Annotated in this window: 54 protein-coding genes (1 of these 54 running past the window's edge); 24 read left to right on the forward strand and 30 right to left on the reverse strand. The window is 44.1% G+C overall.

The annotated features are described in order from the left end of the window. Positions 1–332: 332 nt before the first annotated feature. The 3 genes from FKN16_RS03500 to FKN16_RS03510 form a co-directional block, all read right to left on the reverse strand. The gene (locus FKN16_RS03500; protein ID WP_170902009.1) at positions 333–2,054 is read right to left on the reverse strand and encodes an ATP-binding protein; all 1,722 of its coding nucleotides are present in this window, start codon (positions 2,052–2,054) and stop codon (positions 333–335) included. Continuing rightward, entirely contained in the window at positions 2,044–3,225 is a 1,182-nt protein-coding gene (locus tag FKN16_RS03505) for an FIST N-terminal domain-containing protein (protein WP_170902010.1), read from the reverse strand. Before FKN16_RS03505 ends, FKN16_RS03500 begins: the two co-directional genes overlap by 11 nt. 113 nt (positions 3,226–3,338) lie before the next feature. After that, positions 3,339–3,695, reverse strand: coding sequence for a hypothetical protein (locus FKN16_RS03510; protein WP_170902011.1), 357 nt, complete (start codon positions 3,693–3,695; stop codon positions 3,339–3,341). A 257-nt stretch (positions 3,696–3,952) separates the two neighbouring features. Between FKN16_RS03510 and ccoN the strand changes: the two genes are divergently transcribed. The 10 genes from ccoN to uspE all read left to right on the forward strand — a co-directional run bounded on the left by ccoN (position 3,953) and on the right by uspE (position 12,951). Then, the gene (ccoN, locus tag FKN16_RS03515) at positions 3,953–5,380 is read left to right on the forward strand and encodes a cytochrome-c oxidase, cbb3-type subunit I (protein ID WP_005396488.1); all 1,428 of its coding nucleotides are present in this window, start codon (positions 3,953–3,955) and stop codon (positions 5,378–5,380) included. 12 nt (positions 5,381–5,392) lie between these two features. After that, the gene (gene ccoO, locus FKN16_RS03520) at positions 5,393–6,013 is read left to right on the forward strand and encodes a cytochrome-c oxidase, cbb3-type subunit II (protein WP_005377475.1); all 621 of its coding nucleotides are present in this window, start codon (positions 5,393–5,395) and stop codon (positions 6,011–6,013) included. 9 nt (positions 6,014–6,022) lie between these two features. Then, the gene (locus FKN16_RS03525; protein WP_005396487.1) at positions 6,023–6,196 is read left to right on the forward strand and encodes a CcoQ/FixQ family Cbb3-type cytochrome c oxidase assembly chaperone; all 174 of its coding nucleotides are present in this window, start codon (positions 6,023–6,025) and stop codon (positions 6,194–6,196) included. After that, positions 6,196–7,170 carry a cytochrome-c oxidase, cbb3-type subunit III gene (gene ccoP, locus FKN16_RS03530; protein ID WP_005377487.1) on the forward strand — a complete coding sequence of 325 codons (975 nt, stop codon included), beginning with the start codon at positions 6,196–6,198 and terminating at the stop codon, positions 7,168–7,170. Before FKN16_RS03525 ends, ccoP begins: the two co-directional genes overlap by 1 nt. A 105-nt stretch (positions 7,171–7,275) precedes the next feature. Next, the gene (locus FKN16_RS03535; RefSeq protein ID WP_046875302.1) at positions 7,276–7,752 is read left to right on the forward strand and encodes a FixH family protein; all 477 of its coding nucleotides are present in this window, start codon (positions 7,276–7,278) and stop codon (positions 7,750–7,752) included. 4 nt (positions 7,753–7,756) lie between these two features. Beyond that, complete coding sequence (locus FKN16_RS03540; RefSeq protein WP_170902012.1) at positions 7,757–10,120, forward strand: heavy metal translocating P-type ATPase metal-binding domain-containing protein; 2,364 nt, start codon at positions 7,757–7,759, stop codon at positions 10,118–10,120. A 15-nt stretch (positions 10,121–10,135) separates the two neighbouring features. After that, positions 10,136–10,300: a cbb3-type cytochrome oxidase assembly protein CcoS gene (gene ccoS / locus FKN16_RS03545; RefSeq protein ID WP_012841826.1), complete on the forward strand. Its 165-nt coding sequence runs from the start codon at positions 10,136–10,138 to the stop codon at positions 10,298–10,300. An 8-nt stretch (positions 10,301–10,308) separates the two neighbouring features. Then, positions 10,309–10,986, forward strand: a complete 678-nt coding sequence (locus FKN16_RS03550) for a sulfite exporter TauE/SafE family protein (protein WP_006742590.1) — start codon at positions 10,309–10,311, stop codon at positions 10,984–10,986. Positions 10,987–11,076: 90 nt separating this feature from the next. Beyond that, complete coding sequence (locus FKN16_RS03555) at positions 11,077–11,823, forward strand: FNR family transcription factor (RefSeq protein WP_005377497.1); 747 nt, start codon at positions 11,077–11,079, stop codon at positions 11,821–11,823. Positions 11,824–12,003: 180 nt separating this feature from the next. Then, complete coding sequence (uspE, locus tag FKN16_RS03560; protein WP_170902013.1) at positions 12,004–12,951, forward strand: universal stress protein UspE; 948 nt, start codon at positions 12,004–12,006, stop codon at positions 12,949–12,951. Between the two features lie 137 nt (positions 12,952–13,088). Here uspE and ttcA read toward each other — a convergent pair whose 3' ends face one another. The 4 genes from ttcA to FKN16_RS03580 form a co-directional block, all read right to left on the reverse strand. Continuing rightward, positions 13,089–13,982 carry a tRNA 2-thiocytidine(32) synthetase TtcA gene (ttcA, locus tag FKN16_RS03565; RefSeq protein ID WP_005377502.1) on the reverse strand — a complete coding sequence of 298 codons (894 nt, stop codon included), beginning with the start codon at positions 13,980–13,982 and terminating at the stop codon, positions 13,089–13,091. Between the two features lie 199 nt (positions 13,983–14,181). After that, complete coding sequence (locus FKN16_RS03570; protein ID WP_074190133.1) at positions 14,182–14,844, reverse strand: DUF2987 domain-containing protein; 663 nt, start codon at positions 14,842–14,844, stop codon at positions 14,182–14,184. 13 nt (positions 14,845–14,857) lie between these two features. Beyond that, positions 14,858–15,694, reverse strand: a complete 837-nt coding sequence (locus FKN16_RS03575; protein ID WP_053807420.1) for a glucosaminidase domain-containing protein — start codon at positions 15,692–15,694, stop codon at positions 14,858–14,860. Then, positions 15,687–16,484 carry a hypothetical protein gene (locus tag FKN16_RS03580; protein WP_012841829.1) on the reverse strand — a complete coding sequence of 266 codons (798 nt, stop codon included), beginning with the start codon at positions 16,482–16,484 and terminating at the stop codon, positions 15,687–15,689. Before FKN16_RS03580 ends, FKN16_RS03575 begins: the two co-directional genes overlap by 8 nt. A 401-nt stretch (positions 16,485–16,885) precedes the next feature. Between FKN16_RS03580 and potA the strand changes: the two genes are divergently transcribed. From potA to FKN16_RS03605, 5 genes are all read left to right on the forward strand, one after another. Next, positions 16,886–18,001, forward strand: coding sequence for a spermidine/putrescine ABC transporter ATP-binding protein PotA (potA, locus tag FKN16_RS03585; RefSeq protein WP_005396475.1), 1,116 nt, complete (start codon positions 16,886–16,888; stop codon positions 17,999–18,001). Continuing rightward, a complete protein-coding gene (potB, locus tag FKN16_RS03590) occupies positions 17,982–18,842 on the forward strand; it encodes a spermidine/putrescine ABC transporter permease PotB (RefSeq protein ID WP_012841831.1) in 861 nt (286 codons plus the stop codon). The genes potA and potB overlap by 20 nt, the downstream gene beginning before the upstream one ends. Beyond that, positions 18,842–19,612: a spermidine/putrescine ABC transporter permease PotC gene (gene potC / locus FKN16_RS03595; RefSeq protein ID WP_005396472.1), complete on the forward strand. Its 771-nt coding sequence runs from the start codon at positions 18,842–18,844 to the stop codon at positions 19,610–19,612. The genes potB and potC overlap by 1 nt, the downstream gene beginning before the upstream one ends. A gap of 106 nt (positions 19,613–19,718) precedes the next feature. Then, entirely contained in the window at positions 19,719–20,750 is a 1,032-nt protein-coding gene (locus FKN16_RS03600; protein ID WP_170902014.1) for an extracellular solute-binding protein, read from the forward strand. A gap of 247 nt (positions 20,751–20,997) precedes the next feature. Next, positions 20,998–22,035 carry an extracellular solute-binding protein gene (locus FKN16_RS03605; protein WP_170902015.1) on the forward strand — a complete coding sequence of 346 codons (1,038 nt, stop codon included), beginning with the start codon at positions 20,998–21,000 and terminating at the stop codon, positions 22,033–22,035. 90 nt (positions 22,036–22,125) lie between these two features. On the opposite strand, the gene cobB is transcribed toward FKN16_RS03605, so the two are convergent. Next, on the reverse strand, positions 22,126–22,857 hold the full coding sequence (cobB, locus tag FKN16_RS03610; protein ID WP_005396469.1) for a Sir2 family NAD+-dependent deacetylase: 732 nt from the start codon (positions 22,855–22,857) through the stop codon (positions 22,126–22,128). Positions 22,858–22,975: 118 nt separating this feature from the next. Here cobB and FKN16_RS03615 point away from each other — a divergent pair, with 118 nt between their 5' ends. Further along, positions 22,976–23,149 (forward strand): hypothetical protein, encoded by a 174-nt coding sequence (locus tag FKN16_RS03615; RefSeq protein WP_012841833.1) that lies wholly within the window; start codon positions 22,976–22,978, stop codon positions 23,147–23,149. Positions 23,150–23,181: 32 nt separating this feature from the next. On the opposite strand, the gene FKN16_RS03620 is transcribed toward FKN16_RS03615, so the two are convergent. The 12 genes from FKN16_RS03620 to FKN16_RS03675 all read right to left on the reverse strand — a co-directional run bounded on the left by FKN16_RS03620 (position 23,182) and on the right by FKN16_RS03675 (position 39,336). After that, a complete protein-coding gene (locus FKN16_RS03620) occupies positions 23,182–24,402 on the reverse strand; it encodes an ammonium transporter (protein ID WP_170902016.1) in 1,221 nt (406 codons plus the stop codon). 322 nt (positions 24,403–24,724) lie between these two features. Then, positions 24,725–25,603, reverse strand: a complete 879-nt coding sequence (locus FKN16_RS03625; protein ID WP_170902311.1) for an immunity 49 family protein — start codon at positions 25,601–25,603, stop codon at positions 24,725–24,727. A 2-nt stretch (positions 25,604–25,605) separates the two neighbouring features. Continuing rightward, positions 25,606–29,997: an RHS repeat-associated core domain-containing protein gene (locus tag FKN16_RS03630; RefSeq protein WP_170902017.1), complete on the reverse strand. Its 4,392-nt coding sequence runs from the start codon at positions 29,995–29,997 to the stop codon at positions 25,606–25,608. A gap of 422 nt (positions 29,998–30,419) precedes the next feature. Continuing rightward, a complete protein-coding gene (locus FKN16_RS03635) occupies positions 30,420–30,836 on the reverse strand; it encodes a hypothetical protein (protein WP_170902018.1) in 417 nt (138 codons plus the stop codon). Beyond that, complete coding sequence (locus FKN16_RS03640; RefSeq protein ID WP_170902019.1) at positions 30,820–31,872, reverse strand: formate dehydrogenase subunit gamma; 1,053 nt, start codon at positions 31,870–31,872, stop codon at positions 30,820–30,822. Before FKN16_RS03640 ends, FKN16_RS03635 begins: the two co-directional genes overlap by 17 nt. A 14-nt stretch (positions 31,873–31,886) precedes the next feature. After that, entirely contained in the window at positions 31,887–32,495 is a 609-nt protein-coding gene (gene fdh3B, locus FKN16_RS03645; RefSeq protein ID WP_005377536.1) for a formate dehydrogenase FDH3 subunit beta, read from the reverse strand. Between the two features lie 11 nt (positions 32,496–32,506). Continuing rightward, a complete protein-coding gene (locus tag FKN16_RS03650; protein ID WP_170902020.1) occupies positions 32,507–35,362 on the reverse strand; it encodes a formate dehydrogenase subunit alpha in 2,856 nt (951 codons plus the stop codon). Between the two features lie 10 nt (positions 35,363–35,372). Continuing rightward, positions 35,373–35,573, reverse strand: a complete 201-nt coding sequence (locus tag FKN16_RS03655; protein WP_005396171.1) for a twin-arginine translocation signal domain-containing protein — start codon at positions 35,571–35,573, stop codon at positions 35,373–35,375. 73 nt (positions 35,574–35,646) lie between these two features. Beyond that, positions 35,647–36,273 (reverse strand): molecular chaperone, encoded by a 627-nt coding sequence (locus FKN16_RS03660; protein WP_005495048.1) that lies wholly within the window; start codon positions 36,271–36,273, stop codon positions 35,647–35,649. Positions 36,274–36,282: 9 nt separating this feature from the next. After that, positions 36,283–37,944, reverse strand: a complete 1,662-nt coding sequence (locus FKN16_RS03665; RefSeq protein ID WP_170902021.1) for a 4Fe-4S dicluster domain-containing protein — start codon at positions 37,942–37,944, stop codon at positions 36,283–36,285. Between the two features lie 308 nt (positions 37,945–38,252). Then, positions 38,253–38,882, reverse strand: coding sequence for a DUF3306 domain-containing protein (locus tag FKN16_RS03670; protein WP_170902022.1), 630 nt, complete (start codon positions 38,880–38,882; stop codon positions 38,253–38,255). After that, complete coding sequence (locus FKN16_RS03675; RefSeq protein WP_170902023.1) at positions 38,872–39,336, reverse strand: DUF3305 domain-containing protein; 465 nt, start codon at positions 39,334–39,336, stop codon at positions 38,872–38,874. The genes FKN16_RS03670 and FKN16_RS03675 overlap by 11 nt, the downstream gene beginning before the upstream one ends. A 325-nt stretch (positions 39,337–39,661) precedes the next feature. On the opposite strand from FKN16_RS03675, the gene FKN16_RS03680 reads away from it, so the two are divergent. Further along, the gene (locus tag FKN16_RS03680; RefSeq protein WP_005396179.1) at positions 39,662–40,495 is read left to right on the forward strand and encodes a formate dehydrogenase accessory sulfurtransferase FdhD; all 834 of its coding nucleotides are present in this window, start codon (positions 39,662–39,664) and stop codon (positions 40,493–40,495) included. A gap of 362 nt (positions 40,496–40,857) precedes the next feature. On the opposite strand, the gene FKN16_RS03685 is transcribed toward FKN16_RS03680, so the two are convergent. From FKN16_RS03685 to FKN16_RS03695, 3 genes are all read right to left on the reverse strand, one after another. Next, the gene (locus tag FKN16_RS03685) at positions 40,858–42,450 is read right to left on the reverse strand and encodes an ABC-F family ATPase (RefSeq protein WP_012841837.1); all 1,593 of its coding nucleotides are present in this window, start codon (positions 42,448–42,450) and stop codon (positions 40,858–40,860) included. A gap of 217 nt (positions 42,451–42,667) precedes the next feature. After that, positions 42,668–44,707 carry a cache domain-containing protein gene (locus FKN16_RS03690; protein ID WP_170902024.1) on the reverse strand — a complete coding sequence of 680 codons (2,040 nt, stop codon included), beginning with the start codon at positions 44,705–44,707 and terminating at the stop codon, positions 42,668–42,670. Further along, positions 44,697–46,148, reverse strand: a complete 1,452-nt coding sequence (locus tag FKN16_RS03695) for a sigma-54 dependent transcriptional regulator (protein WP_170902025.1) — start codon at positions 46,146–46,148, stop codon at positions 44,697–44,699. Before FKN16_RS03695 ends, FKN16_RS03690 begins: the two co-directional genes overlap by 11 nt. Before the next feature lie 333 nt (positions 46,149–46,481). On the opposite strand from FKN16_RS03695, the gene FKN16_RS03700 reads away from it, so the two are divergent. The 6 genes from FKN16_RS03700 to FKN16_RS03725 all read left to right on the forward strand — a co-directional run bounded on the left by FKN16_RS03700 (position 46,482) and on the right by FKN16_RS03725 (position 51,456). Further along, a complete protein-coding gene (locus tag FKN16_RS03700) occupies positions 46,482–47,300 on the forward strand; it encodes a substrate-binding domain-containing protein (RefSeq protein WP_170902026.1) in 819 nt (272 codons plus the stop codon). Positions 47,301–47,306: 6 nt separating this feature from the next. Beyond that, a complete protein-coding gene (locus tag FKN16_RS03705; RefSeq protein WP_170902027.1) occupies positions 47,307–48,005 on the forward strand; it encodes an ABC transporter permease in 699 nt (232 codons plus the stop codon). A 50-nt stretch (positions 48,006–48,055) separates the two neighbouring features. Further along, positions 48,056–48,775: an energy-coupling factor ABC transporter ATP-binding protein gene (locus FKN16_RS03710; RefSeq protein ID WP_074191453.1), complete on the forward strand. Its 720-nt coding sequence runs from the start codon at positions 48,056–48,058 to the stop codon at positions 48,773–48,775. Continuing rightward, positions 48,753–49,340 carry a molybdenum cofactor guanylyltransferase MobA gene (gene mobA, locus FKN16_RS03715; RefSeq protein ID WP_025534433.1) on the forward strand — a complete coding sequence of 196 codons (588 nt, stop codon included), beginning with the start codon at positions 48,753–48,755 and terminating at the stop codon, positions 49,338–49,340. The genes FKN16_RS03710 and mobA overlap by 23 nt, the downstream gene beginning before the upstream one ends. Further along, a complete protein-coding gene (locus FKN16_RS03720; protein ID WP_170902028.1) occupies positions 49,337–51,115 on the forward strand; it encodes a bifunctional molybdopterin-guanine dinucleotide biosynthesis adaptor protein MobB/molybdopterin molybdotransferase MoeA in 1,779 nt (592 codons plus the stop codon). The genes mobA and FKN16_RS03720 overlap by 4 nt, the downstream gene beginning before the upstream one ends. Positions 51,116–51,189: 74 nt before the next feature. Continuing rightward, positions 51,190–51,456, forward strand: coding sequence for a DUF2960 domain-containing protein (locus FKN16_RS03725; protein WP_005377584.1), 267 nt, complete (start codon positions 51,190–51,192; stop codon positions 51,454–51,456). 202 nt (positions 51,457–51,658) lie between these two features. Here the strand turns inward: FKN16_RS03725 and nagK are convergent, their stop codons facing one another. After that, positions 51,659–52,567, reverse strand: coding sequence for an N-acetylglucosamine kinase (gene nagK, locus FKN16_RS03730; protein ID WP_005495063.1), 909 nt, complete (start codon positions 52,565–52,567; stop codon positions 51,659–51,661). A gap of 173 nt (positions 52,568–52,740) precedes the next feature. After that, positions 52,741–53,490: a tRNA-uridine aminocarboxypropyltransferase gene (locus tag FKN16_RS03735; protein ID WP_170902312.1), complete on the reverse strand. Its 750-nt coding sequence runs from the start codon at positions 53,488–53,490 to the stop codon at positions 52,741–52,743. Between the two features lie 149 nt (positions 53,491–53,639). Here FKN16_RS03735 and FKN16_RS03740 point away from each other — a divergent pair, with 149 nt between their 5' ends. Then, positions 53,640–54,461 carry a sterol desaturase family protein gene (locus FKN16_RS03740; protein ID WP_012841839.1) on the forward strand — a complete coding sequence of 274 codons (822 nt, stop codon included), beginning with the start codon at positions 53,640–53,642 and terminating at the stop codon, positions 54,459–54,461. Between the two features lie 90 nt (positions 54,462–54,551). Here FKN16_RS03740 and FKN16_RS03745 read toward each other — a convergent pair whose 3' ends face one another. The 5 genes from FKN16_RS03745 to FKN16_RS03765 all read right to left on the reverse strand — a co-directional run. Next, positions 54,552–54,782 carry a hypothetical protein gene (locus tag FKN16_RS03745; RefSeq protein ID WP_170902029.1) on the reverse strand — a complete coding sequence of 77 codons (231 nt, stop codon included), beginning with the start codon at positions 54,780–54,782 and terminating at the stop codon, positions 54,552–54,554. A 47-nt stretch (positions 54,783–54,829) separates the two neighbouring features. Beyond that, positions 54,830–55,210 carry a hypothetical protein gene (locus FKN16_RS03750; RefSeq protein ID WP_065646732.1) on the reverse strand — a complete coding sequence of 127 codons (381 nt, stop codon included), beginning with the start codon at positions 55,208–55,210 and terminating at the stop codon, positions 54,830–54,832. Positions 55,211–55,411: 201 nt separating this feature from the next. Next, positions 55,412–55,825 (reverse strand): NUDIX domain-containing protein, encoded by a 414-nt coding sequence (locus tag FKN16_RS03755; protein WP_170902030.1) that lies wholly within the window; start codon positions 55,823–55,825, stop codon positions 55,412–55,414. After that, positions 55,815–56,234, reverse strand: a complete 420-nt coding sequence (locus tag FKN16_RS03760) for an NUDIX domain-containing protein (RefSeq protein WP_170902031.1) — start codon at positions 56,232–56,234, stop codon at positions 55,815–55,817. Before FKN16_RS03760 ends, FKN16_RS03755 begins: the two co-directional genes overlap by 11 nt. Before the next feature lie 206 nt (positions 56,235–56,440). Further along, positions 56,441–57,671: the 3' portion of a methyl-accepting chemotaxis protein gene (locus FKN16_RS03765; RefSeq protein WP_170902032.1), read on the reverse strand. Its footprint extends 788 nt past the window's final position; the window shows 1,231 of its 2,019 coding nt (coding positions 789–2,019); the start codon falls outside the window, past its right edge; its stop codon occupies positions 56,441–56,443.

Here is a 57,671-nt window from a genome sequence, read left to right on the forward strand (position 1 = left end):
CACTCATAGTTACCAACATCCCAATGTCCCTTAAATAAGTTCACATAAGAATGAGGCTAGCTGCTGAACCTAAATAAAGAGACATTTTAACTTTGCTAAAAAGTGACATTACAACTTTGCGCCTACACCCTTAGTGCGCATTATGTATATTATGTTAAATGATGAGTGCTCATACGCCAAATGTTGCCAATGAGCACTCCTATTCCCCTGTGGATTTGAAATTTAAGGTCTCCATCATAACCATTAAACATAATGGCTATTTACCATAAAATACTTAATATAGATCTTAATAATCTATCGATTGTTAAGATCTATATTAATGCTTTTTCTACTTACAGAAATGGCTGTATAGCTTCAAAGATATCTTGTCTTCGAACTGGTTTGGAAATGAATCCATCCATACCTGCGTCAAGGCATTTATCTCTATCACTTTCTAGCGCATGAGCGGTTAATGCAATGATTGGAGTCTTGAAACCTTTATCTCGGATAATCCTTGTTGCGGTAATCCCATCCATCACTGGCATCGAGACATCCATAAGAATCAGGTCGATTAAATCCTCATTTTCCTCTAAGAACGTTAATGCTTCTGCTCCATGACTTGCGATATGAACATTATGACCAAGCTTATTTAAAATAAGCTTTATTACAAACTGATTCGACTCGGTATCTTCGACTACGAGAAGATCCATCGCTTTTATTGGTTGGTTGTTTTCTATTTTAACTGGACGATTTTGATTGCAACGAGTTAAAACGGGAATCTTAATAGTAAATGTTGAGCCGACATGCTCGTCACTTTTAACGATAATCTTGCCGCGCATCATTTCAACTAAATGCTTGGTTATTGCTAGCCCTAGTCCTGTACCACCAAAGCGTCTCGTGATGGAACGATCACCTTGATGAAATGCCGTAAATAGATGTTCTTGCTTGGCTTTAGATATACCAATTCCGGTGTCTGATATTGAAATTACAAGCTCGGTGTCTTGCTCAGATACTGAAACTTTTACTTCTCCTTCATCAGTAAACTTTATTGCATTCCCAATAAGATTAAACAGGATTTGAGATAATCGCGTAGAGTCAATCCAAAACTGTTTGTCGGTAGTTACCATGCAATTGAGTTTAAATTGAAGGCTCTTCTTCTTAGCTATTTGTTTTTGTTGAGAGATGACAAAAGTGACAGTGTCTCTTAAATTAACCCACTGTTCATTGAGTTGAAAGCGACCTGATTCAATTTTTGAGAGGTCAAGAATGTCGCTGATAATCGCGAGAAGCAACTCCGCTGAGCATTCCATTTGGCTCAGGGCATCGATTTGCTCTTCTGATAAGGTGGATTGTTTCAGAATATCGAGCATTCCAAGGACGGAATTTAGAGGGGTTCTAATTTCATGACTCATCATCGCTAAGAATTCTGACTTTGAGCGATTTGCAAGCTCTGCTTCTTCTCTTGCTTTAGCAAGCTGAGTTGTCCGCACTTCAACAATACGCTGTAACTTCTCTTTGGTCTCAATATCGATGACAGCCCTCTCAATTAAAGGCCGAAAGCGTCTTAAGGTTTCCTTATTTTCTATGCTAAAGTGCCCTTTCTTAGCACCAATAAGTAAGATGACCGTTTGTGTTACTTCTGAACGTATGCCCGTTAGGACTACCGAGTTTACATGGCTTTTTATAAAACTGTTCAGGTTAATAAACTCCGCAAGCCTATCTGGTTCGAACAGCAGAATACATTCGCCATTCAGCGCTCTCTCAGATGCGTTACCGTGTAACCAAGATATGTTATCAAATACACTATTTGTCGATATCAACGTTTTGAAGGGGTACCTCTCATCATCACGAGTTAGAACGATAAAATCATCAAAGTTGATGTACTTCTTAAGGACATTATTTAATCCCGTAAATATCTCGTGCCGGTTTTTTGCTTCACTCATCGCGGATATCGCTGAAAGAATAGCTTTATTCTCATCGGCGAGCAGTCGTTCTCTTTGCCTAGCCTGTTTTAGTTCGACTAACGCTTCTTGCAGCGCTTCCTGTTGGTATATGTCTAAGTATTTATCTTTCATAAGGTTTATGGAATATCGCTGATGAAATCATCAGGTTTCCATGTCCATTCTCACCACCAATAAATCTACCTTGCTCACCAAAAGTAAAAGGGCAAATAAAAGGTAACTGTTCTAGTTCTTGGTTAATTTGTTCACAAACGCTATTCATGTCTTGCATTAAGTGCAACATAGGACCTGCGCAAAAGATGTTTATCACCCCAATTTTTCGAGATTCTTCTAATTTTTGATTAAAGGCTGCATTTACAACTTTAGCAGCGCGTGCAACGAGGTGTTCTCTGCTTCCTTTCATTAAAGTGAGTTCATCACCCTCTTCTATTCGTGTAAATAGCTCAATTCCTCCATCTCGCGTCTCACGAATTGGATGGGACAATTTGTAATATGGACGCTCATAGAGGTGGCCAGCGACACGCCCTAGTGGATAAGCGCTCGAGTTTGTAAATAGCAGGTTGTTTTTGCCTACTTGGTTATCTTGATGGTTTGTCCACTTTCTATAAACATTGAGGGCTGGTTCGTCATCAATTTCTAGCAAGCACCTATCGTTAGTTTTGGTTGCAACCCCTTTGATATTGGTTGGAGTGTGCCCAGCACTAAAAGCAATATCAACAGGCTGTGAGGAGTAAAATAATGTCAGACTTAAACCTGCAGTTTGAGATCCTTGGGCGGTAATAACAGACCATTTTCCCGCGATATGATTATCAGCGGCTGAACCACCAATAATTGGGATCAGCGTACCAAACCTTTCATCTATAGATGCAATGATTGATTCCTCTTGCCCTGGAGTTGCATGAAGCAGTATTAAGTTTGGCACTTCTCCTACGCGGTTAGCGTTCTCAAGAGCCATATCCAAGGCCTTGGTTACACTGTCACCTGAATCATAGTTAGAAATACCAGTGCCATAAGCATGAGGGCCTGAATCATAAATTGCGAGCACCGCAATCACTGGGCCCGTATGAAACCCCTGGTCTGTCATTACTGCTTGGCATGAACTAGCTCCATGAAAAGGCACACCGGGAAAATGCTCAAGAAACGCTTCTCGAATTAACTCAAAGTCGTACTCTTCCGTGTAGTAGCACATCACGTAAGACAAGTTCTGTTGTGTCAGTTCGGACCTAAGCGTTTCTATCGCTGAGTCTTCATCTTTAATATGAGTAAAAACTGATTGGCAATGCATACGATTTTATAATTGGGTATCACTCTGCTGTTATACCATTCCAACCAATTTTCTCTAGGTAAGAAGGTGAAAATTTCATTAAGAAGTTGCGATTATCTCGTGACAGATCGTATTTATAATTGAACTACAACAATGTTTTCGCCTTTTTTAAAGGTGATTTTTCTTGATTCAGGCATGGTGTCCCATTCCATGTTCTTATGTTCCCGATCGAGATTGATAAATTCGCCAGATTGATTTGGATCAATTTTTAGAGTGCTACTTTTTATCGTTTCGAGCGAAATTCCCGTTGAGTCACGATTAATTGTGATTATTTCACCTTCAATTGTTACATCGCATCGTTCTTTTTGTGAACAGTCAATGCTAGTAACGCTCTCGTGTGTAAAGGTACGCCAGAAAAATGCGCCTATTAACACACTGAGCATGATTAAGATTTGTGCAAGTCGCGCCTTTGTTAACTTTTGTGCAGGCATAATTACTAATATCCTTGTTACAAACTTCAAACTTTTTAAATAAAAAATGATTTCCAGGGGGCCAGTAAGGTTACTACCCTGTCATTGAATTGTTAATTCAAGTATAGTGTCACGCTGAAAATGCCACTTTTTATTAAAGTCAGCAATGGAAATAAGGTGATGATAACACTTGAATTCTAGAGTTTACTTGGGTGGTGTTACGACGCAAGTCGTGTTGGAAGTAAAAGTGTAGTTAATTAGAAATTGGAAGCATGCAAATGAGCCAAGTAAAGCAGCTTGAACAAAACTACAACTATACAGTCGTTCGCCAATTTACCCTTGTGACCATTTTATGGGGCATAGTTGGTATGGCTGTTGGTGTTTTGATTGCCGCTCAATTAGTTTGGCCACAGCTAAACTTTGATACGCCGTGGTTGACGTACAGTCGCTTACGTCCACTGCATACTAATGCGGTAATTTTTGCGTTTGGTACAAGTGCTCTGTTCGCAACGTCTTATTATGTTGTACAGCGCACATGTCAAACACGTCTTTTTGGTGGCCCACTCGTTGCCTTCACCTTTTGGGGTTGGCAAGCAATCATCCTGGCAGCAGCCATTACTTTGCCTCTCGGTTTAACATCGGGTAAAGAGTATGCTGAGCTAGAATGGCCTATTGATATCGCAATTGCGCTAGTATGGGTATCATATGCGGTGGTGTTCTTTGGCACACTGGTGAAGCGAAACACGTCACATATTTATGTGGCAAACTGGTTCTTCGGTGCCTTTATTATCACAGTAGCAGTACTTCACATCGTGAACAGCATGGCTATTCCTGTGTCACTTGGTAAATCTTACTCGATTTACTCAGGCGCAGTGGATGCGATGGTTCAGTGGTGGTATGGACACAATGCGGTAGGTTTCCTACTCACCGCTGGTTTCCTAGGCATGATGTACTACTTCGTTCCTAAACAAGCTGAACGTCCTGTTTATTCTTACCGTCTATCTATCGTTCACTTCTGGGCGCTTATTTCTCTATATATTTGGGCAGGCCCTCACCACCTTCACTATACAGCGCTACCGGACTGGACTCAGTCTCTAGGTATGGTGATGTCGCTGGTTCTATTTGCTCCTTCTTGGGGTGGTATGATCAACGGTATTATGACGTTATCTGGTGCATGGCATAAGCTTCGTTATGACCCTATCCTACGTTTCCTAATCGTTTCTTTGTCGTTCTACGGTATGTCTACCTTTGAAGGTCCAATGATGTCGATTAAGACAGTTAACGCACTTTCTCACTACACAGACTGGACCATTGGTCACGTTCACTCTGGTGCGTTAGGTTGGGTTGCGATGGTCTCTATCGGCTCTGTATATCACTTAGTACCTCGCCTATTTGGCCAAGAGCGTATGTACTCTGTTGGTCTCGTGAATGTGCATTTCTGGCTAGCAACAATCGGTACCGTTCTTTACATCGTTGCGATGTGGATCTCTGGTGTAATGCAAGGTCTGATGTGGCGCGCGGTTAACTCTGACGGTACGCTAACTTACAGCTTTGTTGAGTCTGTAGAAGCGTCTTATCCGTTCTACTTTGTACGTTTCTTAGGTGGATTTATCTTCCTATCTGGTATGTTCCTAATGGCATACAACACGTACAAAACGGTAAGTGCACCAAAAGAAAGCCTAAAAGCTATCCCACATCCGGCATAAGGAGATTTAAGAATGAGTAATAATTCTAATAATCGCCACGAAATCTTAGAACGTAATGTCGGTTTGTTGGCTATTTTTATCGTGTTTGCTATCAGCTGGGGTGCTCTTGTAGAGATCACTCCTCTGATTTTCCAAAAGCAAACGACTGAACCTGTAGAGAATCTGCGTGCTTACACTCCTCTGGAGATGGAAGGTCGTGACATCTACATCCGTGAAGGTTGTAACGTTTGTCACAGCCAGATGGTTCGTCCTTTCCGCTCAGAGACTGAACGTTACGGTCACTACTCTGTCGCTGGTGAGAGTGTTTGGGAACACCCATTCCTTTGGGGCTCTAAGCGTACAGGTCCGGATTTAGCTCGTGTTGGTGGTCGTTATTCTGATGAATGGCACCGCGTTCACCTACTAGATCCTCGTGAGCTTGTGCCTGAGTCAAACATGCCAGGTTTCCCGTGGTTAGCTGAAAACGTTTTAGACGGTAAGCTAACTCAGAAGAAACTTGAGCTATTTCGTGATCAGTTCGGTGTTCCATACACTGATGAAGAGATCGCGAATTCGGCTAAAGAAGTAGAAGGTAAAACAGAGATGGATGCAATCATCGCTTACCTTCAGTCTCTTGGTCATGCAATGAAGTAAGGGGATCATATGGATTTCGGTACAATTCATAGTATTTATACCGTTGTACTCTTCGCTAGTTTTATCGGCATCGTATGGTGGGCATTTAGTAAAAAGCGTAAAGCACGCTTTGAAGAAGATGCCAACTTGGTGTTTGCTGACGAAGAACAAACGACCCCAAATAACCAAGGAGTGAAGAAGTAATGACTACATTCTGGAGTCTCTGGATTATCGTGATTACTGTCGGTACGCTGGTAGGCTGTGCGATTCTCCTAACTTGGTGCGCTAAAGATAAAATGGGCGTCGAGGAAGGGGAAGACATGGGCCACGAGTACGATGGTATTCGCGAGCTAAACAACCCTCTACCAAAGTGGTGGACTTACCTGTTTGTAAGCACATTTGTGTTCGCAGCAGTTTACCTTGCCCTATTCCCAGGTCTAGGTAGCTTCAAGGGCTTTTTAAACTGGCAGAGTTCGGCTCAAACCGTTCGCTCACTAGAAGAGTCAAAAGAAGCCATCGCTGCAGCACAAGAGAACAAGCAACTAAACCAATATGCAAAAGAACTGGATGATGCCGACGCTTACTTCGGCGAAGCATTCCGTAAACTCGCGCACAATGACAGTGGTCTACGCCCAATTCCTGAAATTGCGCAAGATCCTGAAGCATTAAAAGTTGGCCAACGTTTGTTTTTGCAAAACTGTTCTCAATGTCACGGCTCTGATGCTCGTGGTCAGAAAGGTTTCCCTAACCTAACTGATGATGCATGGCTATACGGCGGTGAACCAGCTGCAATCGTAACAACCATCATGCATGGCCGTATTGGTCAAATGCCAGCATGGAAAGATGCGCTTGGTGAGCAAGGTGTGCAAGAAGTTGTAAGCTACACACTTAGCCTATCTGGTCGTAAAGTGAATGCTCGTGAAGCAGCGGCAGGTAAAGCACGTTTCGTCGTGTGTGCAGCTTGTCACGGTACTGATGGTAAGGGTAACCCTGCAGTCGGTGCACCTGATCTTACAGACCAAGATTGGCTATTTGGCGACTCTCGTGCAGCTGTAACCGAAACCGTAATGAACGGCCGCTCAGGTGTAATGCCCGCGTGGAAAGACATTTTGGGTGAAGATAAAGTTCAGCTCGTTGCCTCTTATGTCTGGAGCTTAAGTAACTCAGAGAGTAAGTAACTGAGATATTAAGTAACATAGCAATAACAGCCCCTTTCATAGGGGCTGTCTTTCCTTTAAATTTAACGCCTTACATTTTTTCATTTAGCTGTTGAGAACTTTTTTATGGTAAAGCCTTGGTATAAACAATTTTGGCCGTGGTTCCTAATCATCCTTCCTCTTACTGTCGTAGTTTGGACTGTGATTACTGTGGTCGTTTTCTCGAACAACTCTGTTTCTTTAGTCGCCGAGGATTACTATAAAAAAGGCAAAGGCATTAACATCGACATTAGTAAAATGAATGTCGCTCGTGACCTAGGTCTTAACGCAGAGATTTCTTCTGAAAATAACAATGTTGTGATTGTTTTCGCTAAAGGGAAGCTATCTCATTACCCTGCTCTAACGGCCACTTTCACTCATCGTACTCTTCCTGATCGTGACTTTACAAAGCTCGTAACGGCGGATGCATCTGGTAATTACCGCCTAACGGCAGAAGAATCTATTCAAGGTCCTTGGTTTATCGAACTACAACCACATGACCAACAATGGATGATCCAAGGTAAAGTTGAATTTCCTGCCTCGTCAACACCGTTAATGAAGTAAGCATATGTGTGAATCCTGTTATCACTGTGGTGAAGATGTACCAGCCAACACGGATTTTAAAGTTGATATACTCGGTGAATCCCGCAAGATGTGTTGTCCTGGCTGCGAGATGGTTGCTCAAACCATCGTAGACAGCGGCTTAGTATCCTACTATCAATATAGAACTGCGCCTGCGGAAAAAGCAGATTTAGTACCAGAGCAACTCCAAGCTTTAATTCATTATGATAATGAAGATGTACAATCAGAATTTGTGCGAAATCGTGAAAATGTCTCTGAAGTAACTCTTTCTTTAGAAGGCGTTTCATGTGCAGCTTGTGCGTGGTTAATCGAAAAGCAAGTCTCTAATACGGCTGGGTTAGTGTCTATCCGCGTGAATACAACCACTAACCGCGCGTTACTGGCCTGGAATAACACTCAAGTGCGATTAAGTGAGCTCCTATCTGTCATTCATAAATTGGGTTATAAAGCCGCACCATTTGAAGCTGATAAGCAAGAAGCCTCTTATCATCGAATGATGAAGCAATACTTATACAGATTAGGTATTGCTGGTTTAGCTACCATGCAAGTTATGATGCTAGCCGTCGCATTGTATCTAGAAGTTTTTGGTGACCTAGAACCGGAGTTTAAAAATTACTTTCGTTGGGTAAGTCTGATCTTTGCTACGCCAGTCCTACTCTACTCTGCTCTTCCGTTTTACTTAAATGCGTGGCGAAGCATCAAAGGCCGAACCCTCGGTATGGATGTGCCTGTCTCGATTGCACTTATTTTTGCCTATGTAGCCAGCTTAATAGCAACCGTTACAGAACAGGGCGAAGTCTTCTTCGAATCGATTTCAATGTTCACTTTCTTCCTATTGGTTGGACGATTTTTAGAGATGCGAGCGCGTCGCAAAGCCGCAGCGGCGAGTGGTAACCTATTAAAGTTGATCCCAGCGATCGCCACGACGCTGGATGGCGAGCAAATACCAGTGAAAACTCTAAAAGTTGGAGATCGTATTCGCGTCCTTCCTGGTGAGCATATCCCAGCTGACGGCAAAGTTATTTCGGGTCGTATTCATATTGATGAATCCATGCTAACGGGTGAATCCGTACACGTGGTGAAACGAGAAGGCGATGCGGTTTATGCAGGAACACTAAACGGTGATGAGTCATTTGAGCTAGAGGTCATGAGTTCCAAAGCCGACTCAATGATTTCCAATATCGTGCGTTTACAAGATGAAGCTCAACACTCCAAACCTAAAATCGCAGAAATTGCAGACGTTGTTGCTCGTTACTTTGTTGGAGCAATTCTTATTATTTCTGCTGGTACTTGGTTTTACTGGCATCAAACAAAACCAGATGATGCGTTTTGGATCATGCTATCCGTATTGGTAGCCACCTGTCCATGTGCCCTATCTCTTGCTACTCCAACTGCTCTAACTTGTGCTACCTCCCGTATGGGAAACTTTGGCATTTTGCTTCGTAAAGGTCATGTGTTCGAGACGCTATGTAAGATCAACCACTTAGTTGTAGATAAAACAGGTACTCTGACGAAAGGCGATATTGAGATCTGTGATACAAAAGTGTTGAGTGATCTTCCAAAAGAAGATTGTCTCTCTCTAGCCGCAGCATTAGAAGCTCATGCAAACCATCCTATCGCTCGCTCTTTTGCAAGTTACGCCAATGATGACTTTGTTGTGTATGAAGTGCAAAACGTGATTGGTTCAGGGATTGAGGGGATCTGGAATGGCAAAGTCGTTAAGATAGGCAGTACGGCTTTTGTTCAAGGCAAGGAAAGCGAAGAAAGCCACGCGGTCTATCTTTCAGTTGATGGCGAGCATGTCGCTAGTTTTTACTACCGCGACCCTATCCGAAAAGAAAGCAAAGCCTTTGTTCAACGTTTTGCTGACGCTGGAATTAAGACAACGCTGCTAACAGGTGACTCTCTCTCAAACGCTCGACCTGTAGCGAATGAAATTGGTATCGATCATGTCGTTGCGTCAGCAAAACCAGAAGACAAACTCGCGTATCTTAAGAGTCTTGATGAAGACAGTATCACTATGATGGTTGGCGATGGCATCAATGACGCACCTACTCTCGCCGGAGCTCATCTTTCAGTTGCAATGGGCGGTGGTACGGATGTCGCTAAAGCTTCTGCTGATATGACGTTACTTGGGGATAATCTCGAAAAGCTACTAGAGGCACGTTTGCTTGCACTGCGTACAAGAAAGATTATTCGAGAAAACTTGGCTTGGTCTTTGGGTTACAACCTGTTAATTTTGCCTTTAGCTGTCGCTGGTTTAGTGGCTCCCTACATTGCAGTAGTTGGCATGTCTGCAAGCTCAATTATCGTTGTATCTAACTCTTTGCGCCTGCTCAAAGAGAAATAAGTAGAGAAAGCAAACATGGAAAGTCTTTATATATTGATTCCCATCGCTATCGTTCTCGTTTGTGTTGCTGTTGCCGTTTTTCTTTGGGCAGTAAGAAGTGATCAGTTTGAAGATCTAGAACGACAAGGACATAACATTCTTCTTGATGAAGAAGACAAATCTAATAGTGATAAAAAATAGCAACCTTTATGACTCCTGACTTTATTGGTGCTTTGATGATCGGCCTCGTCGGGGCCGGTCATTGCATGGGAATGTGTGGTGGTATCGCGTCTCTGCTTACCATGGGCTCTTCTACAAGTAAAAGCTCCCCCCTTATTCCACTCTTCTACAACCTAGGGCGATTGAGCAGCTATGCCGTAATCGGTGCATTAGTAGGCGGAGCAATATCAGGTTTATCTGAGCTAAGTGGATTAACGCATTCTCTTGCTTGGTTAAGGCTGATTGCCGCACTGTTCATGATTCTGGTTGCGCTTTATATTGCTAGATGGTGGCAAGGTTTACTGTTAATAGAAAAGTTAGGACAGCACATTTGGCGCTTTATCTCACCTGCTGGTAAGCGTTTGTTGCCATTAAAGCACCCTCTTCATGCTTTACCATTTGGCTTCATTTGGGGCTGGTTACCATGCGGCTTGGTTTATTCTGCGCTAACTTGGTCGGCGGTTTCAGGCAGCGCAATAAACGGTGGTCTTATTATGCTCGCGTTTGGCCTCGGAACACTTCCGGCAATGCTGATTATTGGATATGGTGCCAACCATTTTCAGAAATTACAAAAATCGTTAATATTTAGAAATATTTCAGCATTAATCCTTATTGGGTATGGTTCGTACACTGCTGTAGGAGCCATGGAGTTACTCGGTTTCATATAACGTTAAACTCTATTGAGGTGACATTTTTGCTACCCTTTAGGATTAAGCGATGCTAAAATATTGATGTATATCAAATAGTGAAAGGTTGTTATGATTTCTGAAAAACCTGCAACAAAGCGTATCCAATCAGGCGGTTGCGCCATTCATTGCCAAGATTGTAGCATTAGTCAGCTGTGTATCCCGTTCACTCTGAATGAGGCAGAACTTGATCAGCTTGACCAAATCATCGAACGTAAGAAGCCTATCCAAAAAGGACAAGAGCTTTTTAAGGCTGGTGACGAGCTAAAATCTCTGTACGCTATCCGCTCTGGTACCATCAAGAGCTATACGATCACAGAGCAAGGTGATGAGCAAATCACAGCGTTTCACTTGGCCGGAGACCTAGTTGGTTTCGATGCCATTACAGGTGACTCCCACCCTAGCTTTGCTCAAGCGCTTGAAACGTCGATGGTATGTGAAATCCCATACGAAATTTTAGACGACCTATCAGGTAAAATGCCTAAGCTTCGCCAGCAAATTATGCGTTTGATGAGTAACGAAATTAAAGGTGATCAGGAAATGATTTTGCTTCTTTCTAAAAAGAATGCAGAAGAACGTCTAGCGGCTTTCCTATACAACCTATCAACTCGTTTTTCTCAACGTGGCTTCAGCCCTAGAGAGTTTCGTTTAACGATGACTCGTGGTGATATTGGTAACTATCTTGGTCTTACAGTGGAAACAATCAGTCGCTTGTTGGGTCGTTTCCAGAAATCCGAGATCCTAAGTGTAAAAGGTAAATATATCACTATCTTAGACCACGATGCATTGATGGAACTTGCTGGTGTAACTAAAGAATAATACACCCCAATTATTGATGTAGCTCGAAAATGAGCTACATCATATTTCTCATAAATTCCTTTCGAAAGTCCTCAAAAAGTTACCCAAACTAAGCTACAGTAAAAATGTACGGTGAGTACTCCAAAATACTGATTTAATTTATATTCAGTATCTGGTTTTGCAATAGAAGTGGGCTTAGTTATGAGTATATACAGTAAGATCCTTGTTGTAGCTGACATCAATAATGATGAGCAGCCCGCACTTGCAAGAGCTGTTCAATTAGCTCAAAAAAGTGTATCTAGAAGCCGAATCACTTTCTTTTTATCCATTTACGATTTCTCTTATGACATGACGTCAATGCTATCAGTGGATGAAAGAGATGCTATGCGTCGAGGTGTTATCCATCAACGTGAGCAGTGGATGCTTAAAATTGCTCAACCTTATCTAAACGATGGCTTCGACTTTGATGTATGTGTCGTCTGGCACAACCGTCCTTACGAAGCAATTATCGCTGAGGTCTATGCAGGCAGCCATGACCTAGTCATTAAAGGCACACGTAAGCACGACGTGTTAGAATCTGTGATTTTCACTCCGACCGATTGGCACTTGCTACGTAAATGCCCTATCCCAGTACTTCTGATTAAAAATGCAGATTGGCCAGAACAAGCAAGCATTCTTGCCTCGGTCCACGTAGGCTCTGAAAATCCAACTCATATTGATCTCAACGATGCCATGGTCGAGCGACTAAAAGAAGTCACCACCCGACTGGATGCCAAACCATACCTTGTTAATGCGTATCCCGTTACACCGGCGAACATTACCATTGAACTTCCTGAGTTTGATCCAACGACTTATACCGATGCCGTTCGGGGTCATCACTTAACTGCGATGAAAGCATTACGCCAAAAACACGGCCTTGATGAAGAGCAAACGATTGTTGAGCAAGGCTTACCTGAAGATGTCATTCCAGCAGCAGCTGAGCACTTGAATGCTGCAATGGTTATTTTAGGCACCACAGGGCGAACCGGGCTTTCTGCTGTCTTTATTGGTAATACAGCTGAGCACGTGATCGATAAAATAAATTGCGATGTATTGGCTCTAAAACCAAAAGGCTACATTAGCCCTCTCGATCCAAATACAGCAACCTAATCTCTCTTTAGCATTGCTATATTGAGCGCTTTCAAACAGACGCTAATAAATCCCCCTAATAAAGGGGGATTTTTGTTTGGGGACAGTTAAAGCGTTGAATACAAAAAAGGAGGTCTAATTGACCTCCTTTTTACGAGTTAGATGTTCGTAACATCGATGAACATTGATTCATCAATATTCGTCGAAGAAACGACAGCCTCATTAAATTCATACTCTTCGCGGTTACCTTCACGGTCTAGCGGTAAGTTAACAAAGTCGAACAATTCGCGGTCTGCTAGTTGGCTTGGGCTTACGTTTTGAATTGATTTAAAAATCGCTTCCACACGCCCTGGCGTCTTCTTATCCCATTCAATCAACATTGCTTTTATAGATTGACGCTGAAGGTTCTCTTGAGAGCCACAAAGGTTACACGGAATAATTGGGAAATCCTTGTGCTCAGCGTATTTGATCAGATCTTTTTCACGACAGTAAGTTAATGGACGAATGACCACGTTACGACCATCATCAGAGCGTAGTTTTGGTGGCATCGCTTTAAGGCGAGAGCCGTGGAACATATTCAAGAACATTGTTTCGACGATGTCATCCATGTGATGACCTAGCGCAAGCTTAGTTGCACCAATCTTCTCTGCAAATGAATACAGCGTACCACGTCGCAGGCGCGAACACAGACCACAAGTGGTTTTGCCTTCTGGCACTTTCTCTTTTACGACTGAATACGTGTCCTTATCTACGATGTAGTAAGGGATATTCAGTGTTTCGAAATACTCAGGCAGAATATGCTCAGGGAAGCCCGGTTGTTTTTGGTCTAGGTTTACCGCAACCACTTCAAATTTGATTGGCGCAGCTTTTTGAAGATTCAACAGGATATCAAGCATCGCGAATGAATCTTTACCACCGCTAATACATGCCATCACAACATCGCCTTCTTCGATCATGTTGTAATCAGTAATGGCATTTCCAACATGTCTTCTCAGGCGTTTCTGAAGCTTGTTGAATTCTAGGGTTTCTTTTCTTGTATCTATTTGGTTCATTGCGGGCTCTCACATCGCCGATAAATCGACTAGGACTTCCTAACATGGGTTTCTTTGGGGCGTGGATTATACGAGCTTTTTACGCAGGATTAAATGCTTGTCTTATTGAGACATTAAGAAAAGGACACGAAAGGTAGCTTAGTTACCGTCACAAATGAAAAAAGAGCCGCAATTGCAGCCCTTTCTAAACTCTCAGTGTTCACTTCTTTGCGTTAGGCAGATAAGGTAGCACTCGCATAGTAGGCTCTGGGAGTGTCATTGTGCCACCTTGTCCTATTTCGCTTAGCGCGACCTGTATCTTGCCATTGACAATTGGCTTTTCGGTTCCGTTTGAGAAAATCACTTTATCATTCAGTTGATTTGCAAACTCCATCGTCACACCTTGAACTTCAGGTGTAAACCAACCCGCAAACATACCGCCTAAATCTTCCAACATCGTCTGCATTTGAGGTAGAAGAGGCTTAAGTTGCTCGTAAGAAACGTTACCCTGTAATGGTTCTTTGGCCATCACGACAAGTGAGTAATCGCAACGAGTATCTTTTGGAGTATCGACAAAAACCAACGGATTCGCTGACTTTAAGTTTTTATCGACTGGCAGAGGCAACTCTTGTGAAGCAGGGATAACAAACTCTTCATAGTGCTCTTCTTTTTCCATCCAAGCTTTTTCTATTGTACAAATTTGCTTAGTTTTCGCATCCACAAAGAAGACACCAACTTTCACGTCGTCATGCCCTTCTTTATTGTTGTTTTTGAGTTGGGTGTATAACTTCGAGTACGTGAACATGTACTCTTGAGCTTGGGTTATTGGCGATACAAGAATCAGCGCCGCACTTCCCAATAGACTTAGGCTTAACTTTTTCATTTTATCCGTTATTTTATTGTGTCCAGTAGGCGTTATTATGACGAATCATAGCGCGAAGATCGTGTACATAAGCAATGCCACGTTCAGAATATGCTATCAATCCATGAGTTAACTCTGAAGCCGTTGCGACCGATAACAGGTCTTTGTTCTTTTCGGCTAGAGAAGCCCTGATTTCACGCAGTTCAGCATACGCTGGGTTTCGATTGACATTCATAAAGTAGCCATGAACCGACTGCTGTACAGAATCGAATTTTTCAACTTCATGAGCTTTGCCTGCGCCACGTTGCGCAGGAACAATTCCACAGCCCTTTTTATAACACCATTGGCCGAACAAGTTGTTCGCTTGAGTGGCAAAACGAGAAGTGCCCCACGCAGATTCATTTGCTGCTTGAGTTAGAACCAGCGCTTCTGGTAAGACATTCACTCGCACAAGCATTTCTCCCAACCACGCGTGATCGACTTTGTTGTCGCTCAAAGGCAAAGAATACAGAGCCGCTAGTCGCTGAGCGTACTCTTCTTGCTCTTGAGTGATTTGTCCCACCTTTAAAGAAGTAAGAAACGCTCGTTCATGACGAATTCGTTGATTCTCAAGTGCTATTTTAGGCCTTAAGAAATCAAAAAACGCCGCTTTTTTCTCTTTGGTGTCTTTTATTGCGTTGAAGTCAGGGATATCACCAATGTGTGGCAAATGAGACAAATCGACATGCTTAATTGTCCCGGACAGCACATCAGGATTCTCAACATATTTAAACTGTTGCTCGTAGTGTAAATACGGTCCAATGGAAATGAAAGTGGCGGCTATACAGGTAGCCGCCACTCGTAAACTTATTGATTTTAAAGAATTAGGCATCAAACACCTGTGAGTTACCATCGTGATCATTGTCGTTTTTCTGTGTTGCAACGATCTTGAGCTTAATTCCAAACATTTCGCGGTAGAGTATGCCTTTCAAATGGAAGAAGAATGGCAACACAAAAATCAAGCCAATACCGTAGAACATCGCTGCGACAATAAACATCAACATCACGCCTAAGTAAAGCCCTGCGACGACAAAAATCTTCTTGTTAATAGCGCGAAGTGATAACAATAGCGCCTGCATTGGTGGCACTCTTTTTTCACAAATCAACAAGATAGAGTGACTAAACGCTAAAGAAAGATACAGGGACAGTAGAGGGAAGATCATACCAACTACGCCTTGCAGCATTAGGCTCATCAGCGTTGCTAGGATCACGGGAATAGTAAACTGCAGCCCTTTGCCTACATGGCGCAACTTAGTCTTTAGGCCCGCGATATGGCTCATGGCCATCAAGCTGATCCCTGCATAAATTGGGGCGCTGATCACCTCATAACTAAAGTTCGCGACATAAATAGAAGACACAATATCGTTAGTGAATGATTCTGGATTCTCAAATGCATCAAGAATAACGGTCAGATCACCCAACTGTAGTTGTAACGCGATATAGAAAATACCTAACTGGACAAAAAGCAATACAATAATAGCGGGAGAAAAGGATAAAAAGTGCTGGATGGTTGCTCGCCAAGCTTCATTGAAAACAGCCCCAGCTTTAAGCTCGTAGTTGCCAGACAAAGCTCGCTCTACACTCCCCCCAAGATTGAAATCTTTCTCAAAATCGTCGTTCATAGTTTATCCAAGATTAACTTGTAAAATTTTCACTGGAATTCCAGTCAATTAATGTGGCCGTTATTATAAAGAAATCTTTCCACATCTAACATCACAACTCACGTACTATCCTTGCAATCTCAACTGTATGGTTGATAATTAACCACTCTCAAAGTTATGAAATTGAAAACAATTATTGAACAGAGGCTAGTGCTATCAAACTGTGTTTAAATGCCAATTAATCTTATAAAAACAGTATGGTAAGGAATGATGACTTTTGCCTGCAAAATTTTTTCTGTTTCAAGATAAGAAAATGCTTTAATTTCACAATTTTGGTGATTATGATGCGCGCCTCAAAAGTGAATGGCTAGTGTCACATCAGCTGGGATTATTCCAGCTTGAACGTGGGGGAAATACAGACGTTGAACGCAAAACCGCAAGCAGGAAAGCCAGTTATTCGTTTATCTGGTATTAGTAAAAGTTTCGATGGTAAGGAAATCATCGGTAATTTAAATCTGGATGTTAATCATGGTGAGTTTCTGACGATTCTTGGGCCTTCTGGTTGTGGTAAAACGACAGTTTTACGAATGATCGCTGGTTTTGAAGCGGCGGATAACGGTCAAATAATTTTGGATGACCAAGATGTAACACAGGTTCCTGCTGAGCAGAGACACGTCAACACGGTATTTCAAAGCTACGCACTGTTTCCACACATGACCGTTTTTGACAATGTCGCTTTTGGTCTTCGTATGCAGAAAACGCCTGCAGCAGAGATTGAACCAAGAGTAATGGAAGCATTACGCATGGTTCGTCTAGAAAAAATGGCACAGCGTAAACCGCACCAACTTTCTGGTGGCCAGCAACAGCGTATCGCAATTGCTCGTGCAGTTGTTAATAAACCAAAAGTACTTCTGCTCGATGAATCGCTGTCGGCGCTGGACTACAAATTGCGTAAACAAATGCAGATTGAGTTGAAGCAGCTTCAGCGTCAACTTGGTATTACCTTTATCTTTGTAACACACGACCAGGAAGAAGCCCTATCGATGTCAGACCGCATCATCGTGATGCGTGATGGCGTTATCGAACAAGATGGCTCTCCGCGTGAGATTTACGAAGAGCCTAAGAACCTGTTTGTTGCTCGCTTTATTGGTGAGATCAACGTATTCAATGCAACCATGCTAGAGCGCATCGATGACAAACGCATCCGCGCAGAAATTGAAGGTGTTGAATCCGTCGTTTACTACGATAAGGAAGCACAGAAAGGCGACAAACTACAAGTACTACTTCGCCCTGAAGACTTGCGTATCGAAGAAATCAAAGAGTCTGAAGAAAAAGGCATTGTTGGTCACGTAACTGAGCGTACTTATAAAGGTATGACGTTAGATTCTGTTATCCAATTGGATTCAGGTATGCGTGTAATGGTAAGCGAATTCTTTAACGAAGATGATCCTGATGTGGACCACTCACTTGGCCAGAAAGTCGCTATCACTTGGGTTGAGAGCTGGGAGGTAGTACTCAATGATAAGCAAGAAGATTAATCTTCAGAACGCGATCATTGCCTTAATCGTAGGCTGGCTAACACTGTTTGTGTTGGTACCAAACGTGATGATTATTGGTACCAGTTTCTTAACGCGTGATGAAGCAAACTTAATCGAAATGACATTCACTTTCGACAACTACTTGCGTCTGCTGGACCCACTGTATGCGAAAGTGCTGATGCACTCGTTCTACATGGCAATTGTGGCAACGTTGTTGTGTTTAGTCATTGGATACCCGTTTGCTTATATCGTAGCGAAAATGCCTGAAAAATGGCGTCCGTTTATGCTGTTTTTGGTGATCGTACCATTTTGGACGAACTCTTTGATTCGAACTTACGGACTGAAGATTGTTCTCGGTACACAGGGCATTTTGAACAAGTCGCTGATGGCAATGGAAATCATCGACAAGCCGTTGCGTATTATGTATACCGAAACGGCTGTAATGATTGGTCTTGTATACATCCTACTTCCTTTCATGATTCTGCCGCTTTACTCGGCAATCGAGAAGTTGGACAACACTTACATCGAGGCAGCAAAAGACCTCGGTGCGAACAAGCTCCAAACCATTACTAAAGTAATTCTACCTCTGACAATGCCTGGCATTATCGGTGGCTGTTTGTTGGTTCTACTGCCTGCGCTGGGTATGTTCTACATCTCAGATCTTCTAGGCGGTGCGAAGAACCTACTGATTGGTAACGTAATTAAGAGCCAAGTATTGAACGCTCGTGATTGGCCATTTGGTGCTGCGACCAGTATCGCCCTCACCTTCGCAATGGCGGTAATGCTTTACGCTTACTACCGAGCAGGCAAATTATTGAATAAGAAAGTGGAGCTAGACTAATGGGACGCACAGTTAGATTTAGCTTTATGGCGTTGGTTTATGCATTTTTGTATCTGCCAATCGTTGTACTAATCGTAAACTCATTTAACGCCAATAAATTTGGTATGAAATGGGGTGGTTTCACCACGAAATGGTATGAAACCCTAGTCAACAACGACAGCCTAATGCAGGCTGCATGGCACTCATTGAACGTGGCGGTATTTTCTGCGACAGCGGCTACTATTATTGGTAGCTTAACAGCTGTTGCCCTATTCCGATACTCGTTCAAAGGCAAAGGTGCTGTAAACGGCATGTTGTTTGTCGTAATGATGTCTCCAGATATTGTCATGGCGATTTCATTACTTGCTCTGTTCCTAGTATTAGGCGCACAGCTGGGCTTCTTTACTCTATTGATTGCCCACATCACCTTCTGTTTGCCATTTGTGGTGGTAACCGTATACAGCCGCTTAAATGGCTTCGATGTGAAGATGTTGGAAGCAGCAAAAGATCTTGGCGCAAGTGAATGGGTTATCTTAAAGCAGATCATCCTTCCTCTTGCAAAACCAGCAGTTGCGGCAGGCTGGCTGCTTAGCTTTACCCTGTCTCTGGACGACGTAATTATTAGTTCGTTCGTAACAGGTCCAACGTATGAAATCCTACCATTGAAAATTTACTCGATGGTTAAGGTGGGTATTTCACCGGAAGTGAATGCTCTTGCAACGGTCATGTTGGTGGTTTCTTTAATTCTTGTCGTAATTTCTCAGTTGCTTGCAAGAGAAAAAGTAAAGTAAAATCCACATCCGTTAACATCACGAAACAGAATGGTTACATGCCATTCTGTTTTTCTATCTACCGTCCAAAATGATTTGGACAACGTTTGGTTTGGAGCTAACGTCAATGAAAAAATGGGCTACTCTATTAGCTGGTAGTGCATGTGCGCTTTCTCTGTTCTCAGGTTCAGCGGCAGCGGACGATAAAGAATTGGTATTTATGAACTGGGGGCCTTACATCAACAGTAATATCCTAGAGCAATTTACCAAAGAAACTGGTATCAAAGTGATCTACTCGACTTACGAGTCGAACGAAACTTTGTACGCAAAGCTAAAAACTCATAACCAAGGTTATGACCTAGTGGTACCTTCAACGTACTTCGTAGCAAAAATGCGCGATGAAGGTATGCTGCAAAAGCTCGATAAGACTAAGCTTAAAAACTTCGGCAACCTAGATAAGAACTATCTAGACAAGCCTTACGATCCAAATAACGACTACTCTATTCCACACGTTGTTGCGATTACAGGTCTAGCGGTTAACGCAGACATATACGATCCAAACGACTTCCAAAGCTGGGCAGACCTATGGAAGCCTGAGCTTGAAGGTCAAGTAATGCTGATGGACGACACTCGTGAAGTCTTCCACATCGCACTTCGTAAACTCGGCTATTCAGGCAACTCAAAAGACCCTAAACAAATCGATGAAGCGTACGCTGAGCTACAAAAGTTGATGCCAAACGTTCTAGTTTTCAACTCTGACAACCCAGGCGCACCTTACATGTCTGGTGAAGTGGGCGTTGGTATGCTTTGGAACGGCAGCGCTGCAGCTGCTCAAAATGAAGGCCTAAATCTTAAACTCGTATTTCCTAAAGAAGGCGGTATCGGTTGGGTTGATAACTTCGCTATCTCTTCCGGTGCGAAGAACGTAGAAGCAGCTCACAAGATGATCGACTTCCTACTACGTCCAGAAATCGCAGAGCAAATCTCTCGTGATACTGGTTACTTAACAGCGGTAGAGGAATCGAACGCTAAGTTTAAAGATGTTGCACCGCTATTTCCTTCTCAAGAAGATCTTGATCGAGTGGAATGGCAAGATGCGGTTGGTGATCTAACCGTTAAGTACGAAGATTACTTCCTAAAGCTGAAAGCGGGACAGTAATCGAGCTTGTGTAACAAGTCATCGACTAAAAGAAAATAGGCAGCAATACGCTGCCTATTTTTGTAATTGACTGATATAATTATGCGTTGCTAGGTTTATCTGGCTCGATGTCTAGTTTTATCTTCTCACAAAGCGGAGATACAGCCCTTGAGCTAAATAAACAGATTTGTGCTTACTGCGATTTGGATCAACTTGATAACTCCAGCTAGTATTGACTTGTCCAATCGCGAAACAAAACGGAAAACAAATGAAAAGTAAATTCTACGCAAGCGCTCTATGTGCAGCGACGCTCATCGCTACCCCTGCAATGGCTGCTGATCAAGAACTGTATTTCTACAACTGGTCGGAATACATTCCAAACGAAGTTCTTGAAGACTTTACAAAAGAAACTGGAATCAAAGTTATTTACTCTACATATGAATCTAACGAGAGTATGTACGCAAAACTTAAAACCCAAGGTTCTGGTTACGACTTGGTAGTACCGTCTACCTATTTCGTCTCAAAAATGCGTAAAGAAAGCATGCTGCAACAGATCGACAAAGAGAAATTGTCTCATTTTGCCGATCTTGATACTAACTTCCTTAACAAACCGTTCGATCCGAGCAACAACTACTCTATCCCTTACATTTGGGGTGCGACTGGTATTGGTATCAATGCTGACATGCTAGACAAATCGTCTGTTACTAAGTGGGATGATTTTTGGGATAGCAAGTGGGAAGGTCAACTAATGCTAATGGATGATTCTCGCGAAGTATTCCACATTGCATTGACTAAACTTGGTTACTCACCGAACACCACTAACCCAGATGAAATCAAAGCGGCTTATGAAGAACTGAAAAAGCTAATGCCAAACGTATTAGTATTTAACTCAGACTTTCCTGCAAACCCTTACCTAGCGGGTGAAGTTTCACTTGGTATGCTTTGGAATGGTTCTGCTTACATGGCTCGTCAAGAAGGCGCGAACATCGACATCATCTGGCCAGAAAAAGGAACTATCTTCTGGATGGACAGCCTGGCAATTCCAGCTGGCGCGAAGAACGTTGATGCGGCTCATAAGATGATTGACTTCTTACTGCGCCCAGAAAACGCAGCTAAGATCGCACTAGAGATTGGTTACCCTACTCCAGTAAAAACGGCACACGAACTGCTACCGAAAGAATTTGCTAACGATCCAAGCATTTTCCCACCACAAGAAGTGATGGACAGCGGTACTTGGCAAGATGAAGTTGGCGAAGCGAGCGTAATGTACGATGAGTACTTCCAAAAACTAAAAGTGAACAACTAATTCGTTAGTTTTAAAGATATGAAAAAGCGGCTCATGAGCCGCTTTTTTTGTTCTTAATGACAAGACAAAAGCTCTCCTCTGTGAGAATTATTACGCTCTTTCTTTTCCTTCTAGAGCCAGTATCTCGTCAACTAATTTGGGAACCTCGACGCTTGCTTTTCCGTAGCGTTTTTCCTCAAATTCACTTTCTACCGCACTAGGCTCGAGGTTAATTTCGATGGTGTGCGCGCCATGCATTTTTGCATCATGAACAAAACCTGCTGCGGGATATACGACACCAGAAGTCCCGATAGAAATAAATAAATCTGCTTCTTCTAATGCTGCGTAGATATCCCCCATTCGTAGTGGCATTTCACCAAACCAAACAATATGTGGTCGCATTTGTGAAGGGATCTGACAGCAGTGACAAAGCTCACCAGTCTTAATGTCCTCACTATGTTCTATAACTTGGTTTGATTCACTGCACCTCGCTTTTAAAAGCTCACCGTGCATATGAATGACGTTATGGCTGCCGCCTCTTTCGTGAAGGTTGTCTATATTTTGAGTGATGACCGTCACTTTACCTTCTAACTCGGTTTCTAGGCGGCCCAGTGCCTTATGCGCGGCATTCGGCTGTATCGCATTGTCTTGAAGTTTCTTGCGGCGTTGGTTGTAAAAGTCTTGAACAAGGTCCGGATCGCGAGCAAACCCTTCAGGTGTTGCTACATCTTCAATACGGTGATTCTCCCAAAGGCCATCTTGCGCACGAAATGTTTGAATACCAGATTCGGCCGAGATACCTGCACCAGTAAGTACTACAATATTTCTATAAGGGAAATTCATAACTCATCCTTGCTGTTTTTTCATTAGCTTAACACTGAAAGAATAGCAACAGTAGTAATATGGATTAGACCATGGTCGTAATGGTCACTATTAGAATTACAATTTAAGAGGAACAGCAATGAGACAAGTATCTCTAGCGCTTATATTACTTACGACTTTAGCAGGTTGCCAACTAACCAATGTTGAAGGCGAAGTGGACGACGTAAAAGTAAGAGTCAGCACCAATGACGATAACCATCGTGGTAATGGAGATTTCTGTCCCCCTGGCCAAGCAAAAAAAGGCAATTGCTAAAAGAGCGGCTTTACGCCGCTCCCATATTGGCTTCAATCCTCGTTGGTCGAAGATATTTTATGAATGGCTAGGTCAGCGCCATTGAATTCGTCTTCTTCTGAAAGCCTTAGTCCCATACTGGTATTGATCGCGCCGTAGACTGCAAGTGCCCCAAGCACAGCGATGGAAATGCCCAAAAGCGTTCCTAGAAGCTGAACAATAATGCTCACGCCACCTAGCCCACCCAACGCGCTTTGACCAAAGATCCCCGCAGCAATACCACCCCAAGCGCCACATAAACCGTGTAAAGGCCAAACCCCTAGCACATCATCAATCTTGGTTTTGTTTTGTAGGTAGGTAAAAAGATAAACAAATAGCACGCCAGCAATCGCACCTGTCACTAAAGCACCGATAGGATGCATTAAGTCTGAACCCGCACATACAGCAACCAAGCCAGCCAGTGGGCCATTATGAATAAAGCCGGGGTCATTCTTACCAGCCAACAATGACGCGACAATGCCTCCGACCATTGCCATCAATGAGTTCATTGCCACCAAGCCACTTATGCCTGACACGGTTTGAGCTGACATGACGTTGAAGCCAAACCACCCCACACATAAGATCCAAGCTCCCAAAGCCAAAAACGGAATATTCGAAGGTGCAAAGTTGGTATGCTTTCCTGCTCGAACTCTGCCTTTTCTCATGCCCAAAAACACAACGGCAACCAGCGCTATCCAGCCGCCAACACCATGTACAACGACTGAACCTGCAAAATCGTGGAAGCCATAACCAAAGGTATTTTCAAACCAAGCTTGAACACCAAAGTTTCCGTTCCAGATCATTCCCTCAAATAGTGGGTACACAATACCGACAGTGAAAAATGTTGCGATTAGAATCGGATAAAAACGAGCTCGCTCTGCGATACCACCTGAAACAATAGCGGGAATCGCTGCAGCGAAGGTCAGCAAGAAAAAGAACTTCACCAACTCGTAACCATTGCCTTGAGATAATGTCTCTGCATCAGCAAAGAAGGTGCCGCCATAAGCGACCCAGTATCCAATGAAAAAATACGCAATGGCGGAAATACCGAAATCGGCCAAGATTTTAACTAAAGCATTAACTTGGTTCTTTTGGCGCACGGTTCCTACTTCAAGAAAAGCAAAACCAGCATGCATCAAAAAAACCATGATTGCGCCAAGTAGTAAGAAAAGTGTGTCGGAACTTTGCGTGAGAGTTTGTACAGCGCCGTGTACCTGATTGGCAGTTACACTCATTATGATTGTCTCCGTTGATCTGTAGCGCACTTATCCTGTGCATCAAAGTTAGGCTCATCACCAATTTGGTGAACTTAATTTATAGAGCGTCTAACAGAGCAATTCTCATTCCATAATTTACATTTCTAACACTTACACTTTAATTTATTGTTTTGTATGAACTTTAATAAAATTAGGCATTCTTGAAATGGTGCTTAACACGCTAATAAATGCACCAATATGGTTTTAGTGCACCAACATAATGCGCACCATATAGCTCAACAAAACGTAAAAGCCACCTCATGAGAGGTGGCTTATATACTGAATTGCTAACTAAAGGAGTTTATCGAGTGATCTTCCCTGCTTTTACATCTTCTAGCCAACGCCCTTCAACAAGATAGGGTGGAAGCCAACCGGTTTCAACAGATAGACGGTTGCCTTTGTCGTACCACATACAAGCCATGCCAAGCAGAGGGAAGTTAATAAAAGTTCGGATGCCTATCCTATCTGGTCCTAATTCTCTAAGATGATATTTCTCTTGAAACTGTAGGTTTTTAACGAGCACTTCCTCAAAATTATAACCAATGTTAGTAGTGAGCGCTGCGAAGGTTTCTAGAATCCCCATCGCAATTTCCAACGCCCAATTATCCCCTTGAGCTACCGCTGCGTCCATTGCTGCAACCAGCTTATCAGGATAATCCGATGTGCGGTTGTGGAACGACTGAATGACGTCTACTAGCATATAAGACAGCTCACCTGCTTTGGTAGAGCTCTGTCTCATCAAAGAAATCGGAAAGTTCGCCAATACGTCCATGCTAGGTTTATCACGCACAATCACCGAAGTAAAATAAGCATCTAGCCACATTGAAGGACAAATGAAGCCCATATCTAAGATACCTTCACCATCCCATGTTACTTCTGGACAATCGGGTAAATTTAAACGTTGAGGCTCATTTGGATTCAGCACTAACTGATGATAAAAAGATCTCATCACAGATGCTTCGTAGAGACAAAGAGTTCCGACTTGCTCATTTGGTATAGATTGAGGTAACCATGTATACCACCTTACTATCTCTTCATAGGAACCGACCATATCCACAAGGTTTTCTCTTCTAATCAAGAGTCTTCGTTTTCTTTTATCTAAATCATCGTTTATCTCTTCCACCAATTCTAATTCATGTTCCTGATTTAATTTAGGGTTAGCCTTTCGCTCAATTTGCATAATCACGTTGCAAGACCTCGCTTCAATTTTCCTTGGTTAATTGAGAACTCCTTGACACGCACTTTATCAACCTTTTTGTTGATTGGAGTTTGCGCATGTAAATATCTGATCGGGATACCATCGTACATTGCTTTTTTAATTTGATTTCCTGCTCGTCTTTCCGTCGTCCCCATTGCATTTTCTTGCATTAACTTTGTTATTGCTGCCGCATACTCAGTTGTCCCTTGTTGATATGCTTCGTTTCCTATTTTTCTGCTACCGAGCGAACTGCTGCCACCTTTAGCCTCAACAATTATAATTTCACCAGGTGGTGGCTCTTCCACCTTGTAAACCATATCAAAGTCGCCCGGCTTCGAAATTGAAGTTCCAATATCTTTGGGATGAATTAGCTTAGCATTAGGACATTTACTCCGAACAAAATCATCCGCCGCCAATTCACCAATTTTTGCCGATTGTTTATTGATTTTACCTATTTGCGCGTTATATCCATCTTGACCAGTCCGAGCGTCCATTGCCTTTTGACGTTCCACTAAACACTCTTCAATCTTCTCTTTACACTCTTCAGAGAGTTTGTATTTATCATTATCGTTGAATTTTGAGTTCTCTTTGTAATCCGCTTCATTAAGCACTAGCTCCTCGGTTAAGATAGTACAACTTTCATCTCCACCGACTTTCTCTGAGTCAAAAACATGCGCATTGACAAACTCCTCAATCCCAACAACATACTGCACTTCGTGCCTGCTGCCATCTGAATGATTGATATGACGATAAAAAGTAATTTCATTTTTCTCGCAATCAATATGGTCTAAATCGTATTCATATCGAATATGATTTTTACCTTTGGGTTTGCGGATTTTGACTTGCGAGCGAACGCCATCTTCTCCGACGGATGACTCTTTTGCAGCTTCTAAAATCTGATCGCAAACCTCTTGGGGAACATCGCTTTGCGCCTGATACTCAGCCAGCATTTGCTGCAAGCGTTTTAGCCCTTCTTCACATAGGAAACCTGTTGGGTCAATCCATTGGATAGGGTTGACTGCATATTGGTAATGATTAATACCACCAGCAATAGATATCGGATCTTGTTGGATAAAACGTCCTAGCTTAGGGTCGTAATACCGAGCGAGGTTGTAGTGTAAGTTGGTTTCTTGATCGAAATACTGTCCTTGAAAACGCAATGGATTTACTACTTTTTCAATATGTACATGAGCAAAGCCGTGAGCATCGTAGCTGGCACTCCATACAACATTCCCTTCGCAATCGATCAGTCGCTCTGGTTTACCAACTTGATCGCACTGGTACCAATAAATAACGTCATTTTCTAGCAGTGCCACTGGCGTGTAGGTTTCTGGTTGATATAGGTACCAACGGAAAGCACCTGAAGAGCGTTCACCAATTAAACGTTCAACTTCCCACAGGAACTCCGTAACGCCTTGTTGTGTAATTTTCTTCGTTCTGCGCCCTAATGCATCATATTCATATTGACTGATACCATCGTCGGTGTGAACTTCAATGAGCTGATTTAACGCATCAAATACGCGAGTCTGAACGTGTCCTTGCCCCTCACGTTTTGTCTGATTTCCTTGCGCGTCATATTTGAACCGGACATTATCGTGTACTTCAATACGATCAGCGAATACCTCTGAAGATGGCAAAGTAGGATTGCCAAAACTATCGTATTCAAACTTAGTCACTTCTCCGGAAGCATTGACTCGTTTCAGTTGCCCTAAAGCATCGTACTGATAGTGTGTTGCTCCTGCCGTATTATCAATGATTGATGAAATACGGTTTTGCGCATTGTAAACGTACTTTTTCTCTCTATCAGGCCAATGTTGTTCGACCAAACGACCAACACCATCATAAATGATGCGCTCATTAAAATGTGCCGTTTCAATTTGGGAAACTCGTCCCATTTCATCGTAATGAAATTTGATTTGAGGTAAATCTAGGTTTCCAAACCGAATTGCTGAAAAACGCCCATATCGATCATAAGAGAAGTTCAGCTCCGTATTATCTGGCAGTACCTGAGATACGCGTTGGCCAACTCTGTTAAACTCCTGCGCTATCTCAAACTGGCCTTGAATGCGCTTTGTTAAATGCCCGAATGAAGAGTATTGGTATTGCAATGTTTGATGGCGATTGGAGGCGAAAGTAAGTCGCCCACCAAACGTATAATTGAAGTGGTTCTCTACAATACTGCTACCATTTCCTGCTTTGACGTGCTTGAGATAACCCGCAGCGTCATAGCGGTACAGCACAGTCCTATCGGCGACTTGCTTACGATGGATGCGCCCCATATCGTCATAATCAAATTGGCTTTGTAGATTATCAAACCCAACAGTTCCTGACAGCTGGCCTTCATCGTCATACAGGAATTCGAATTCTAAGCCGTCACTCCGAACTAATTTAGTCAGGTTACGTTGTTGATCGTATTCATAAGAAATATGGCTGCCATCGGGGAAGATGACTGCTTCTTGTTGCGCGAGTGCTCCCCATTGATACGAGGTAATGCCTGCTGGCGTTCGAATCTGAGCAACACGGCTGTGCTCATCGTAAGAATATTCTTCGCTATAACCGACTTTGTCTTCGTCGTTAAAATAACGAACTGATGTACGCCTGCCAAATTGATCATAAGCGAGTTGAGCAATACACCCATCGGGATAAGCGACGCCATTCACCAGATCTTCTTCGTTGTAGCTGTAGCGAAGTAATGTACCGTCTATTTCATTCGCGATAAGTCTTTGTTGTTCATCCCACCACCACTGACTTTTCTTACCATCTTCAGACTCTTTTTTGACGACTTGACCGTGTTTATCGTAATCATATTCCGTGACACAGCCGAACTGATCGGTATCCCAAACTCTTTGACCAAGGCTATTGTAGTAAGCCTTCTCGATATCCCCGTCAGGTGAAACCGTTTTAACTAACTTACCTAAGCCGTCATAACCATATTGAACTTCTTTGCCAGAGGAATGAAACTTAGAAACTAATTGACCATGCTGATTATATTGATAATTGACCGTTGACTGATCAGGATAGATAGCTTGTGCTTTTCGTCCTAATTCATCATATTGCCATCGCCAAGTTTTACCGGTGGGGCTTATTTTCTCGAGTAAGTTACCCTGCTCGTCATGCAAGAAAGACCATTGATGATCTAACGAGTCAGAATAAGAAGAATGATTTCCCTGATAATGGAAGCGATAGTCATAAATTCCTGCGTCCCCAACGTTCCTGATGCATTTCGCGTTAGCACCTTCGCCATCCCATTCAAAATAATGAGTAAAGCCAGTTGGTCGTACACGCTTAACAATTAAATGGCCGCGGTATTGATACTGTTCCTTCAAGCCCAAATGATTAATTGCACTGACCAAATCATCGTGCTCATCATAGGTATAAGTTGTCAGAACTTTTTGGGACTTTGCATTAAGCAGTTCTACAAGGCGTCCTTGCTTATCATATTGACATTCAAGAACCGGACGCTTGTTGTATGCAATCTCGATCAATCGATGGTTTCGAGAATACTGCAGTTGAAACGTTGAAAACGTGCCATTTCTGACTTGTTTAACAAGCCAACGATCATCTTTCTGTTCAAATCGATATTGATGCCCATTAGCGAGCGTCACGATCCGAGTTGCTGAATTTAGGAAATAACAGCTCGCACCAGCGTATATCTGGTAACTTGTTGCTCCAGTATCTACTGGCTCAAATTCTGTGATATCTGCCTTATCGTCAACAAACTCCCAAGCGATAACATTGTCTTTCTCGTCCGTCTTCTCGTGCAATTCAAACTGAAATGCATGTCTCCAACCAAAGCCCATTCCATGATTTACATCCGACTGCGAAGAGCGATAATTACGCTGCCAAGTAGTACCTTGTTGTAGCTCGATATCATAGAGTTCGAGAATTTCTTCACCCGTCACAAGTGATACAGGATCACCGGCTTTCTCATGTTTTTCGCTACTTTGTTGCTGAGGCTTAGCAGATGCGGCACTTCTTCCACTCTTTTTATTCGACTTCCCCTTTCCCTTCGATGGTTTTGCATTGACGGTACTCTGAGTCGGTGGAGGCGTAACCGCAGAAGAGAGTGCGTAGTTTTCTCCGGTCGGTACAATTCGAACGACATGCAAGTCACCGTTCACCAAAGCATTGGCAAACGTTGAATTATAGTGTTGGGAAGCAAGCTCACCGTCAGGTATGTTTGGCTTGAATTGACCAATCGAATAGAACAAGTCTTCGACAGAGCGAAGGTCAAGCTCACCAAAGCTCTCAAGAAACTCTATTGCCTCTTGTTTGGTCACGAATGTTTTAGGTTCGCCGCTAGTAAGTAACTGACCAGAGAAGTGATAACTTTCGCCAAAGCGATTCGTGATAGGAATGACGAATTGAGGGATCATAGCCGTAACGTGTTTGTCCTTTTCTTACCTTGCCGCATCATTTAATGCTCGTTTCGCTCTTTTTATTTGTGAGAGCAAGATGCCTTAATCAAACATCCTCCGATAGAGATTCCTCTGTATGCGTAGACTGAATGTATTGATGGCAATTTTCACGTATGCAACTCTTTGAATTTCTGAGCGCAGCGTACTTTAACGGGACGATGAATCCTGAGTAAATGAACAATAGCGTGAGTGAGACTAATGTCTCATCGCGACGCGATTTTTTTACATGTTTCTTACTTAACTATGATTTTCTGCCCAGTTACATAAATTCACTCAATAAGTTGCATCAAGTATCACCTGTGGGACTCAGCGCTTCATATTTGAGACATGACAGCAACAAAAAACCGCCTATTACGGCGGTTTTGCTTAAAGAATACTGATTAAAGGTTTGGACCTCTCGATGGTCTGTGTGGTTGGTTATTGCGCAGTTGCTGCATCCCTTGAAACATTCGCATAAACCACACCAAGATGGCTAATGCAGCAAACACCATCCCTACCCAAGGAATAAAGTAAGCGATGGTTTCAAGCAAAGTACTATGCAACCAATAATCACTCACGCCAACGAGTACACCATTAGAAGTCGCGACGGTGACGATCAACACAACAAAAAACGTCAGGTAGAGAAAGAAGGTACGAATTAAACCGTAGTAATGAGAAATCACTACGTCGCTGTCTTCTCCCTTATCTAATCGGTAACCAGCATAGATAATTGCGATAACGCCTGAGATCAGAAACGTAAACGGGGTCAGACAGCTCAGGATGTACGCAACCCAAATCCCGTTATGAGGTTTGTTCATTCGCTTTCGCTCCTTTTGCTTCCGTTTGTGCCGTATCTGTTTCGCCCATCGCTTCTTTGGATTTCACTTCTTCATACCAAAGATCGTGATGCTCTTTCGCCCATGTTTCATCAACTTCACCTGTAACCATGCCTTCTAGCGCACCTTCCATACCGAATAGACCAATATAGATGTGGAAGATAAAGCCACAGATTAGAATCAGTGCCGAAATCGCGTGAACTAAGTTAGAAAGCTCCATGTCACGGCGAGTTTGGCCAAAGATAGGAAAGTCCAGAACTAAGCCACTCACTGCCGCGATAGCACCAAAGAAGATCAATAACCAATAGATTGCCTTCTCACCACCGTTTGAGAAACCAGCTGACGGATGTGTGCCTTTGTGTTTACCAACCATACCGCCCATTTTCATGAACCAACGAACATCAGTCATGTTTGGAATCGACTTGCGCCACCATTTAAAGAGCACGAGCATCAGCAAAATGAAGAACAATGGTCCCATGTAATTGTGGTACTGCTTCGCCAACATGACGATAAAGCCCCAGAACTCAGTAGGAACGTACGGTTTTAAGAAGTGCTTACCGTAAACCAGCATCAAACCACTGAATGCCAACGTTAAGAATGTAAACGCCATACTCCAGTGAAGCGCGCGGTCTAAACGAGACCAACGTTTCATCTTTCTGCCAGTACGCGGCTTGCTAAGCATTAAAGGGCCAACGAATACGTAAGCCATGATTACCATTGCAATACTGCCGAAAATCGCGACAGCACCAGCTGGAGACATCCATTTCTCTTTTAGAATGTACCAAGTCTCACCAGGTTTACTGATCAATACGCCATGTTCTGGCGATTGAGACGTGGTGTAGCCTTCTTGCCCCTCTCTGACCTCGCGCCAATAGTCTGCCCCGGCGAGTTGCGTGATCTCCTGTTGAATAACTTTAGAAGATTGTTCCTCTGCTGAAGCAGGCATTGCGAAAGTCAGCAGCAATGCCGTCATCATTGACAGCATTGCTAGAGACGCACGTTTAAGCGTGTTTAACATGTGCCTCTCCTTACTTAGCTTTTCGTCGCATCGTAAGAAAGATCGTTTCCGTCTGTCCAACCTGCGTTTTTCGCGCCGCGTTCTACCACACGTTGACGGAAAATGTCAGAGACTTTCTCTGCGTCACCCGCAAGCAGCGCTTTTGTTGAACAAAGCGATGCACACATTGGTAACTTGCCTTCTGCGATACGGTTCGCACCGTATTTTTGGCGCTCTTCCTCAGAGCCAGGCTCTGTTTCTGGGCCGCCCGCACAGAAAGTACATTTATCCATTTTGCCACGTTCACCAAACGCTTCTTGTTTAGGGAACTGAGGTGCGCCAAACGGACAAGCAAACAAACAGTAACCACAACCGATACACAGATCTTTATTGTGAAGAACGATGCCGTCTTCGGTATGTTCAAAACAGTCTGCTGGACAAACTGCCATACAAGGCGCATCGGTACAGTGCATACAAGCAACAGAGATGGAGTTTTCACCAGCTTCACCGTCGTTCAGTGTTACCACGCGGCGACGTTGAATGCCCCATTCAAGAGCATCATCGTTTTCGTTCTTACATGCAGTAACACAGCCGTTACACTCGATACAGCGTTTGGTGTCACATAGAAATTTCATTCGTGCCATTGTCAGACTCCTTACGCTTTACGAATGTTACATAGGGTTACTTTGGTTTCCTGCATCAAGGTAACCGGGTCGTAACCGTAAGTGGTTGCCGTGTTAGCCGATTCGCCAACAACGTAAGGCTGTGTACCTTCTGGGTATTTAGGACGTAGGTCTTCACCTTCGAACTTACCGCCAAAGTGGAACGGAATGAACGCCAAACCAGGTTTCACACGACGTGTTACCATCGCTTTCACCTTGATTCGTCCCTTCTCTGCACCTTCAACCCAAACATCATCACCATCTCTGAAACCAAGGTCGTTCGCGTCTTTCGGATTTACTTCGACAAACATTTCTTGTTGAAGCTCGGCAAGCCATGGGTTTGAACGCGTCTCTTCACCACCACCTTCGTATTCAACCAGACGACCAGAAGTCAGAACGATTGGGTACTCGCCCGATTTGTCTTGCTCTTGAATGGATTTATACAACGTAGGAACACGGAAGATCGCATCTTTGTCGTCCCAAGTTGGGTAATCCGTTACAAGGTCACGACGTGGTGTGTACAGTGGTTCACGATGCAGTGGTACGCGGTCTGGGAACGTCCAAACAATCGCACGCGCTTTCGCGTTACCAAATGGGATACAACCGTGCTTGATCGCGACACGCTGAATACCGCCAGAAAGGTCAGTCTTCCAGTTTTTACCCTCTGCTGCCGCTTTCTCTTCAGCCGTTAGGTCGTCCCACCAACCAAGTTGTTTCAACAACTTGTCAGTGAATTCTGGGTAACCGTCTTTGATTTCACAGCCTTTCGAGTAACTGTCTTCTGCAAGAAGGCTCTTGCCTTCGAATTCCACACCAAAGCGCGTACGGAAGTTACCGCCACCTTCTGCAACCGTCTTAGACGTATCGTACAGAATGTGTGTGCCTGGGTGTTTCATTTCCGGTGTACCCCAACATGGCCAAGGTAGACCGTAGGTTTCACCGTTGACAGGGCCACCTTCCGCTTCCAATGTGGTTTTGTGGAACGTATGCCAGTTTTGTTGGTGCGCTTTCAAACGCTCTGGGCTTTGGCCTGTGTAACCAATCGTCCACATGCCTTTGTTGAATTCACGCGTTAGGTCTTCAATCACCGGCTGGTTGTTTTCAACACGGATGTTTTTGAACAGAAGATCTGAATAGCCCAGTTTCTTCGAAAGCAGGTACATGATTTCGTGGTCTGGTTTTGATTCGAACAAAGGTTCAATCACCTGATCACGCCATTGTAGAGAGCGGTTAGAAGCGGTAACACTGCCGTATGTTTCAAACTGCGTTGTTGCAGGAAGCAGGTAAACGCCGTCGGTACGGTCGTTCATTACCGCAGCAACAGTTGGGTATGGGTCCACAATCACCATCATGTCCAGCTTCTGCATCGCTTTTTTCATCTCAACACCACGTGTTTGAGAGTTCACTGCGTGTCCCCAGTAGAACATTGCGCGGATGTTTTCGCGTTGACGAATGTTGTCTTTGTTTTCCAATACACCATCGACCCAACGAGATACTGGGATACCTGCACTGTGCATTGGTTTCTGACCGCTATAAGCGTTGTCATCGAAACGACCTTTAATCCATTCGTAATCGATTTCCCACACTTTTGACCAATGACGCCAAGCACCTTCAGAAAGGCCGTAGTAGCCCGGAAGCGTGTCAGAAAGTACGCCAAGGTCGGTTGCGCCTTGTACGTTATCGTGACCGCGGAAGATGTTTGCGCCGCCGCCTGATTTACCAATGTTACCAAGCGCTAGTTCAAGCACACAGTAAGCACGTGTGTTGTTGTTACCGGTAGTATGCTGAGTACCACCCATACACCAAACAATACAGCCTGGGCGATTTTCAGAAAGCAGTTTTGCTGTTTGGTAAACGTCTTCTTCGCTTACGCCTGTTACACGCTCAACTTCTACTGGCGTCCACTTCGCCACTTCAGCACGGATTTCATCCATACCGAATACACGTTGACGGATGAACTCTTTATCTTCCCATTGGTTTTCGAAGATGTGCCACAACACACCCCAAATGAATGCTACGTCAGAACCAGGACGAAGTGATACATAGTGATCAGATTTCGCCGCCGTACGAGTGCGACGAGGATCCGCTACGACGATCTTACAGTTGTTCTTCTCCTTCGCGATCAGAATGTGCTGCATCGCGACTGGGTGAGCTTCAGCTGGGTTTGAACCAATGAACAACATCGACTTACAGTTGTGCATGTCATTGAAAGAGTTGGTCATCGCACCGTAACCCCAAGTGTTCGCTACACCCGCCACTGTTGTTGAGTGACAAATACGCGCTTGGTGGTCAACGTTGTTAGTGCCCCAAAGTGATGCCATTTTGCGGAACAAGTACGCTTGTTCGTTGCTGTGCTTTGCGCTTCCCAAGAAGTAAACCGAATCAGGGCCAGACTCTTTGCGGATGTCCATCACCTTGTTACCGATTTCTTCGATCGCTTGATCCCAAGAAAGCTTTTTCCACTTACCGTTTTCAAGCTTCATTGGGTATTTAAGACGGCGCTCACCGTGGCCATGTTCACGCAGTGCTGCGCCTTTTGCACAGTGACCACCGGCGTTAAATGGGTGGTCGAATGCAGGCTCTTGACCCGTCCAAACACCATTTTGAACTTCTGCGTAAATACCACAACCCACTGAACAGTGAGAACAGATAGTACGTTTTACTTCTGTTTTCGCTTCTGGATCGACGGATTTTGCTTGCGCTTTTTTCATCATTCCCGGTGCGAATAGACTAGCACCAACCACTGCGCCACCAGCGGCAAGCGAAGTGTTTTTCATGAATGCACGACGAGATACGCCAAGCTGGTTCGTTTCTTTGCTCACACTGTCGGAGCGTTTGACAAGTTTCATCCGTTATCTCCTAAAGTGTGTCGTAGTAATCGCGAATGTGTTGAGTTTCACGATACCCTTTCTTCTTCACGTCTTTTTCAGAAGGCTCAACCGTTTCTGAAGCAACGGCCACTTTCGTGGTTCCCGCAACAACAGCACCAGCAACGGCAGCGGTTGTGAAGCCTTTTAGGAGATCCCTACGGCTTGTGTTTATTTCTTTATTATCTTTCATCATTGCTTCCTTACCTTACGGTAGATCTTTGGAGACTCATGCCTCTCTATCGATATGACCAAGTACTGCTCGATTACTCGTAATCAGTGACGTTTTTCACATCAATTTTTAATTTGCTCTTACTGCTTTTGGTGTTCACGCTAAAGCGCACTTGCTCTAACGTTAAAAATGCATCGCAAAGCTGTGCAGCTGGCTTGTAGAAGTTCACGCTTTCTGCGTTCTCTAGTTGGCGCGTAAAAGATTGGAACCAAGGGGCGATGTGTTTGTTAAACACCGCTTGTTGAAGTTCTTCCTCTTCACCCGTCAGCATTGCCATCACTTCGCACAGTGCAGAAATATGGTCTTCAGGCTCTTTCACGTTCTCTTCTCGTTCGATGCCTAAAAGATCCAAATCGCGACGAATTTCCGCTAACGGTTTTTCCATCATCGAGCCAGTGCGATGCCAAGATCCGAATGGCACAACTTCACCACGTCCAATGCCAATAAACAGATCTTGATATTCTTCTTCTAATGCTTCTCGTTGCGCTTCGTTCGCGGCTTGTTGCAGTGCGAGCCAAGCTTTTTGCATCGCGCTCTCAGACGGTTCAATTTCTAGCGATTTCAAGAACGCCAGCATTTCATCACTTGGCGCACTACGAAAAAGTGCGGATAGAACGAGATAAATGTCTGTTCTCAGTGTTTGTTCTTGTTGTGTATCCACTGCGATCTCCTAGTATTTCAATTGATTCATTGGATCTGCAGCCATCGACTCAAACATGTCGATCACACGACAGTCTTCACACATGGCGATGCGATTAATGGCAGCTTCATCAGAGAAATGAGAATGGCCACGAAGCTTGTTTTGCAGCATGTCGATCATCGATTGCGGAGCAAAAGGCTTGTGACAGCGAATGCACTCGGCTGCCTTTTCTTCATGAATCACAACCGCTTTCTGGCGTTCTTCTTTCACCCAGTTCATACGAGGAGTAAGCGTCAGCACTTTCTCTGGACACGCTTTCTCGCACAGCCCACATTGAATGCAGTCTTGCTCGACGAATTTAAGCGACGGAGATTGGCCGTCCGTATGCAATGCACGTGTTGGACACACCGCCACACAGCTCATGCACAACGTACAATCTTTGCTTTCACAAGAAACCGTGCCGTAAGGTGCATTCGCTGGCAGTTCAACAATGTTCTCAACTGGAATACGCGATGCTGACAACGCATCCAACGCCGTAAATAGACGCTGACGTTTGTTACCTTGCAAATCACCTAATGCCAAATCAAAAGACTCGGTACAAAGTGTCGGAGCACCTTCACGTAGTGATTCTAGATACAGAATGTCGATGGTTTCTTTGGCGATACCAAGCTGGTCGAGCAACTCTTGAGCAATACCTACTTCGCTATTAAGCACACGAATAATGGTTTGAGGCATAAAACGCGAAGCCGCAAACAGTACCTGAGTGGCACCGTTCACAAGCGCAGCGAACCAAGTATCTATACCAACCGAAGGCAGTTCTTCCACCACAATTGGAATCACATTATCTGGCAATGCTTTTAGTGCCATCACGTTGTAGCTCTCGTGGCGAGAACTACAAATCAATGCGATAGGATCTAAACCACCCGCTTGCTCATAGTTGGCTAGCGTACGTTCAATAAACTTTTGCGTATCTTCGGGGTTTGGCAATGCGTAATGAATAGCTTCTGTCGGACACGCTGTAGCACAAGTACCCACGCCTTGACATAGGTATGGGTTGATCTCGATGCGATGGCCCGTTTTGTCGCTGCCTTCACTCGATAGTGCCCCTGCCGGACAAGCATCCACACAACGTTCGCAACCTTTTACGCCACGAGAGCTGTGTGCACATAGATCGGTATCTAAACGGAAGAATTTCGGTTTATCGAACGTCCCCATCAAGGTTGGAATTTCTTCCAACGCTTCAGCCAGTTTCGGATAGCCACGACCAACTGGGTAGTAGCCCGGTACTGGTACTTCTTCCGACATGCAGCTGTTTAGGCAAAGATCGAGTACGATATCGAAACAATCGCTATTGATCGCGACCTTGGCAAGATTGTTGGTCGAACCATGATTTTCAATCAGAACTTCAAACGTACCTAAGAACCCTGAAACCTGAACCGAATTGGCGTAGTAAAGCTCGGGATTTGTTCCCTTTTCGCCATCGGTAGAAAGCAGCGTTAGGCTGTTCATTTGCGACAATTGCGCTGCCGCACTTTCGATGATTGCCGTTGGACCCACAATCAAAGTATTACCGCCGCTTTCATAGCTTACGGTTGGTGGAATAAGATTGGTCAACTCTACGGTATTTTCGAAAGCGTACAGCCTCGCTTTACCGTTATTGGAAGTTGCTTGTTCTAATAATTGTTTCAGCATTGCTCAATTCCATTTATGAACATGGATAGTCTTTTCCATCTCTTAGTGTAGTTAGCGCCGGAGATTCTGCTGATTAACTTATCAATGAGCATTCTTATTCCGCCATCTATAGGCGATGAATACTACGCAGTGCGTCCGTGCTAACTTCAACCAGATTGGTATTGAGCAACAAATAGCAAATGTCATGCCAATAAAATATCAATTAAAATTCAACCACTTAGGTATTTTACCGACAAATAGTAGGGATAAAAAAACCGGTTGAGACATTTTGTCCCAGCCGGTTCATTGAGTGTTTAGTCAAAATGTACCTATTCTTTGTGTGGTATATTTTGTCTCACCTCGTTAGGCGGTGATTCCTCAGCAAAAGTATCACCTTTACCAGGCACTGTGTTTATATACAGTTCATTTTCATCTTGGGTAATTCCGGCACTTTTTTCGGCGTTTGGTTCCGCGTCTTCAACCACCTCATATGCGATATCGTCAGCGTTAAGTTCAGATCCTTGCGTCGTTTCAGCGTCTGGTTCTTCTTCCACTTTTTCTTTAACCCAATCACGCAGCGTCTCTGCGACGTCTTTAGAAAGTGACTTTAAGTTACTGTAATCATCATCGTAATCGTCTAGGCCATCACGCACGTTAAATTCTTCGGACAAGAACATTTTGCGCAGCGCGGCTTTCTTAACGCTTTCTGAAGCTTCAGAAACCAGCAGTTGCGCCACAGACATTTCTTCGGGCTTTTCAGTCTCTACACTCGCGGTAATGTCTGGAGCCTGACTAACCTCATTGACGTTCAAAGCGTCTGAGCTTTCGTCTGCGTTTGAAAGCGCTGTGACACTATCTTCGGATTGCTCCGTCTCTGCCATCGGCGTGATCTCTTCATCATATTGGGAAGATTCTTCTAATTTACGTTTCGACCAACGGCTTAAAAAACTAGTTGCCATTTGCTCTGCCCGCTCCTTTGCGTTTCTTACGTCTTACTTCTAACAGCTCACCGTGGCGACCGATAAAGGCTTCCATCCAAGCCTGAACGGCTAACGGCATATCGTTGGATAGTACAAGGTTGTCGCCATCCATATATTGCGCCGCGACAGATTGTGAAGCCGTTAGTAGCTGTATCGCTGATTTTTCACCAGACTCGACGTTATCCATCACTAAAAAAAGTTTAGGTTGCTGAGAGCTTAAGTTGAAGCGGTAGTCTGTACGCTCGTCTTTGTGCAATTGCAACAGACAAACATCTGGAGTCTCTTCTGTCGGATTTAGCGCAAATCCCGTCAACTGCCATTGGGTTGTCACCCAAATCCCTGTACTGATCTCATGCTCAACAAGCTCTACGCCAATTGGCCATGCGTCTTCAGTCTTCTCGTAATTGTTCTCGAAATCTTTCTTATCCGACATAACTCACCCAGTTTTTCTATTTTGGTCTGAAAGCAAGCAGGACACTTTGACCTTACTTTCGACCATTTTATTGACTTATAAGCAATAAACGAGCCACACTGATAAAGCTTAGCCTATTCATGTCCTCTGGCTATAAGTACCAAACTAGCCGAAACTCAAATGTACGGATGTGTCATTACTGCGAACTCGCAGTTTTAATGCATTGTTGACATAAAACCTCGCAATTATTGTGGGAACAGCTATTTTGGAACGAGATTTGCTTTGCTAACCACTTAGCAAGCTAAATGCGTAGCAACCTAACGCTCTTAATCACTAGGACACGACTGTGCTGAAACCAAATATTATTAAAACCAGTGAAAATCCCCTGCAAACCATTGAAGTCGACGTGTACGACGAGTACGGCGAAAAACTGACAAAGCAAATCGCGTGCGAGCGCCCTCTTACGGTCATGCTGAACTGGAAAGAAGTGGTCACGCTCATGACGCTAGGTTCGCGTCCTGAAGCGCTGGTACTGGGTTATTTAAAAAACCAAAGCTTCCTGTCTGATCCAGCAGCGATTGAATCCGTCATTATTGACTGGGAAACGCATTCCGCAGCGGTGATTACTAAAGAAAATACCGAACATTTAGAAGGCGCTCTGAAAAAGAAAACCGTCACATCTGGCTGTGGTCAAGGCACCATGTATGGCAATGTGATGAAACAACTTGAGAACTATCAAGTGCCTCAAGTTCCGCTTAAACAATCAGAAATCTATTCCGCATTGGAAGCGTTGACTCATTACAACGACACCTACAAAAAAGCAGGTGCGGTGCATGGCTGTGCGGTTTGCAAAGGCAATGAGGTATTGTCATTTGTGGAAGATGTCGGCCGCCACAATGCTGTGGATACGCTTGCAGGTGAGATGTGGCTCAAAGAAGAAACAGGTGAAGATAAAATTTTCTACACAACTGGTCGCCTTACTTCAGAGATGGTGATTAAAGTGGCCCAAATGGGCATTCCTGTTCTACTTTCTCGCTCTGGCGTTACTCAAATGGGGTTAGATCTTGCGAAACAATTTGGCATTACGACGATTGCGCGAGCAAAAGGTTTACGCTTCCAAGTATTTACCGGAGCCGACAAGATTGAGTTTGATGTGAAAGGCGAAAGTGCATCTCGTTAACGAGAAAATAATACAAAACCGTCGATTCGTGTAAACTTATAACAATTGGGATAAGTAAATCATCACGTTATGAAGGCTTAATTAAACGATATAAGTCAGAAATAGCAACATGTGTTGTAGCAATAACAACGCTTGCTTTAATTGATGCTAACTACAGCTCATTCACAAAGGATGTGAACTATGGACAATGACCAACTGTGGAATTTTTTGCTCACGCCCAGTGGCATCATGCTCTCAATGATCATTACATTTGGTGTCGTCGGCATATATGCGTATATAACCGGTCAGTTTAAGGATTAAGACCAATATAAAAAGCCTCGCTAAATAGCGAGGCTTTTGCTTTTTAAACGCTTTGCGAGTAATTACGCGTCAACGCCACGAGATTTTAGGAACTCAGAGTACGTGCCTTTGAAGTCCGTGATCTTGCCATCGCGGATTTCGATAATACGCGTTGCTAGCGAGTCTACGAATACACGGTCGTGAGATACGAAGAACAACGTGCCTTTGTATTGCTCAAGCGCGGTGTTCAAAGATTCAATCGATTCCATATCCATGTGGTTGGTAGGTTCGTCCATTAGCAGCATGTTTGGCTTGTGCATCATCAGCTTACCAAGCAGCATACGACCTTGCTCACCACCAGACAGTACTTTTACTGACTTTTTAATGTCGTCTTGACCAAACAGCATACGACCAAGGAAACCACGAACGACTTGCTCGTCATCACCTTCTTGACGCCATTGACCCATCCAATCCGTTAGGTTCATGTCTTCTGCAAAGTCATGCGCGTGGTCTTGCGCGTAGTAACCGATGTTTGAGTTTTCAGACCATTTGTACTCACCCGCACGCGGTTCAAGCACACCAGCAAGCGTGTTTAGAAGTGTTGTTTTACCCACACCGTTCTCACCGATGATCGCAACGCGCTCACCCACTTCAAAAATTGCATTGAAGTCTGAGAACAAGTCCTCTTCGAATCCTTGGCTTAGGTTTTCAACAATCAGAGCGTTACGGAACAGCTCTTTCGACTGTTCGAAACGAATGAATGGGTTTTGACGGCTAGACGCTTTAACTTCATCCAGTTTGATCTTGTCGATTTGCTTAGCACGAGATGTCGCTTGTTTTGCTTTCGATGCGTTTGCTGAGAAACGTGCAACGAACGTTTGTAGCTCAGCAATTTGTGCTTTCTTCTTCGCGTTGTCGTTTAATAGACGTTCACGAGCTTGAGAAGCTGCTGTCATGTACTCATCATAGTTACCTGGGTAAATGCGCAGTTCACCGTAATCCAAGTCCGCCATGTGCGTACATACTGAGTTTAGGAAGTGGCGGTCGTGCGAGATGATGATCATGGTGCAGTTACGCGCATTTAGCGTGTCTTCCAACCAACGGATCGTATCCATGTCCAAGTTGTTGGTAGGTTCGTCAAGCAGCATAACGTCTGGGTCTGCGAATAGAACTTGCGCTAGAAGCACACGAAGTTTCCAGCCCGGCGCCACTTCACTCATTAGGCCGAAGTGCTGCTCCATTGGAATACCCACCGCAAGAAGAAGCTCGCCCGCTTTGGCTTCTGCCATGTAGCCGTCCATTTCCGCAAACTGAACTTCTAGGTCAGCCACTTTCATGCCGTCTTCTTCACTCATTTCAGCAAGTGAGTAGATACGGTCACGCTCTTTCTTCACTTCCCATAGCTCTTTATGACCCATGATAACGGTATCGATTACCGTAAATTCTTCGTAAGCGAACTGGTCCTGGTTTAGTTTTGCAACGCGCTCGTTTGGATCGTAACTCACGTTACCGCTGGTTTGCTCAAGCTCGCCGCTGAGGATCTTCATAAAGGTTGATTTACCACAACCGTTAGCTCCAATTAAGCCGTAGCGATTACCTTCGCCGAACTTAACTGAAATGTTTTCGAATAGCGGCTTAGCGCCGAATTGTTGAGTAATATTCGCTGTGGAGATCAAAACCTTTACCTTAGCAATTGGGGTGTATTTAGAAAAACCGGGCAACGGTACTTGTTCATGCTACATACTGCAAGTGTTGTTTTTATTAATTCATCGCTAGTGAAACCATCGCAGTGCTTCTTCAAAGCAAAAAGCTCAAGCACAAATGCGTCATTGAATACAAAAAAGAGCCAGTATTATAACTGGCTCTTTCTTCCGTAATGCTTACAACAAGTGACTAAGCGATATTCGTCACCTCTAGGATCAGCTCGGCTTTTTTAGGTAAATAAATACTGAATTTACTGCCCTTTCCCCATTCCGACTCGGCTTTTAGCTCACCACCCGTTTGGCTGAGGATACTTTGAGAGACCGACAGTCCCAATCCTGTACCTTCTCGCTTCGTTGTGTAAAATGGTGAGAAGATTCGATTCAAGTTTTCTGGCTTAATACCGCAACCCTCGTCAATAACATGAATCGCGGCTCCTTTCACTTCTCCCTCTTCAATCCAGTCTTCACTGACTACTGTTAAAGTGCCTTTGCCGTTCATTGCGTGAATGGCGTTCATTTGCAAATTAACTAAGATTTGTAGCAAGTGGTGACGGTTTATCTCAACGGACGTATGCGCTTGTAGATCAGTCACAAACTCGACGTCGCGTTTCTTGGTGCCCGTTTTAACCAAGGTGATGCTTTCATCAATGATAGGATTGACATGTTGCCAAGTGATTTCATCTTGAACACCACCTTGGCGACTGTATTGCAATAAACTGCGCGTGATATTGCGAATACGGTCGATTTGCGCGTGAATCGCATCAATCTCTTCTTGTACTCGACTTGCATCGTCACCCAACTCAAAGTGGATCAACTCCACGTTGCCAAGGATCACGGCGGTTGGGTTATTGATTTCGTGAGCAATCCCCGCGGTGAGTTCTCCCAGTGCTGCCAGTTTTTCATGAACAACGAGTTTGTCGCGGGTTTGGTTAAGCAATTGAATATGCAGCTCTAGATCTTGGGTTTTTTCTCTAAGGCTTGCCGTACGCTCTTGAACTTTGCATTCAAGTTGCGCTGCGGAGTTCTTCAGTTCAATTTTGCGCTCTTCTAGCGCGTCTAACATATCATCAAACTGTCTGGCTAACTGCGCAAGTTCATGATCGGCATCCAATCCCAACGGACCAATCCGTTTTTCTTTTCCTTGTTGGACCTGCTTCACCACTTTATGGATGCGTTCGATCGGTCGAAACAGATCACAAGAACCGCGATATACCATCACGCCGGAAACCAGCAATAACATAACCGTAATCAAGCTAATTTCTGCAATGTTGGTCATGTAGGCTTTAACGAATGGCCACATTAGGTAACCGGTATAAAGCATACCAATGACGTTGTCGTATTGGTCTTTGATCGGTTGATATGCCGTAATATACCAAGCGTCATACACATAGGCTCGGTCAACCCACTGCTCACCTTTTGAAAGTACTTGGTTATACACTTCTGCGCTCACGCGAGTGCCTATGGCGCGCCCTAACCTATGCTCGCTGTCTAGAGGAACGTTGGTGCTCACACGCAAATCATCAAGAAATACGGTCAATGTGCCAACGGGACGAAGGCGATCATTATCGCTGAGATAGATTAAGTCGCGAATTTGATCTACCAATACAGTGCTGTTATTGAGAAGCAAACCACCATCAAGAAAGCCGATCAAATCATTCGTTTGGCTATGCACAGGAATCACGGTTCGACTGACTAGCCCACGTGCTTCCATGCTCCCATCGGCAAGAATAGGCACTTCCGCTCGTTTAGCGAGTTCAGGATCGAGGCGTTCGAGTTCTTCTTTATTGAGTACATCAAAAAACGATTCTCGCTTAGTGAGATCCATAAAGCGGAATTTGTTTTCCATCGAGTTGACGCGTTGGAAAGAGAGAAAATCTAAAGCATATCTTTTCTTCTGCTCAGTGACCCACTTTTGCAGCTCATCTTGCGGTATCCCTTGATTGATGCGAATACGAAAATCGTATGAGTCAGCAAACGCACGTACGTAATTCGATTGCTTTTGCTGTAACAACGTTACGCTGTTATTCGCAACACCAAGACGTTCAGAAACATCCAGCAGTGCATTTTGCCACGTATAATGGATGGACCAATAAATGGTAATCCCGATCAGGGCTATCAAAGTCAGAAAGATAGGTGCGGAGGTTAAAAATAATAAGCGATAACGCACCATGGTTTTAAAACGGTGCGTCCATTTCGACAATCCTTTGTGCTGTGGGCCGTTAGTCGGCATATTCCTCATCCTCAGAATCCCATTCTTTATACTTACGTTCTAAGGTCTTACGCGCCACGCCTAAGTCACGGGCAGCGGCTGATTTGTTGCCTTCGTGCAAATTAACAACCTGTTTTATATGCGCTTTTTCGACTTCTTTCAGTGTCCAGTTGTTTGGATACCCCTCACCAGTGAACTCTCTACCTTCTTTAAACGTCGGTAGTTCAGCAGAATGAGAAACGGTAATCGACACATTAGGCAATGAGTGTCCACCATTCAGCTCCCGCCAATAATGCGCTGGCGGCTTACCGAGCAAAATGCATCGCTCAATCAAGTTTTTCAGCTCACGAATATTGCCTGGCCAATCGTACTCACTCATAGCTTCCATGTCCTCGTGCGCCCATTTTGGCGCAGGCATACCAAGCTCCCGCGTCAGCATATTGCTGAAAAATGGCACGAGCTCAAACAAATCGGTTTTGCGCTCACGCAGAGGACACACTTCAATTTTCAGAACGTTTAAACGGTAATACAGGTCACTGCGGAAGTTGCCTTGATTGACCTCTTCTTGAAGGTTTCGGTTGGTTGCTGCAACAATACGGACATCAATGCTGATTTCTTTTTCTGAACCAACAGGACGGATAGTACGATGCTCCAAAACGCGTAACAGCGACGCTTGCATTGCAAGTGGCATTTCCCCGATTTCATCGAGGAACAAGGTGCCGCCATTTGCTACGCGGAACAAACCTTCACGAGATTTTTTTGCACCGGTAAACGCGCCCGATGTATGACCAAATAACTCACTTTCAAGTAGCTCTGGCGCAATGGCGCCACAGTTGATTGGCACAAATGGGCCCGTTCGCCCACTCGCTTGGTGAATACCTCGCGCAACCAGCTCTTTACCCGTACCCGACTCACCTTCGACCAAAACAGAAGCACGCGACGGTGCAAACTGGTTAATAAGCTGCTTAAGCTGACGCGTTTTCTCTGAACCACCGATGATCTCGGAGGTATTGTGACGTTGGTAATCGCGCTTCATGGCGTACTGCATGCGCTCGTTTAGACGTCGGTCCATGCAGCGACTGACCGCTTTTAGCATTTGTTCTAGGTTGAAGGGCTTGAGGATAAAGTCAGAAGCACCAAGTTGAAGTGCGCGAATAGCAATCTCTAAATCCGCATAGCCCGTCATGAAGATCACATCGGCACGTTTGTCGTCATCTTCAAACGCTTCTTCCCACTCAATCCCAGAGCGCCCCGGCAGATTAATATCCAGTAAAATCAGATCATAATGTCGAGAATTACGCAGTTGCTCTGCTTCTTCGATGCTGCCAGCAGTGTCGACATGTGAGAAAAGCTTCCCCAATGCCTTTTTCAAAATGGCTTGCATGCCCAATTCATCATCAACGACCAGTACGGAAAAGGCGTTATATTGTTGGTTTGTACTAATATGGGATTGAGTAGACATATTTACCCCAGATGGCTTCGGATGGGACAGAGTGTACCAAGTTTAAACAGAGATACCCTACAAAAAGTGCGACATTTTGTACCAACGCAAACTTTTGTGCAAATAACCCCATGATTTAGTGCATAAATCGAGCACTTTTCGCTTGTAAAAGGTTGGCATCTTGTTTGCTATAAGGTAGCTACAGGGCGTATTCAAGTGATCTCAGGATGTTGGTGTTTGTTATTCCAACACCCTAAGGCAACTTGCACTTTGAACTAATCGCTCTCGCCCAAGAGGCCTCTTCCAATACATCGGGAGAAATGCCAAATAATCATTGGAAAGGAACACATAAAAATGAAAAAAATTGCGCTAACTCTGGCTGCGACGTCAATCACGCTTGTAAGTTACTCTGCGTTTTCCGCTCAAGATGGCGAGCACGTTCGCCTAGCAACCACTACCAGTACTTACCATTCAGGGTTACTTGATTACCTGCTTCCACAATTTGAGAAAGACACGGGCTACAAAGTCGATGTTATCGCTGCGGGTACTGGCAAGGCCTTAAAAATGGGCGAAAACGGTGACGTAGATTTGGTGATGACACACGCACCAAAAGCCGAAGGCACATTCGTTGAGAAAGGCTACGGCGTTCTACCTCGTAAACTGATGTATAACGACTTTGTAATTGTTGGCCCGAAAGCTGACCCAGCAAAAATCAAAAATGACGAAGGCGTGTTAGATGTATTCAAAGAGATCGCAAACAAAAACGCAACGTTCATCTCTCGCGGCGATGATTCTGGTACGCACAAAAAAGAAATGGGCTTCTGGGCTCAAACTAAAATCGAACCAAACTTTGGCGGTTACCGCAGCGTAGGTCAAGGTATGGGCCCAACTCTGAACATGGCGTCTGAAATGCAAGGCTACACCATGACAGACCGCGGCACATGGTTGGCTTATCAAAACAAATTGGATCTAGAAATTCTGTTCCAAGGCGATGAAAGACTGTTTAACCCGTACCAAGTTATTCTTGTTAATCCTGAGCGTTACCCAACAATCAACTACCAAGGCGCGAAAGCATTCAGTGATTGGTTGGTGAACCCTCGCGGACAGGAACTTATCAATGGTTTCCGCCTAAACGGTAAACAACTGTTTGTTGCGAATGCTGAGAGCAAATAACGCAATATGAATCTTGCTGATACAACACTGGAAGCGCTTCGCTTACTGGTGAATTTTGATGCAGACTTATGGGAGATCGTTGCGGTCTCCTTTAGTGTTTCTATCACGGCAATATCCTTAGTGGTATTGCCGGCTATTTTGATGTCATTTGTACTGGCGTATACCGACTTTCGCGGTAAATGGTTTTTGCTGTCGATCGTGAATACGCTGCAAGCGGTCCCTACCGTCGTGATTGGCCTGTTGCTGTACATGTTGCTGTCGCGCGCTGGCCCTTGGGGAAACTGGCAAATGCTGTTCACTCAGAAGGCGATGATTTTCGGCCAAATGGTGATCTGTTTCCCTGTTTTGGTATCGATGATGCATGGTGCATTGCAATCTAGCGACCGTCGTGCAGTGGAAACCGCCATCACCCTAGGCGCCTCTATTCCGCGCGTGGCCGCTACGATGATTTGGGAAACCCGCTTTCCTCTACTTGCAGCTATCATTGCAGGGTTCTCTCGTATCGTAACCGAGGTGGGCTGCTCAATGATGGTAGGCGGAAACATTATGGGCGTGACGCGAAATATTCCCACTGCTATCGCAATGGAAAGCAGCAAAGGTGCTTTTGCGCAAGGAGTTGCATTAGGAATTGTATTACTATCTTTAGCGTTGGCACTAAACTTCTTCTTATCAAGCATGAGAGGCAAAGGCTACCTCAGAACATAGAACATGAAGCAAACAAACGACTCACCATTAACCCCATGTAGAGGCGCATTATGACTATAAAAATCACCGCCGAGCAGTTATCCATGCGCTTTAAAGAGCGTGTGCTTTTCCACATCCCTGAGTTAGCCATCGGCCCAAATGATGCCATTTATCTCAAGGGTGACAATGGTGTGGGCAAAACTACCCTACTCAAAATCCTTGCTGGTTTGCTCAAACCTTCTACTGGCGATGTTGTTGCGCCAAAAGATACGTGGCTGAAAAGACTGACGCGTCGCAATGGTCGTGTCGATGTGATTTATCTCCATCAATCTCCTTACCTTTTTGACGGCACTGTATATGAGAACGTAGTTTATGGAGTGAAATATCAACAAGACACACCAAAAGATAAGCGAGCTCAAGTTATTCACGCGCTGCGCATGGTAGGTTTAGAAACCTTAGCGGACGAACATATTTCCGTGTTGTCCGGCGGTGAAAAACAGCGCGTTGCCATGGCAAGGGCTTGGATCTTAAAACCGTCGATTTTATTGATGGATGAGCCAAGTGCGTCTTTAGACCAAGAATCCATTGAACGATTGGTGGTGATGGCGAAAGATCTTTTGGATCGTGGTTCGAGTATCGTGGTGACAAGCCATCAGGCCAACGCACTGACCGACTTGTGTAAAAAACAGTGGTGGATTAAAGACAAGACTTTGATAGAGTCTCCTCTGTTGTATGTCATACCAAAAGAAATATCCCAAGAGAATGCATATGCTTCAACCAACACAAACTAGTTGGGTCATTTTGGCTGGTGGCCAAGCCAGCCGTATGGGTGGAAAAGATAAAGGTCTGATTGAATTAAATCAGAAGCCACTCATCGAACACGTTATTGAACGTTTATCTCCACAAACACCACGCATTTTAATTAATGCCAACCGAAACCAAGATGCGTACAGCAAATTTGGTTTCGTATTTAGTGATCAATTCAAAGATTTCCCTGGGCCTATGGGCGGTATTCACGCGGGTTTGATGCATGCTGAAACTGACTGGGTTGGATTTGTACCTTGCGATAGCCCACAAATTAACACCGACCTTGTCGAGCGTTTCTGCCAAGCCGCCAAAGAAGACAGTGATATTTTGGTCGCTCATGATGGTGACCATCAGCAACCTGTTTTCACGCTCTACCACAAACGCGTACTGCCAAAGCTGACCGCGTTTTTAGAACGTGGCGATCGTAAGATCATCCTACTCTACAAAGAGTGCAACACCAGTTACGTTGACTTTAGCGACTCACCAAACTGTTTCGTCAACTTAAATACGCCTGAAGAACTGGCGCAATTTGGACAACTTGAATCATGAAACACACGCTAAACATCCCTATTCTTGGTTTTGCTGCCTACTCTGGTACGGGCAAAACTACACTACTTGAAGCATTACTACCAAAGTTGACCGAAGCAGGTTTACGCATCGGTATGCTAAAACACGCACACCATAACTTCGATGTCGATAAGCCGGGTAAAGACAGCTACCGTTTACGCAAAGCTGGCGCGTCTCAAATGCTGATTGCTTCTCGCAACCGTTTTGCGTTAATGACAGAAACGCCAGAAGCCGAAGCAGAGTTTGAATACCTATTAACACGTTTTGATGAAGACAACCTCGATGTAGTTTTGGTCGAAGGCTGTAAAAACATCGCGTTTCCTAAAATTGAATTGCACCGTGAAGAAGTGGGTAAGCCTTGGCTTTACCCTCACGATGAAAACATCATTGCTATCGCTTCCGACAGTGCGGAGTTGGACTCTGAACTGCCACAAATGAACATCAATGATTTGAATGCCATCGCTCAATTTGTTCTCCAATACGTTCAAGATGCAAAAGCACCAAAATCTAAAGAGAAAGACGCCGCATGTTGCGACACACTTTCTCCTGCTTTCCTTTCTGTGGTTCAAGGCCAAGAAAAAATCCTTTCTTTGGTGAACACGGTTTCGGAAATAGAAGCATGCAAGATTGAAAACGCCTATGGCCGCGTTCTCGCGGAACATATCATTTCACCAGTAAGTGTGCCGCAATACACCAACTCCGCGATGGACGGTTATGCCATCCGCAGTGATGATATTGAGCGCGATAGCTACCAAGTGGTTGCTAAAGTGATGGCGGGCCATGCTTACGATCAGCCTCTGGAAGTTGGTCAAGCGGTGAAGATCATGACCGGCGCACCAACACCACTTAACGGCGACACAGTGGTCATGCGTGAGCAAGCCTCTCAAGAAGGTGACAAGGTCACCTTTAATGGTGCGAATATCAAAGCAGGCCAAAACGTTCGTCAAGCAGGTGAAGATCTCGCTATCGGCAGTGACGTCTTTACCGCAGGCACTCGCCTAGCCTCTCCAGAAATGGGCATGATCGCTTCTCTCGGTTTTGGTGAAGCGAATGTGTTCCGCAAATTGAAAGTTGCCGTGTTCTCCACCGGTGACGAAGTACAAGCGCCGGGAACAGAGCAAAAAGCGAATTCTATCTACGATTCCAACCGTTTTACCATCATGGGCATGCTTGAAAAGCTCGGCTGCGAGATCTTGGATTTCGGTATTCTGGAAGACAACGAACAGTTAATGATTGAAGCGTTGGAAAACGCATCGGCGCAAGCGGACGTGGTTATGACTTCTGGTGGCGTATCCGTTGGTGATGCGGATTACATCAAACTTGCCTTGGATAAACTTGGTCAAATCGATTTTTGGCGAATCAACATGCGTCCGGGACGGCCACTAGCGTTTGGTCAAATCAACAACAAGCCGTTCTTTGGTCTGCCGGGCAACCCTGTTGCCGTGATGGTCTCTTTCATTAACTTTGTCGAGCCTGCACTGCGTAAGATGCAAGGCGAACAAGGCTGGAAGCCTCTGAAAGTGAACGCCATCGCGACTGAGAATCTTCGCTCTCGACAAGGTCGTACCGAGTTTAGTCGAGGAATCTATGAACTTGATAACACTGGCCGTTTAACCGTTCGTACAACAGGCAAGCAAGGCTCTGGTATTTTGCGCTCAATGAGTGAGGCGAACTGTTTGATCGAAGTCTCCCCAGCTATTGATACAGTAAAAGCGGGAGAAAGCGTGACAATTATCCCACTTCAAGGCAGAATCTAGCCCAAACTAGAAATTCAAAGGTCAGCGAGTCTGGCCTTTTTGTTTAATACAGAAACCTTTTCAGAGAGACAGCTATGGCTCGCACCATTCTTTACACTTACAAAGACCAAGACAAAGAACTGACGTTCTCATACCAGCAGCACCGCAACATTCAAGAAGCGGTTGCAGAAGCAGAAGGTATCGATATCACTGAGTTCCTAAAGATGGAGCAACAAATTGAAGCAGTGTCTGACACTAAAGCGGTGCGCAACTACCGCGATAACTACTTCAGAAAATTAGGCTTTAGTAAAATCACCCTAGCTCAAAAAGAAAACCTAGGCGTAGGCAAAAAGAACAAATAAGCTTAGCTGCAAACAGAAAACTCGCGATTCGTCGCGAGTTTTTTTATACATGCTATTTTTGTTCGTGCTCTATACCCGAGCATACCGAAATTACTTGGGTATATGAGTTACTTCGATATATAAGTAAAAAGCCCCGTGTTACCTTGATGGTCTAAACGGGGCTTTAAATTTCTTCTTACTTTATCGAGTAAGGTTTCAGTCACTACTTGATGTTTAGGAACGCAGCGCCACGTACACCACCTGAATCACCGTGTTTTGCTTTGATGATCTTCGGACACTTCGCGACAGAAAGCAGGTACTTAGGAATACGCTTTGGCATCTCTTCGTAAATCAATTCGAAGTTGGAAAGACCACCACCCAGCACAACAACATGTGGGTCAGTCGCTGTAAAGATGTTTGCAAAACAGATAGCCAGCAACTCCATAAAACGCTCAACGTGCTCAACAGCTTTCGCCTCACCTTCTGCGTGCGCTTTAATGATGTCGATCGCTTTCTTCTCTTCACCGTAGTAATGGGCGTAGAGCAGCTCGAAGCCTCGACCAGAAAGGTAACTGTCTAAACAACCTTTCTTGTCACAACCACAGCCCAACAGAGGTGCGTTTTCGCCTAAGTGAAACCAAGCATCGATAGGTAAACGAGTATGACCCACCTCACCCGCGACGTGGTTACGACCAGAGAAGACTTTACCATCGTAGATAAAACCACCACCAAAACCAGTACCAAGGATCAAACCAAGTACAGAAGGCTCATCTTGAAGCTCTTCGTCCCATGCTTCTGATAGCGCAAAACAGTTCGCATCGTTTTCAATCTTTACGCTGCGACCGATTTTCGCTTCAAGATCCGCGCGCAGTGGTTTGCCTTTCGCCGCAGGAACGTTAACCGTTAATACCGTTGCATCGTCTGCGTCTTCCATGCCTGGTAGGCCAAGACCAATTGTGCCTTCGCAACCAAACTCTGCATCGTATTTGTTAACCAATTCCGCAATGGTATCAACCAGCAGCTCGTAGTTGTCTGTTGGTGTAGGTACACGTTCCGTCGCTACACGCTCAAGCTTCTCGTTAAATGCACCAAATTCAATTTTAGTGCCACCGACATCAAAGCCGTAATACATGTATTTCTCTCCTAAAAAATGCTTAAACGACTCCAAAAATGGCTGGAGTCAAAAGTATAAACTAGTGGCATTATCCATATCTGTACGCCTGCAAACCGTGACCGAATGCAGATTTATCCCCTCACCGCATCCAGTTGAACAACATGCCATCAACAAAAGTTCATTCCTTAGAGTCAGCTCTCGGTTTTCACCCACTCTTTGAAACGCTTTAAATGCGGTCGGTTGGGATCGTTTTTGACTCGGGTCTTGGTCAACATGTAGGTTTCTCTAAAGGCTTCAAACCACAACTGCAGGCATTCCGATGCTTTATTCTCACCGGCTTGTTTCAAAACTAACGTCGCGACTTCGGCGGTTGAAAGATGCTGCTCATTCTCAGAACGGCGCATGATGTATTCAGACAGAGATTCTGGCTCAATAGAAAGCACAGGCAAAGATTTAAGAAAGTCAGAACGACGGAATATCTTTCGTGCCTCACGCCAGCTACCATCAATAAAGATCAGCAACCATTTTTTGTTCTGAGCCTCTTCGTTTATTAATCGCGCAGGCTCCAGATCTTCAATTAAACGAGATGGTTCATCCACATAGTCTGCAGGAAATACAATCACTGGTTGGTAGTTGTCATCCTGTAGTAGCTCCAGCATCTCCTCAGACGGTTCTGTTCGGTTCCATTGATACACGTAAGTCTCTTGAATCGTATCAGCAATTAGACGACCGGTATTACTTGGCTTAAATACTTCGTTTTCAGAAACAATCAACATACATGCAATATTAGCCTTGATGTTTGGCTGAAGATCGCACAAACAGTGTTGCTCAGAAACCTGGCAATATTGGCAACGAACCACTTTACATCCACGCGCGTTGAAAGGCTTGGTTGAGATAGATTGTCGGTACTGATATAAACGGTGGAAAGCGTGAATTCTCATGGTAAGTAATGCCAAGTAAAAAGTAGAGCGCGATTCTACTGACATTATGGTTTCGCCTCAAGATAAGCCCTTCAAAGCACCTTACTGTTTGTTGAAATAATTTCACTCTTATCTCGGTCATAGATAAAGTAATAAATAAGGAAATGACAGTGACAGAAACGACGTTTCAAGATCCCTCGTGGATAAGATTAGGCTTTTTTCTCGGCGTATTATTACTTTGTGCCCTTTGGGAAAACAAACTGCCGAGAAAAACACTTACCGCTTCACGCGGGTTTCGCTGGGTCAATAACTTATCACTGGTTGCTGTGAATAGCTTGATTGTTGCGTTAGTCATGCCTATCGCCGCCTTTCAAGCTGCAATTATCGCTCAGGAGCAACAATGGGGACTATTTAATTTGCTCTCCCTGCCCGCTTGGTTAAACGTGCTTCTAGCGGTTATTCTGCTTGATTTCGTCATTTACGTTCAGCATGTGGTCTTTCACTATGTAAAGCCACTGTGGAAGCTTCATCGAATGCACCATGCCGATCTCGACATAGACGTCACCACAGGCGCACGTTTTCATCCCATCGAAATCATCATCTCGATGGGTGTCAAAATTGCCACTGTATTTATCTTAGGCGTTTCTCCTATCGCTATCGTGGTATTCGAAATAGTGCTCAATGCCAGTGCGATGTTTAATCACAGTAATGCAAAACTGGCTTTATCAGCGGATCAGAAACTGCGAAACGTCATAGTGACGCCAGACATGCATCGCGTTCATCATTCCGTGATAGCAAAAGAAACCAACTCGAATTTCGGTTTCTTCCTTTCTGTTTGGGACCGACTTTTTGGGACATATCGAGCTCAGCCTGAACTTGGCCATGATGATGTCGTAATTGGTATACCGGAAATTAGGAATGAAGCAGAACAACGATTAGACAAGCTGTTAACTCAACCTTTTCGCTATAACCGAAGAAGACGCAACAGTTGAAGAAAAGTTTTTGTGGATGAAGTGCGTAAACAAAGCGAATAGACTAAACCTAAACACCAACCAGTTAAACACCACTTCATCCTTGCGATGCTAGCTAGTGGATTCACTCTCCGTTAGTTGACGTTTTTTGTTTAACTGAGTAATACCAACAAATAAACCAACCACACCAAGCACCGTGCACACCAAAGCATTAGTATTCATTGCTTGTTGTGCTTCTATTGAGCTGTATAGAAAAGCCAGACTGAAGAAAGTGGTACCAAAGCTTAAACCTGTCAGTACGCTGAAACCAGCGAAACTGGCCAAGTCTTTAAAATCGTTCATAACGAATCCCTGTTTACTATCCTTAATTGAGTGATGAAAAGTGAAAGTTAACGAAATATCTGGCGTGATTGTCGATGTTTACGCGCGTTCCATAACCAGATAGACACGCCGAATGAAAAACCTAAAAAGAGTGTTTTCATTTGAAGTGCGGCATTGTTGTCTAATATTTCTAATGCATAGTGAGCGTGCGAGCTAAAAATAACATTGGTCGTCAGAATCAATAGCATAAGTACTAATCCGGAACGACGGTGCTTCACCAACAGATACACAGCTAGTAAGTCTAACAGCCCCAATGAGCTCCAATAAATATTCAACCAGCGTGGCGCAAAATCATAAGGCAAAAAACCGTTAGCAATGTTGTCATAAAGATGAACCACACCGCCAACTGTCATAAAAAGGCATAAGAGAAACACGACGAATTTATCCATTATCGTTTCCTTATCTGAATGAATGCGCAAAGCATATAGAAGTCAGTTAAACATTTGTAATCTCATAGCCATTTTTGAGATCGACAGTGCCTTTAAACAGTACGTGAGGCGTGCGAAAGAAATTTATTCGCTCCTGATAGAAGCATAGTGTTAGCTTTGGCATTTCGCTCAAATACACCAATGTTAGAACAGAAGTCTCATTCAAACCGCTCCTTGGTCTATCAGTTTTCGAACTTTTTCCAGTGCGTTCTGAAAAACGGTATGCGCTTGTGAGGAAATATCGCTCCCTATATCGTGCCAAAAGAACGCAAAATCATGTCCGCCATCGTCTTGTGTATGAAACGTCCATGAATCCTCTAGGTCAGCACACTCGCACAAAACAAAATGCCATACTTGATTTTGAAAGCCACTGTCCCATGAGCATAAATACCGAGCGGAGATAACGTGCGTAATTCCAGATTCTTCAGCGAGCTCCCGCTTAGCGGCTGTGATGTAACTTTCATCAAACACTTCAACAGTACCCTTGACGAACTGAATACCCGCCAACGGATGTTTAAAAAGTAGGAGCTCTTGGTTTTGCTTACGCAGAACGACGGGACAAACTTTATCGATCACAAAACCACTCCTCGTTGTTTAAGCAGAAAGCTTTGGCTTGTTCTGGATATAAAGGAATCGCATGAAGTTGCTCTACACGCACCCACTTTAAATGGTACTGATTAACGTCTGACTGTCTGGTTTGTTCCGGCCCCCCCCCCATTTTCACTTTTGAGTTCCCTACATATGAAAGAAAATAGGTTTCTAAGCGACCTTGGTTTTCGAGCTCAAAAACCTTTTGGATCCGATTGAGTTCCAATGAGGTTTCTTCCAGCGCTTCTCTTTTCGCAGCTTCAACAGGCTGCTCTCCAACTTCAACACTACCGCCGGGGAAAACCCAATAGTGTCTATCGTTTTGAAAACGCTGAATAAGCAAAAGTTCTTGCTGATGATTAACCAGTATAAGGCTAGCTCTTTGTAATAATTGCATGATTCATTCCTTTGAATTCGGACAACATTCTAGTCATCTTGTTTCACCGAGATAGCATTAACACCACGTAGTGATAACTCAGCCCTTAAGAAATGAGCAAGATGCGATATAACTCACTTTTGCGATTTGAATAGCAATCAGAGGGTGCGTAGAAGCAACAAAAAGCAGAACCGAAGTTCTGCTTTTAGAAGATGAAAACATGTCACTTATGCGGACTGATGTAGCTCGTATTTATGCAACATTGCTTGTTGATGCCCTGCAATTTCTGCCACTTGTTCAGAGCTCTCTACCATGGATTCAAGTTGTAACTTTGTACGCTCTCCAAGCTCGGAAATATTATTGATGGATTGAGACACGTCCGCCGTCGCACGTTCTTGTTCTTCTGTAGCAACTGAGATTTGCTCAACACGCTCTTGAATGTGTTTAACCGCAAGGTTGATATCAGAGAATGTCGATTTCACTTCATTGCTGGAATGCAGCGCATGGGCCATTTCTTCTCTTGAATCACTTACCGCTTGGCGAGAACGCTCTGCTGCGGTAATAAGCTCACTCATCATTGCTCGGATATTCGTTGTTTGTTGAGAAGTATCACTTGCTAGTTTGCGGACTTCATCCGCGACAACAGCAAACCCACGCCCTTGTTCACCAGCTCGAGCGGCTTCTATTGCTGCGTTGAGAGCAAGCAAGTTTGTGTTGTCAGCAATACCACTGATCATGTCGACCATTTCACGAATCTGCTTAACACGTTGGTCTAGCTCTAACATAGATTGTTCATTCATATCCAAAGAGCGTTCAAGTGATTCCAAACGTTCACGGTTTTGTTCCACAACTTGAACGCCTTTTGCAGTGTGCTGGGTAGCAAGCATCGAGTCCTGTGACGAGGCATTTGTCACTGTTGCTATTTCACGAATGGAGGCTTCAAGTTGCGTAATGGTCGTGATCATGCTCGCCAACGCTTCATTTTGTGTCGTCAACCCATCGCTCGTTTGTTCAGCTGCACTGTGGCTTACTTCGGCCGTCTGATAAAGCGTCTCACAGTTACGTGTAACTGTTTGGATAGAGTTGTTTGTTGAATCAATCACTTGGTTTAGTTTTCGTGCCACTTCTTTTAGTTCATAAGGACCAACCTCTTGTGCATTGTCACAGAAGTCATGCTCGGTAAGTGCAGAAAGACGCGTTAGTACATTCCTTAACCCTCGGTTTGTCCATGACTTCAGGCTAAACCAAGTGATCAGAATAATGAAAGAAATCACACACGCTGCAAAAACGATCATAACACTCACTGACTCAATGGTCTCATTGACCACACTCTCTTTATCCGCAATCAACTCACCAGCAGCTTGTGATATTTGATCAAGCAACCGCATGGTTTCATCCGCAAGAATCGAAGCCTGTTTAAACTCTGAACGTTGCAATTCCCCTTGTTCTAGTTTGGCG

This window comes from Vibrio sp. 11-4(1) (genome assembly GCF_013048625.1).
GTDB classification, from domain to species: domain Bacteria; phylum Pseudomonadota; class Gammaproteobacteria; order Enterobacterales; family Vibrionaceae; genus Vibrio; species Vibrio diabolicus.

Coding starts and splice junctions, on each gene's coding strand:
- FKN16_RS03500 (WP_170902009.1), bottom strand. CDS start 2,054: ATGAAAGATAAATACTTAGACATATACCAACAGGAAGCGCTGCAAGAA.
- FKN16_RS03505 (WP_170902010.1), bottom strand. CDS start 3,225: ATGCATTGCCAATCAGTTTTTACTCATATTAAAGATGAAGACTCAGCG.
- FKN16_RS03510 (WP_170902011.1), bottom strand. CDS start 3,695: ATGCCTGCACAAAAGTTAACAAAGGCGCGACTTGCACAAATCTTAATC.
- ccoN (WP_005396488.1), top strand. CDS start 3,953: ATGAGCCAAGTAAAGCAGCTTGAACAAAACTACAACTATACAGTCGTT.
- ccoO (WP_005377475.1), top strand. CDS start 5,393: ATGAGTAATAATTCTAATAATCGCCACGAAATCTTAGAACGTAATGTC.
- FKN16_RS03525 (WP_005396487.1), top strand. CDS start 6,023: ATGGATTTCGGTACAATTCATAGTATTTATACCGTTGTACTCTTCGCT.
- ccoP (WP_005377487.1), top strand. CDS start 6,196: ATGACTACATTCTGGAGTCTCTGGATTATCGTGATTACTGTCGGTACG.
- FKN16_RS03535 (WP_046875302.1), top strand. CDS start 7,276: ATGGTAAAGCCTTGGTATAAACAATTTTGGCCGTGGTTCCTAATCATC.
- FKN16_RS03540 (WP_170902012.1), top strand. CDS start 7,757: ATGTGTGAATCCTGTTATCACTGTGGTGAAGATGTACCAGCCAACACG.
- ccoS (WP_012841826.1), top strand. CDS start 10,136: ATGGAAAGTCTTTATATATTGATTCCCATCGCTATCGTTCTCGTTTGT.
- FKN16_RS03550 (WP_006742590.1), top strand. CDS start 10,309: ATGACTCCTGACTTTATTGGTGCTTTGATGATCGGCCTCGTCGGGGCC.
- FKN16_RS03555 (WP_005377497.1), top strand. CDS start 11,077: ATGATTTCTGAAAAACCTGCAACAAAGCGTATCCAATCAGGCGGTTGC.
- uspE (WP_170902013.1), top strand. CDS start 12,004: ATGAGTATATACAGTAAGATCCTTGTTGTAGCTGACATCAATAATGAT.
- ttcA (WP_005377502.1), bottom strand. CDS start 13,982: ATGAACCAAATAGATACAAGAAAAGAAACCCTAGAATTCAACAAGCTT.
- FKN16_RS03570 (WP_074190133.1), bottom strand. CDS start 14,844: ATGAAAAAGTTAAGCCTAAGTCTATTGGGAAGTGCGGCGCTGATTCTT.
- FKN16_RS03575 (WP_053807420.1), bottom strand. CDS start 15,694: ATGCCTAATTCTTTAAAATCAATAAGTTTACGAGTGGCGGCTACCTGT.
- FKN16_RS03580 (WP_012841829.1), bottom strand. CDS start 16,484: ATGAACGACGATTTTGAGAAAGATTTCAATCTTGGGGGGAGTGTAGAG.
- potB (WP_012841831.1), top strand. CDS start 17,982: ATGATAAGCAAGAAGATTAATCTTCAGAACGCGATCATTGCCTTAATC.
- potC (WP_005396472.1), top strand. CDS start 18,842: ATGGGACGCACAGTTAGATTTAGCTTTATGGCGTTGGTTTATGCATTT.
- FKN16_RS03600 (WP_170902014.1), top strand. CDS start 19,719: ATGAAAAAATGGGCTACTCTATTAGCTGGTAGTGCATGTGCGCTTTCT.
- FKN16_RS03605 (WP_170902015.1), top strand. CDS start 20,998: ATGAAAAGTAAATTCTACGCAAGCGCTCTATGTGCAGCGACGCTCATC.
- cobB (WP_005396469.1), bottom strand. CDS start 22,857: ATGAATTTCCCTTATAGAAATATTGTAGTACTTACTGGTGCAGGTATC.
- FKN16_RS03615 (WP_012841833.1), top strand. CDS start 22,976: ATGAGACAAGTATCTCTAGCGCTTATATTACTTACGACTTTAGCAGGT.
- FKN16_RS03620 (WP_170902016.1), bottom strand. CDS start 24,402: ATGAGTGTAACTGCCAATCAGGTACACGGCGCTGTACAAACTCTCACG.
- FKN16_RS03625 (WP_170902311.1), bottom strand. CDS start 25,603: ATGCAAATTGAGCGAAAGGCTAACCCTAAATTAAATCAGGAACATGAA.
- FKN16_RS03630 (WP_170902017.1), bottom strand. CDS start 29,997: ATGATCCCTCAATTCGTCATTCCTATCACGAATCGCTTTGGCGAAAGT.
- FKN16_RS03635 (WP_170902018.1), bottom strand. CDS start 30,836: ATGAACAAACCTCATAACGGGATTTGGGTTGCGTACATCCTGAGCTGT.
- FKN16_RS03640 (WP_170902019.1), bottom strand. CDS start 31,872: ATGTTAAACACGCTTAAACGTGCGTCTCTAGCAATGCTGTCAATGATG.
- fdh3B (WP_005377536.1), bottom strand. CDS start 32,495: ATGGCACGAATGAAATTTCTATGTGACACCAAACGCTGTATCGAGTGT.
- FKN16_RS03650 (WP_170902020.1), bottom strand. CDS start 35,362: ATGAAACTTGTCAAACGCTCCGACAGTGTGAGCAAAGAAACGAACCAG.
- FKN16_RS03655 (WP_005396171.1), bottom strand. CDS start 35,573: ATGAAAGATAATAAAGAAATAAACACAAGCCGTAGGGATCTCCTAAAA.
- FKN16_RS03665 (WP_170902021.1), bottom strand. CDS start 37,944: ATGCTGAAACAATTATTAGAACAAGCAACTTCCAATAACGGTAAAGCG.
- FKN16_RS03670 (WP_170902022.1), bottom strand. CDS start 38,882: ATGGCAACTAGTTTTTTAAGCCGTTGGTCGAAACGTAAATTAGAAGAA.
- FKN16_RS03675 (WP_170902023.1), bottom strand. CDS start 39,336: ATGTCGGATAAGAAAGATTTCGAGAACAATTACGAGAAGACTGAAGAC.
- FKN16_RS03690 (WP_170902024.1), bottom strand. CDS start 44,707: ATGCCGACTAACGGCCCACAGCACAAAGGATTGTCGAAATGGACGCAC.
- FKN16_RS03695 (WP_170902025.1), bottom strand. CDS start 46,148: ATGTCTACTCAATCCCATATTAGTACAAACCAACAATATAACGCCTTT.
- FKN16_RS03700 (WP_170902026.1), top strand. CDS start 46,482: ATGAAAAAAATTGCGCTAACTCTGGCTGCGACGTCAATCACGCTTGTA.
- FKN16_RS03705 (WP_170902027.1), top strand. CDS start 47,307: ATGAATCTTGCTGATACAACACTGGAAGCGCTTCGCTTACTGGTGAAT.
- FKN16_RS03710 (WP_074191453.1), top strand. CDS start 48,056: ATGACTATAAAAATCACCGCCGAGCAGTTATCCATGCGCTTTAAAGAG.
- mobA (WP_025534433.1), top strand. CDS start 48,753: ATGCTTCAACCAACACAAACTAGTTGGGTCATTTTGGCTGGTGGCCAA.
- FKN16_RS03720 (WP_170902028.1), top strand. CDS start 49,337: ATGAAACACACGCTAAACATCCCTATTCTTGGTTTTGCTGCCTACTCT.
- FKN16_RS03725 (WP_005377584.1), top strand. CDS start 51,190: ATGGCTCGCACCATTCTTTACACTTACAAAGACCAAGACAAAGAACTG.
- nagK (WP_005495063.1), bottom strand. CDS start 52,567: ATGTATTACGGCTTTGATGTCGGTGGCACTAAAATTGAATTTGGTGCA.
- FKN16_RS03735 (WP_170902312.1), bottom strand. CDS start 53,490: ATGAGAATTCACGCTTTCCACCGTTTATATCAGTACCGACAATCTATC.
- FKN16_RS03745 (WP_170902029.1), bottom strand. CDS start 54,782: ATGAACGATTTTAAAGACTTGGCCAGTTTCGCTGGTTTCAGCGTACTG.
- FKN16_RS03750 (WP_065646732.1), bottom strand. CDS start 55,210: ATGGATAAATTCGTCGTGTTTCTCTTATGCCTTTTTATGACAGTTGGC.
- FKN16_RS03760 (WP_170902031.1), bottom strand. CDS start 56,234: ATGCAATTATTACAAAGAGCTAGCCTTATACTGGTTAATCATCAGCAA.